Here is a 57671-nt window from a genome sequence, read left to right on the forward strand (position 1 = left end):
CAAATTCATGGTTTCCCTTTCAATACCTGGGTAATCGAACGTTGCGTATCCAGCGTAAACACGCGGTCGCAGCGTGCCGGTAAATGCGTAAAGCACTGCTCAGTGAGTCGCTGATAATGCTGTATAAACCGGGCTATCTGTACATCATTCATTATTGCCTGGCTGCGCTCGGGTTGTTGACGCGCTGCCAACTTATGTTCCTGTTCACAGCGCCAGCGATAGACATGATCAAAGGATGGTCCTTTAAGCATGATCCAATAGTTCATCTGGGCAAATAGCGACTGATAGCGTCCGGCCAATTGGGTATTCACAAAACGACGCCAAATGCCTTCGGGGTCTTCTGTGTCCTCAAGCGCGTTCACTGGCTTGGCCAGTTTACGCTCATCCTGGGCTGGGGCACCCCAACACCAACCCTCCATTAAAACGGTATCAACCGGCGTATTGATCACCGGCCACTGTTCAGTTGGATAAGGATTGTCCGTTGCCTTATTAAAACGGGGCAGTGTGACAGGCTGATGTTGCTGCAAGGCGCTGAGTGTTTGCGCTAATAATTCGGTATCGTGGGTGCCGGGTACGCCCCGGGTGGCAAGCAGGGGATGGACTTTGGTTGCCAGTAAAGCACGCTCATCACGCGGCAAATAAAAGTCATCCAGTGACAATACCGCCACTGTTTGCTGATGGTGGGAAGTAAGATAATAGGCTAAGAAATCGCATAAAGTAGATTTGCCAGATCCCTGGCAGCCATTCACGCCCACCATTAATGGCCCTGATGCACCACTGTTGTGCATGGCCAACTCGTCGGCTAACGGTATGAACCATTTTTGTGCAGTGAGTGCGTAGCTATCCGGTAAATTGTGGGTGGCTAAAAAGCCTGCTAGCGCCATAGTGCTACCTATCCTGGTGCGATTTCGCACATTATCGGTGAAAGACAAGTAACAACTATTGTGCCAACTCCCCGCTCAGGTCAAGCTATTTACGGGTAGCAATGAGCACCGCCCGTTGTGGTGCAGCATAGCCTTCAATGGTTTTTGTTGGATCTTCCGGGTCCAGAAAGTCGGCTAAACTCTGTCCTTGCATCCATGGTGTTGCGCGCTGTTCCTGGGTACTGGTGACTGACACATCGGCCAATCTTACATTTTTAAAACCGACCCGTTCCAACCATAAGGTCAGTGCCGCCACACTAGGTAAAAACCACACATTGCGCATTTGCGCATAACGGTCGGTCGGCATGAATACCGTTGATGTGTCTCCCTCTACTACCAGGGTTTCAAGGACGAGTTCGCCCCCGCGACGCAATTGCAATTTAAGTTGCTCCAAAAATTGCATTGGATCTTTACGGTGATACAACACACCCATAGAAAATACTGTATCAAACGCCTGTAACGGCTGCATTTGTTCAATACCCAGCGGTAAATAGTGCACCGGGCGCGGCCCGATAAAGTGTTTTATTGCCTGAAACTGAATCAAAAACAGTTCGGTGGGGTCAATGCCTATCACACAACGGGCGTCCTCGCCCAGCATTCGCCATAAGTGATAGCCGCTGCCGCAGCCTACATCCAGTACTTTTCTATCCTTCAAACTACTGATATGTTCCACCACCCGATCCCATTTCCAGTCTGAGCGCCATTCAGTGTCAAGGTGCATTCCGTAAATATCAAACGGCCCTTTGCGCCACGGCATAAACTGGCGCAACAACCCTTCTATTTGTTTGTGCTGATGCTCACTAATGTTCGTCGCTTCGCCTATACGCACGCCGTCTTTAATACAGACATCCTGGGCGGGTAAATCAGGTAGTTTCTCGATTAACCGGCACCATTTATCAAATTCACCATGCTGTCCTTGTTTATCCCAGGCCGCTAACTGTGCGGGCAGAGTTTGCAGCCAGTGCGACAGGCCCTGTGTGACCAAACACTGATACGCCTCGTCAAACCATTGCAAAGCTAGCTTATTCATTATCGTCTCCTTTAATAGCAACCAGCGACATAAAGTTGTAGCACTGATACCACTTCACTACGTCGCTAAAGCCGGCTTCCAGTAAACGGGCCTGGTGCACCTCAAATGAGTCAGTAAGCATGACCTTTTCCAGGGCTGCGCGCTTTTGCGATACTTCCAGTTCGCTATAGCCGTTGTCACGCTTGAACTGATGATGCAGGTCTATCAGCAACTCATTGCCCTGCATGGTGGGATGGCTGACTTTTTCTGAAAGTACCATGATACCGCCGGGATTAAGGCCAGCATAAATACTCTTAAGCAGCGCCAACCGGTCCTGCGGGGTGATAAATTGCAGGGTAAAGTTCATTACCACCATCGATGCATTATCGATATCCGCATCCTGCGCCAGCTTCTGTTCAACCTCGATGGGATTGGGCAACGCGAACGCCCGAATAGTGCGGTTACACCGTTCTACCATCGCGGCCGAGCTGTCTATGGCGATAATTGAGCAGGGCGTCTGGGCAGTAGCCCGGGCCACCGATAAACTTGCAGCGCCCAGGGAACAGCCCAAATCATAAACGCGGGTATCTCTTTTAACATATCGGCTGGCAAGTTCGCCAATGGTGTGTACAATAGTCTGGTAGCCGGGAACTGATCGTTTGATCATATCCGGAAATACATCAGCGACAGCTTCGTCGAATGTAAAATCTTCTACGGATTTCATAGGAGAGGCGAAGATAGTGTCTTGTTTGTGCACAGTGGCAAGCCTTTGCTAACAGGGATAGACCGCAATTTTACCTTTCTGGCAGTATTTTCCAATTACTGATGAAGAAAATTTGCAAGTTTATCAATGAATTTTCTTTTTCACATTCCCTGATTAGTCTAAAGTATAACTAACGCCATTCTAATTTAGGTATGAAATATAATGACGCAGATTCTGGTTGCCGACGATCATCCATTGTTCCGAGAGGCTCTGCGAGGTGCACTCGCTCCCTATTTCAAAGATACTGAAATACTGGAGGCTGAGTCGCTTGACTCTATGATGGCGGTGCTTGATGAGCAGCGCAATGTCAGCTTGGTGTTACTGGATTTAACCATGCCCGGCGGTGAGTATTTTAACGGACTGATAACGGTTCGCGAAGCTTATCCGGATATTCCGGTGGCTGTGGTATCCGCCAGTGAAGGCATAGAAGTAGTGGCGCAGGTGATGAGTCTTGGTGCGCAGGGTTTTATACCCAAATCGGCGCCCACCAAAGATATCGCTCAGGCAATTATTCGCATTACCGAAGGGCACACCTGGGTACCCGAAGCCATGCAGGCCGAGCTGGAAGCAGTAAATGAAGAACTCGCACAACTGTTGCAGCGCTTCAGAGAACTGACCCCTAAGCAAATTCAGGTATTGTCATTTTTACGGGCAGGGTTGATGAATAAGCAAATTGCCCACGAAATGAATGTGACCGAAGCAACAATAAAGGCGCACATTAGCGCTATATTGCGTAAGCTTGAAATTAACACGCGTACGCAAGCGGTGTTGCTGATGGATAAACTTCAGTTAAGCTAACAGTTGCGGGCTTATCGCATTGCTCGCATTGGTTATTACACCACAAGTTATAAAAAAACCGGCTATCCAGCCGGTTTTTTTGTAGGTCGCAACCACCCGTGATTTATTTCACTTGCTTACCGGCAGCCTGCTGGTCAGCATGGTAGCTTGAACGCACCATAGGACCCGAGGCAGCCTGCTTGAAGCCAATTTCACGTGCATAGTCGCCCAGCGCATCGAAATCAGTAGGATGAACATAGCGTTTCACCGGGAAATGGTGGCGACTTGGCTGTAAATACTGGCCTAATGTAAGCATATCTACATCATGCGCCCGTAGGTCGCGTAATACGCCTTCTATTTCATGGTTTTCTTCACCCATACCCATCATCAGGCCTGACTTAGTCGGTACATGAGGGTGCTGCGCTTTAAACTTTTTCAGCAAATCCAGTGACCACTGGTAGTTTGCGCCGGGACGGCACTCACGGTATAGCCGTGGAATAGTCTCCAGATTATGGTTAAACACATCCGGCACACCTTGCTTAAAGATTTCTAATGCCCGATCCATCCGGCCACGAAAATCGGGTACCAGAACCTCGATGGTGGTTGAGGGGCTATGTTCGCGGATAGCATTTATACAATCTACAAAGTGTTGTGCTCCTCCGTCGCGCAAATCATCACGGTCCACCGAGGTAATAACCACATACTTAAGGTCCATCTCAGCAATAGTGCGGCCTAGTTTTTCAGGCTCTTCAGCGCTTGGCGGTAAAGGTTTACCGTGGGCCACATCACAAAACGGACAGCGGCGGGTACAAATATCACCTAAAATCATAAAGGTGGCCGTACCATGGTTGAAGCATTCAGCTAAATTCGGGCAGCTGGCTTCTTCGCACACTGAATGCAGGTTGTTTTTGCGTAGCGTCTGTTTGATATGGTCGATACGATCCGTGGTACGCGGTAGCTTGATTTTTATCCACTCAGGCTTGCGCAACATTTCTTCTTTGTCGGTAGGAATAATCGTTACCGGAATATGTTTGACTTTTTCATCGTCACGGAGCTTCACTCCGGCTTTGGGACGTGCGTTACTCATCAAAACCTTCTTTATACAATGTGTCCTGAATAGTTAACTCATTCAGTAATTTGGCTACCAGGGCAGGGCCGGCTTCTGCCATAGAAGCGGGGCCGCCCAGGCGCTGAGTATCTATCATTTGCATACCGGCGTAGCCACAGGGATTAATTCTGTCAAACGGTGACAGGTCCATGGCAACATTTAACGCCAACCCGTGAAACGAACACCCCCGGCGAATTCGTAATCCTAATGAACAGACCTTTTGTTCATCGACATAAACGCCCGGTGCATCTTTTTTGGCATAGGCGGTTATAGAATATTCTGCCAACAACGCGACCACAGCATTTTCCATCGCTGTAACCAGGTGGCGTACACCCAGTTTGCGCCGTTTTATGTCCAGCAGCAAATAAATAACCTGTTGGCCAGGACCATGGTAGGTAACCTGGCCGCCTCTGTCTACATTGACTACCGGTATATCACCCGCCATCAAAATGTGTTCAGCTTTACCTGCCTGGCCCTGGGTGAATACGGCATCGTGTTCCACTAACCAGATTTCATCGGCGCAATGAACATCCCGGGTATCGGTAAACTGTTGCATTTTATGCCATACAGGCAGATAAGCCTGACGGCCTAATTGGCGAATCACTAACGCCGGGTTATCGGTTGCCACTTATAATACAACCCGAACTAATTCAATTTTTGCCAGCTCGGTATAAATGGTTTCCATGTGCTCTTTGCTTGTCACCTTAACACTCACTGACACAGAATGATAATTGCCTTTACTGCTGGGTTTTACGGTCGGCGAATAGTCTCCAGGAGCGTGTTGCTGCAAGCAGGCAACCACTTGATTAGACAGATCATCATCTGCTACACCCATCACTTTAAATGTTTGAAAGGTGGGAAAATCCAGTAATTCATCAAAACGGGTATCCATGCGATATCCTTCACTGCAAATAAAAACGGCCAGATTGTAACAAATCTGGCCGCCTTAGAACTAGGTTTTGTTACGTTTTATGCGGTTACTCTTCCCAGCCAATCTGCAACATAGCCCAATCCCAGATACGGTCGAACATGCTACCTTCGTTGACTTCTTGTAACGTAACCAGAGGGTATTGCGCCACATCTTTACCTTCAAGTTGGATATACAAGGTACCTACGACTTCACCTTTGGCAAGTGGCGCTTCAAGTTTTTTATCCAACTCGAAGTTAGCCTGCAGGTTCTCCGCCTGACCGCGCGGGATAGTAATAGGCGTTGCCTGATTAATACCTAAGTCAACGGTGTCGCGATCGCCCATGTATATACGATGAGCGACAAAGCTTTCACCTGCTTTGTAAGGGGTTACTGTTTCGTAAAAACGAAAGCCGTAACGCAGTAATTTTTTGTTCTCAACTTTACGCGAGCGCTCGCTATCAGTGCCCATAACTACCGCAATCAACCGCATATCGCCTTGGGCCGCTGAGGTAATCAAACTATAGCCAGCATCAGAAGTATGGCCGGTTTTAATACCATCTACGTTCAGACTCTTATCCCACAGCAGGCTGTTGCGGTTGTACTGTTTAATTCCGTTGTAGCTATATTCTTTTTCGCTGTATATCGCATAGATAGACGGGGTTTCTGCTACCAGGGCACGGGACAATATAGCCATGTCTTTAGGGGTAACATAATGATCCGGGTCGTGCAGACCGTGGCTATTAACAAAATGCGAGGTGGTCATACCCAACGACTGGGCATGAGCGTTCATCATACTGGCAAATGCATCTTCAGAGCCGGCTACATGCTCAGCCATAGCCACACACGCATCATTGCCTGATTGTATAATAATGCCGCGCAATAAGTCAGCGACTTTAACCTGGGTACCCACTTCAATAAACATTTTTGAAGAGTCAGGAAATTTCTTCGCCCAGGCATTTTCTGAAATAGTCACTTCATCTTCAAGGCTGATGTTACCTGCTTCCAGCTCTTTACCGATAACGTAGGTCGTCATCATTTTAGTCAGGCTGGCCGGAGGCAGTTGCATTTCGGCGTTTTTAGACGCGATAACGTGGCCCGTTTCATAGTCCATCAGGACGAAACCTTCGCCATTAACATCTGGCGCCGGAGGGGTAACCACTGCAGCACTGGCTGACAGGCAAAAAATAGATAACAGTAGTGTAACCAGTGCCATGAAAGGCACACTGGCGGAAGGCTTAGCGCATTTTATATTATTATACATGATAGATCTTGTTTACCGTTTGTTGTTGCTAACTGGGCTAGGTGACAAAGTGTAACGTAAGGCCCAGGGTAGGACTAGGTTTGTGCAAAAAAGTTTACCCGTTTTCAGCCAGAACACGAGAATTCCGCGGCGGCGGCACAAAAAGCACCGATGAGTGCCATAAGTTCGCCTTTTTTAACGCACATTCACAGGCTGGCTTCCACCGTATAGGCATTCGGATAACCATTGTTCTTAAGCTCATCGAGTAACATTTTAGCCTGAAAACGATCTGCTAGCGGGCCTAAGCGGAGTTTATAAATGTTGTTGATCAGAGGAATATGCGCAGGAACCTGATATAGCGCGGATAATACCGTAGATACTGAGCGCGCGCGTTCAAGGTCGCTGACCGCCGCAACCTGGATAAATATTTCTTCAGCGCGGGTAGCTGGTGAAGAGCCCGAAGCAGATGCTAATGCGGGGGTACCGGCCATATCCGTGGGTGCGCTTGGCATAGTCCTGTTCGCTTGAGTCCTGTTCGCTTGAGTCCCGTTCGCTTGCTGGGGTACGCTGGCAGACACGGTGCCGCCGGTGTCGTCAGATGTAGTGAAGCTATCGGTAAGCCCCGCGTATTGAGCGTACGGGACAGTGGGTTGAGTTCCTACTGTTACATTATTGTCTTCATCAAAATGGATAACCTCCAGTTTTACCCTGGCGGTGCCATGTTGCTGATAACCGAGCTTTTGCGCTGCGGCATAAGACAAATCTATGATGCGATCAGAGTGAAACGGTCCCCGGTCATTGACGCGCACAATCGCGGTTTTGTTATTGTCCAGATTGGTGACGCGCACAAAACTGGGTAAGGGCAGGGTTTTGTGGGCCGCCGTCATGGCAAACATATTATAGGTTTCGCCGTTTGAGGTCAGATGGCCATGAAATTTCTGGCCGTACCACGAAGCATAACCTTGCTGTACAAATCCTTTACCGGTTTGCATAGGGTAATAGCGTTTGCCCAGTACTTCATATGCCCGGCTGTTAAAGCTTCGGTACGGCTCATAACGGGGAACGGCATCGGTCAGGTCCGGTGTTTCGTACACAAACGTGGGGGCTGAATCTTTATGCTGGGCATAGCGACCCGCAGGGGTCTGACAGGCGGCTAACAGCAGCACGCAAAAAGCCATACTGAGTAATCGAAATGCTAATGCTATCATCGTGATAAGAAGCGCTTTTGAGTTCCTATGCCCATCAGAATGCCAAAACCGGCCATTAATGTCACCATAGATGTTCCACCAAAACTAACCAGGGGTAATGGTACGCCCACCACGGGTAACAGACCCGAGACCATGCCCATGTTAACAAATACATAGACAAAAAATGTCAATGTAATACTGCCTGCCAACAGTTTGCTATAGGCATCCTGTGCGCGGTTGGCAATAATAAGGCCGCGGCAGATGATAAACACGTAAATCGCCAGTAAGCCTAGTACGCCCAACAAACCAAATTCTTCGCTGAATACGGCAAAGATAAAGTCGGTATGTCGTTCTGGCAAAAATTCGAGTTGGGATTGGGTGCCTTGCAACCAACCTTTACCTTCCAGTCCGCCAGAACCAATGGCAATTTTTGATTGGATAATATGATACCCGGAACCCAGAGGATCGCTCTCCGGGTTTAGAAATGTCAGTACCCGCTGTTTCTGGTATTCCTTCATCAGGAAAAACCACATAACCGGTAAAAAGGCACCACACAAACCCGCCACAATAGTAATCAGCCGCCAACTGACCCCAGCCAGAAAGATAGCAAATATCCCAGAGCTGGCAATAAGCAAAGAAGTGCCTAAATCTGGCTGTTTGGCGATCAATACGGTAGGTATTACCACCAGTATGAAACTACTCACAATATGCAAAGTACGGGGCGGCAGGGTAAATTTACTGATATACCAGGCTACCATCATCGGTACCGCTAATTTCATCACCTCGGAAGGTTGGAAGCGGATAAACTTTAAGTCCAGCCAGCGCTGCGCGCCTTTTCCCATATCCCCAAACAATAAAACGGCGACGAGCATCAGTAAGCCAGCAATATAGGCATAGGTCGACAATCGTCGAAATGCCAGGGGAGGAATTTGTGCCATTACCAGCATCACGCCCAGGCCTACGCCAAGTCGGGCCAGTTGACGTTCCATCTGCCCAATATCCTGCCCGGACGCCGAGTAGAGCGTCACTAAGCCAACCCCCATCAGGGTAACTAAGCCCATCAGCAAAATGGCATCAATGTGAAACCGTTCAAGCAATGTAGTCTGGTTGTTTTTGAAGGTGGTTTTTCTTTGCTTCATTGCACTGCTCCGGTCATACCTGGCAAGAAGTCGGAGGCAATATTATCAAAATAAAAATCCATTACCTCACGGGCCACTGGCGCTGCGTTAGAGCTACCGCCCCCCGCATTTTCGATTACTACGGTAACCGATATCTGTGGCTCGTCGAACGGCGCAAAGCCCACGTACATCGCATTATCTCGTAAGTGCTCTGCGACTTCGTCGGCTTTATAAGACTCGTTCTGGCCAATGGCGAATAGCTGCGCAGTACCGGTTTTACCAGCCGACACATAGCCTACGTCTTTAAAAGCATGGCGGGCTGTCCCTTCTTCACCATTCACCACCTTCCACATTGCATTTAGCACAACGTCCCAGTTTTTGGTTTCTTTCACCTGGTAAGGACGCAGAGTTTTAAGCGGTTCAAGCTGCACCTGCCCGTTGTCGTGCATATAACCGCGCATAATCTGCGGAACGTAGCGCTCTCCGCGATTAATAAGGGTATTTACCGACTGATTTAACTGCACGGGCGTGGCGGTCCAGAAACTTTGGCCTATCCCTACCGGAATGGTGTCGCCTATATACCAGGGTTGATTAAACCGGGCACGTTTCCAGCCGCGGCTGGGCATATTGCCATCTGACTCTTCATACAAATCGATTCCGGTATAGTCACCAAAGCCGAATTCAGTCATGGCTTCACTTATTTTGTCGATACCCAGTTTATAGGCAAGATCGTAGTAATAGGTATCACAAGACACTTCTATCGCTTTGCTGACATCCACTTTTCCATGCCCCCATTTTCGCCAGTCGCGCCAGACATGCGAAACATTGGGTAGCCGAAAACGGCCGGTATCGTTGATGGTATGGCGGGTAGTAATTGTGTTGGTATCTAATCCTACCAACGCCAGGTGCGGTTTAATAGTGGAGGCGGGGGGATATTGCCCTTGTGTTGCGCGGTTTATCAGTGGCCGGTCTGGTGAGTTGAGTAACTCGTTATAGTTTGCCCGGCTGATACCATGTACAAATAAATTGGGGTCGTAACTGGGGCTGGAATACATCGCCAGCATCCCGCCAGTCCGAGGATCTGACACCACAATAGTGCCGCGTTGACCTGCAAGGGTTTTTTGTACTGCCATCTGCAGCTGCAAATCAACATTCAGAACAATGTCCCGCCCCGGCGTGGGGGGATCAATATTTAACGTGCGGATAATCCGGCCCTGGCTGTTCACCTCAACCTGCTGATAGCCTACCTCGCCATGCAGGACATCTTCGTGAAACTTTTCAATACCCAATTTACCAATGTCGTGGGTGGCCGCGTAGTTGGCTTCCTGACCAGCTTCAACAATTTTTTGTAAATCGTTTTTATTGATTTTGGCTACGTAGCCAAGAATATGGGTAAGGGTATCCCCATAAGGGTAGTAGCGCGAAAGGCGGGCTTCGATTGATACCCCTGGAAAGCGATGCTGATGGGCTGAAAACCGCGCTACATCTTCTTCATTGAGCTGGGTGCGCAGGGCCACCGGTTTAAAACGCCGCTGACCTTTAAGATGCTGAGCAAAATCATCCAGTTCTTCTTGGGTCAGGCTCATCAGGTCAGTAAGCTCAGCCAGGGTGGCATCCAGATCTTCAATTTGCTCAGGCACCACTTCTAAGCTGAACACTGGCCGGTTTTCTGCCAGTAAAATACCGTTTCTGTCGTAAATTAATCCGCGGTTAGGGGCAATAGGTACAACTTTAATGCGGTTACCATTGGAGCGGGTTTGATAGTCTTCAAACTGCTTCACCTGCAACACATACAGGTTACTGATCACCACTGCCAGCATGCCAATAACGATAAGTAATGCAATAGCCGTGCGGCGAGCGAAAAGATTCGCTTCAGCGCTGTGGTCGCGAATTTGTTGGCGTTTTCTTACCATAACCCTATCATTCCCGATGATACGGGTGATTTTGCGTTACCGACCAGGCCCGATACAGGCTCTCGGCCACAATAATGCGTACCAGGGGATGGGGCAGGGTAAGTGCAGATAAGGACCAGCGTTGTTCAGACGCACTAATACAGGCGGGCGCAAGACCTTCCGGCCCGCCGATAAGTAAACTGACATCGCGGCCGTCCATCTTCCAGCTATCCAACTGGCTAGCCAGGGCTGGCGTATCCCATGAGCGGCCATTTACTTCCAGTGTAACCACTTTATGGTTAGCAGGAACCGCGGCCAGCATGGCCTGACCTTCTTTGTGTAAAATACGCTTTATATCAGCATTTTTACCACGCTTTTGTGCGGCAATCTCCACAAAATTAACCGGCATGTCAGCCGGAAACCGACGAATAAATTCATTCGTACCGGTTTCTACCCAGGCGGGCATTTTTGTACCGACCGCGACTATCTGTATACGCACAGCTTAGATACCTGTTTGAGTTTTTGACACAACGTGGCCCGCACCAACTAAAATTAGTGCGAGTAGCCACTGCCACACAGGCACATTAAGCCCAGAGTTTTTCCAGCTGATAGAAGTCTCGGGTTTCATCCTGCATTACATGGACAATAATATCGCCCAGGTCTACCAACACCCACTCGCCGGTATCTTTACCTTCTACACTAAGCGGTATATGGCCGGCCTGTTTGGCTTCAACTACCAGATTATCGGCAATAGACATCACGTGGCGCTTAGAGTTACCCGAGCAAATAATCAGCAGGTCGGTGATGCTGGATTTACCTTGCACATCCAGTTCTATGATGTCGCGGCCTTTCATGTCGTCAATTTTATCAACAACAAAATTTTTCAGTTCAGTACTCTCCAAAGGGTCTCCTTTAAGGGTAATTGTGTCAGACATAAAGTCGTTTCTCTTTAATATAGTGTAATACGGAATCAGATAACCAGTCAGTTAACTGAAATTCGTGTTTATTTTCATCATTACCCGCCAGCGCGTTGCGCAATGTGGTGGATGATACCGGTTGCAATTGCGTGTTAGCAAAATATATGCAGCCCGCGGGTTGTTGATGTAAATGCCTAACATTTGTAGTACCAGCCGTTTCGGCCAATGCTGTCAACCGACTATCCGGTTTAGCAGGCTGAAACTCGCCGTGTCGCCGCAGTACTACAAGATGCGCTAATTGATGTATCGATTCCCACTCGTGCCAGGACGGTAAATTGTCCCACGAATCCTGGCCCATCATAAACACCAACGGGGTGGTGGGGTGACGCTGTCGCAGCTCGCCAAGTGTTTTAACGGAGTACGACGGCGCGGGTAATGTTAATTCGATCAGTTCAGCAAATAACCGGTCAGAATGCGCACAGGCTAATTTAACCATGGCGACCCGATCATGTTCATCAACCCCAGCCGTGCCTTTATGCGGGGGCAGTTTACTCGGCATTAAGCCTACCTGGTTAACGCCAATTTCATCGGCCGCCTCCAAACAGGCCCGTACATGCCCAAGATGGGGGGGATTGAACGTGCCCCCAAATACACAAATGGGTTGGGCCATCAGGCTATACCCGCGCCTAGCGGTAATGTCAGCGGCATGCCCATAAACAACATGCAAAGATGACATAATTTAACATAGGGCCGTACCACCTGATTTTGCTTAAATGCGACATCGGCGTCGCGTAATTGCTGGCGAATTTCGGCCAATGCCGGTTTCGTTAAGCGCGCCAGGGCACTCTGGTAGCAAACCTGGCGGTTACGCCATATACCATGACGTTGCCAAGCAATGGTTTGTCCCTGATCTAATTGGTTCTTCAACTTCCACAACAGCTGCCATTCACGCACCAACGCCCATATTACTATATTGGGTTCGATACCTTCACTTTCCAGTCGATAAAGCATTTTAACACAGCGTTGCTGTTCACCGTTAAGCATCACATCAACCAACTGAAAAACATTGAAGCGGGATTGATCAACAATAATTTTTTCCACATGCTCCAGCGTCAGCTGTTGCCCGGCATACACCAAAGCAAGTTTTTCAATTTCCTGATGTGCTGCCATCATGTTGCCCTCACAATAATCTGCGATAAGGGCAATTGAGGGTGGGTCGGCCTGTAAACCAAATTGCTGCATGGTTTGGCTTATCCAACTATGTAGCGGTTTGCCTTCCAGCGGATAACAAATAGAATGCACCCCAATCTCGTCGAGTACTTTAAACCATTTGCTATTTTGCACATCCTTGCCAACTTTGGGGCCGTGCACCACTAAAATAGTGTCCTTTGTCAGATTACCGGCTACCTGCTGCAACATTTTGCTGCCTTCTGTACCCGGTTTGCCGGTAGGAAGTTCCAGTTCTATCAACTGGGTAGTGGAAAATAACGATAATGCCTGAGTCGCTTCAAGCAATTGATTCCAACTAAAGTCTTTGTCAGCAACCAAAACCGTGCGCTCTTCAAATCCGGCCTGGCGAGCTTGGTGACGAACAGCATTAAGCAGCGTAAATTTTTGCTGTGGTTCATCGCCAAACAGCAGATAGCACGACGTTAAACCCCGTTGTAATTCTGCCTCAAACCGATTGGGATATACCTGCATGCTGTTCTATAGCCCACTTGCCTGGCGCGAAAGGCGTCGAATAATTCGATCCGCCGCCTCCTGGCGCATTTCGCTGACCACTAAATCAAGCTCACGAGATTTAGCCAACACTTCGTCAGGGTCGTCCTGGTAGTCGCGTAGAATTTCAAAATACGTCTTGATGGGGGGCCTGCCAGGAAACGTGACCAGATAGGTTACCCCGTAAATAAGTTCGTATTCAGCGACCTGGCCGGTGGAAAATACCGACAATAAACGTCGTTCAATGGTTTCGGGTAATAACTGAATAACCGCCGTATTATCGCCATTTTCTATATTATCAATGTTCACATGGGGTATCTGATACACCTGTAAGCGAGCATTAAGCTCGCGTTCAAGCAGCGCATGGGGTTTTACGGCGGTCACCGCTACCTGTTCAATCTCTTCAGGTAGCGTTTGTGAACCGCGCAACTGAAACCCACACCCGGTCAGCAATACGCCCATGGCAAGCACAAAGAAGGCTCGAAAATAGTTCATCAGTTCGCCACAATGTTAACCAGTTTGCCGGGCACAACAATCACCTTGCGAATGGTTTTATCTTCAATAAACTGCTGTACGTTAGGCTGGCTTTTTGCCGCCTGCTCCACATCTTCTTTAGTGGCTGAAGCGCTAACAGTAAGTTTGGCTCGCACTTTACCATTAACCTGAACCACAATCAGTTTCTCGTCTTCAACTAATGCTTCTGCATCGGCCACCGGCCAGGGCGCTTGCTCAATATCTGAGGTATGGCCAAGTGCCGCCCAAAGCTCATGACAAATATGCGGTGTGATAGGGTTAAGTAACAGTAAAACCGACTCAACCGCTTCTCGCATAATGGCCTGATCTGCCGCTGTTTCCTGGGGAGCTTTTTGTAGATGGTTCAATAGTTCCATTACGGCGGCTATCGCGGTATTAAAGGTTTGGCGCCGGCCTAAATCATCACTGACCTTTTCAATGGCCCGATGTACTTCGCGGCGCAGCGCTTTTTGTTCTTTGTTCAACGAGGCCACTTCTAAGGCTGGCACAGTTCCACTTTGTAAATGATCATGGACTAGCTTCCAAACCCGACGTAGAAATCGATTGGCCCCTTCCACTCCAGAATCAACCCATTCCAGAGTTTGTTCTGGTGGCGCAGCGAACATCGTGAACAGCCGGACAGTATCCGCGCCATACTGATCAATCACCTGCTGGGGGTCGATACCGTTATTTTTTGACTTCGACATTTTGGTCATGCCACCGTGCTGTACCGGTTCGCCAGAAGAGGTCAGCCAGGCCTTAACAATACGGCCTTTGTCATCTTTTTCGGTAGTCACATCGGCCGGTGCATGCCAGGTTTTTTTCCCTTTTTGATCTTCGCTATAATAAGAATCAGCCAACACCATGCCCTGACATAGCAGGCGTTTAAACGGCTCATCCGAGTCGACTAAACCTTCATCGCGTAATAGTTTGTGGAAAAAGCGGGAGTACAGCAGATGTAAAATAGCGTGTTCTATACCACCGACGTACTGATCTACCGGCAACCAGTAATTGGCTTGTGCAGGGTCCAGCATAGCATCCTGATTTTGCGCGCAACTATAACGGGCGTAGTACCAGGATGATTCCATAAAGGTGTCAAAGGTATCGGTTTCGCGCACGGCCGGTTGGCCGTTATAGGTGGTTTTAGCCCACTGCGGATCGGCTTTGATGGGTGAGGTGGTACCGTCCATTTCGACATCTTCAGGCAATACTACCGGTAACTCGTCAGCCGGGACAGGAACAGATTCGCCATTCTCCAGATTAAGCATAGGAATCGGTGCACCCCAATAGCGCTGGCGACTTACGCCCCAATCCCGCAGGCGATAGTTAACCTTTTTAGTGCCATGGCCGTCGGCTTCAAGTTTCGCCGCAATCTGGTCAAATGCATCAGCAAAGGCTAAACCATCGAACTGTGCCGAATTTATTAATACACCTTTTTCGGTATATGCTGCCTGACTCAAATCACACGGCGGCGCCTGATCGTCCGCTGGTGCCACAACTTGCTTAATAGGAAGCTGATAGCGGGTGGCAAATTCCCAGTCGCGCTGATCGTGACCAGGCACAGCCATGACCGCGCCCGACCCGTAATCCATCAATACAAAATTAGCGACCCATACAGGTACCGACTCACCGGTTAACGGATGCACCGCAAACAAGCCGGTGTCGCAGCCTTTCTTTTCCATGGTCGCTAATTCTGCTTCAGCGACTTTAGTGTTTTTACACTCTTCAATAAAGGCCGCCAATTGCGGATTATTGCGCGCCGCATATTCGGCTAGTGGGTGCTGGGCTGCCACCGCAACATAAGTTACGCCGTAAAAGGTATCTGGACGGGTGGTATACACCGATAACTGGTTTACGTCACCAGCGCTTTGCTGTAGGTCGAAGGTAATGTCGACCCCTTCAGAGCGTCCAATCCAGTTGGCTTGCATTGCCCGCACTTGGTCCGGCCATTCTTCAAGTTTTTCCAGGTCAGCTAAAAGTTCTTCCGCATAGTCGGTGATTTTGATAAACCACTGGGGAATTTCTTTTTGCTCAACCAATGCTCCTGAACGCCAGCCACGGCCGTCGATAACCTGCTCATTTGCCAGCACGGTTTGATCTATCGGATCCCAGTTAACGGTGGAGTTTTTCTTATAAACCAGCCCTTTTTCGTACAAGCGGGTGAAAAACCACTGTTCCCAGCGATAATAATCGGCTTTACAGGTCGCTACTTCACGATCCCAGTCATAACCAAAGCCCAGCGAACGTAACTGGTCTTTCATATACTCAATATTGGCGTAGGTCCACTTAGCCGGGGCCGTTTTATTGTTGATTGCTGCGTTTTCTGCTGGTAAACCGAACGCATCCCAGCCCATGGGCTGCATTACGTTTTTGCCTTGCATACGCTGAAAACGGCTGATTACATCGCCAATAGTATAATTACGTACATGGCCCATATGCAGACGGCCGCTAGGGTAGGGGAACATAGACAAGCAGTAGAATTTTTCCTGGTCAGGATTTTCCGTCGCTTTGAAAGACTGGTTTTCAGCCCAGTATTGCTGAACCTGTTGTTCTATTTCTTTAGGGTTATACTGTTGTTCGGCCATGAAAATAAGGCTTCCGCGGTTGAATATGAGTGTAAATATAATTAGCCGCATAGAATACCCCAGCGGCTACGGCCCTCACAATAGCTCAGCGTTATTTTCTGGCTGGATGATGTATTTTTGCTCAGTATTCGTGTTGGCTGGCAAAATCAGCTAACCGGGCGAGTTGGTCGGCCTGCACTTTATCTACCGCGCTGGCCAGCCTGGCAAACCCCTCTGGATGAAAGCCGTGTACCCGATAAGTCAGCGTTAAACGGCTACCCTTTTCCACCTCATCAATTTGCCACTCAAGGGCGCCATTCAGCCCGAGGCCCTGTAGTGGTCCCAGGCCCCCGGTCATCCTCAATAAGAAGGGGGGCTCAACATAGCTAACCCGCATATGCTCAGCAGATTTTTTGCCTGCTTGTTCGCAAAAACACCCCCCGCACGAGGCTCCAGGCGCATAGTACCCAGCCACCAACTGTGGTCTTTAGGCCACCACGTATCGATATTGTTCGTCAGGCTGTACCACACCAACTCTGGCGGTGCCGCAACAGTTTGTTGTTGCACCACGATAAAACCGCTGTCTGTTTGCGCCACTACCTTGGCCTGTGCGCCATACCACGGCAAACAGCAGCACACCCATAACAGGGCGTGGGATAAACGAAAATAAGTGAATTTCACAATAATGTTCCTTGTTGGACGCAAACCTAAGATTATTACGGTTTTTATAGCGACACAACGTGAAGGTCAATTGACACCGCCGGGTTTTCACGTTTCACTTAGCCAAAAGCAGACAACACTCGAAACTATGACAAGTGCAGTAACCCCATCAGCCCTCGATGCCGAGCAATTGGCTCCGCGTCTTAATCGCCGGCTGATAGCCCAGGCGTTAAAGGACGACGCTTGCCTTAACGCAACCTTTATTGGTCAGGAACGTGCCCGTGAAGCGCTCACTTTCGGCCTGGCAATAAAAGCGAAAGGTTATAACCTGTACGTTATGGGTGAACCTGCTACCGGGCGGTTTACACTGGTACGCGACTATTTGGAACGCGAAGCGGCCCGTCTGCCGTCACCGGATGACTGGTGTTATATCGCTAACCTGGAAGATGACCGTGAACCCATGCTATTGCGGCTGGGGGCAGCCGAAGCCAGACGCTTTCTGCGTAGTATGCAGACCCTTATTGACGACTTATTAGCTACCTTCCCGGCCGCGTTTGATAACCCGGGTTATCAGCGTAAAAAGTCGGCTATCGCGCGCGAATATGATCTTCTGTATGACAAAGCTATCGACAGTGTCGAGCGCTACGCCAGTGCAAATGATGTCGCAATGGTAGAGAAAAACGGCAATATTTCCTTCTCGCCCATGCGCGATGGTAAGGCGATTACCGACAGCGAATTTGCTACGCTGGATGATACCGCCCGCCAATATTACTATGATTTGGTTGACGATCTGGAAAATCGCTTAACCGAAAGCCTGATCAGCTTGCCGGTATGGCAACGGCAGAATTCAGACAAACTACGCCAGCTAAACCGGGATACTGCGGAAAACGGGATTCGCCCGCTACTGAAGAGCCTTGAACACACCTATGCCAACAATCTGGGTATTTTGAAATACCTGCGTCAATTGCGTACGCATTTAACCGATACCATTGTTGCCTTGCTGGTGGAAGAAGCTAAAGAGGATAAGCCAGACGAGCTGGACCGCCGGGATTATCTGGAAGAGCTTTATCTGCCAAATGTGCTGGTGTCGCATAAAATTGATGCCGGTGCGCCTATTATTTATGAGCCGAACCCAACCTATCAAAACTTGTTTGGGCGGATTGAGTACACTAACGTGCACGGTAGTGTATTTACCAATTACCGGATGATTCGCCCTGGCGCCTTACACCGGGCAAATGGCGGCTATCTTATGCTGGACGTCGACCAGTTAATTGAACAACCCTATGTGTGGGATACGCTGAAGCTGGCCATTAAATCTGGTACGTTAAAAATGGATTTACCCCAGCAGGATATCGGCATGGTCAATGCGATTACGCTGAATCCGCAGCCTATGGACCTTAATATCAAGGTAATTTTGTTAGGCTCCCGTGACTTGTATTATACGCTGCAGGATTATGACGACGAATTTGATGAGCTGTTCAGGGTATTAGTTGATTTTGACCCTGAAATACCCATGGTTCGCCAGGCTCTGTTTGATTTTATAGGGAAAGTCAGACAACACGCTCACGCTATCGGTCTGACCGAGATTAGTAGCGGGGCGATGGCGCGGTTGGTGCAATATTCTTTGCGTATGGCAGAGCATCGGGAAAAACTCTCTGCGCATATTGCCGAAATCCTGGAGCTGGTAAGCGAAGCGGCTTATTTTTGTATGAAGAGCCAGCAAACCACCTTGCATAATACCCATATCGAAACCGCATTACAGGCGAAAAAACGACGTACTGGACGGGTTAGCCAAACGCTATTGGATGATATCAAAGAAGGCCATGTGCTAATTGAAACCCAGGGTACGGCAGTGGGGCAGGTAAACGGGCTGACGGTATTGGAAGTGGGCGATACGGCGTTTGGTACCCCTGCCCGTATTACCTCGACAGTTTATGCTGGAGCCAATGGGGTGGTGGATATTGAACGTGAAGTAGAATTGGGCCAACCGATTCACTCAAAAGGGGTAATGTTACTGACTGGCTACCTGGGCAATAAATACGCCCAGCACTTTCCGTTGACCCTATCGGCGAATATCGCTCTGGAACAAAGTTATGGCCACATTGACGGCGATAGTGCTTCACTGGGAGAGCTGGTGGCCCTGATTTCCGCGCTTACAGGTATCCCCGCATTGCAAAGTCTGGCCATCACCGGCTCAATTAATCAGTACGGCGAGGTCCAGGCCGTAGGCGGGGTGAACGAAAAAATCGAAGGGTTTTTCGATTTATGCCAGCATCGTGGTCTCACTGGTGAGCAAGGTGTAATTATTCCTCACTCAAATACGGTCAATCTGGTGCTTGATAGCGGTGTCATCGATGCCGTAAAGCGCGGACAATTTCATATTTATACTGTTAAAACCGTGGATGACGCGATCACGCTGCTAATGCAACAAGACGCTGGAGTGCTAAACAGCAAAGGACGCTATCCGAAGAATTCAATTAACTATCATGCTGTGAACCGACTGTACAATATTGCGCTTATTGTCAACGGGGGCGAAGAATAGCCTATCGCACGGTGCTGCATGAAAAGGCTGGTTAACGTAAGTCGCACGGCCAACGGCAGATCTTCTGCAATAGGGCTCCAGCGAGCCCTCACAATTTAACAGCGCACTGGGCCGTATTTAGGTATGTTTCTGGCCTGGTTATATGCTTAGTTACATCCCCGTTTATTGATTGACACACATAGCGCGAAAGACTTATTTGGGCGGCATGCGCAGCGCGCCGTCTAACCGAATTGTTTCGCCGTTAAGATACCGGTTACCCGCCATATGCAACACTAAAGCAGCAAATTCTTCAGGTAAGCCCAGACGTTTAGGGTAGGGGACATTCCCGGCCAGGGCATCTTGTACGTGCTCTGGCATAGCCAGCAACATTGGCGTCGCCATAATCCCCGGTGCTATGGTATTTACCCTGATCCCCAGGGCAGCCAGATCCCGTGCCATGGGCAGCGTCATGGCAATAATTCCGCCTTTGCTGGCGGCGTAAGCACACTGGCCTATTTGTCCATCGTAACCGGCTACGGAGGCGGTATTAACTATTAGCCCGCGTTCGCCATCGGCATCCGTGGTGGCTTGTTCGGCCATAGCTTGCGCAACTAATCGGGCGACGTTGAAACTACCTACCAGGTTGATGTCTATGGCTTGCTGAAAGCCGGCCAGGGGAGCGGGTTGGTTATCGCGGTTTAAAATGCGGGATGCTGGCGCGATGCCTGCACAATTAACACAAAGGCGAATGTGGCCAAAACGGCTTTTCACTTGCTCAATTGCCTGAGCAACCTGTTGTTCGTCACATACATCTACCTGACAATAGAGCGTATTGTCAGCCCCCAGCTCTACAGTACGGCTTTCACCCGCTGCTGCGTTAAGGTCAAACAAGGCAACATTGGCGCCTGCTTCCCGTAATGCACGAGCAGTGGCATAACCCAGGCCAGAACAACCACCGGTGACCACGGCGGTAATTGATGTTAAATCCATAGTTATCCTGCTTATTGTTGCTGTATTAAAAGATTGATAATACGCATTTAATAATTAGATAACCATGGGGTAACAGTTTTTTAACCTGTTATGGTAAGCCTATTTTGGCAATTGTATTTTACGCTCTTCGGTAGGCCGGTATAATACCAGTACGTGGCCGATGACCTGCACTTTCACAGCTTCGGTTTCACGCACGATAGCATCATTGATTAGCGCTTTTTCTTCACGGTCATCGGTGGGCACTTTTACTTTAATCAATTCATGATGATTAAGTGCATTATCAATTTCGGCGACCACGCCTTCGGTTAAACCATTGCCGCCCAGTTGGACAACCGGCTTTAATGAATGGGCCAAGCCCTTGAGGAACTGCTTTTGTTTATTAGAAAGTTTCATTGCTCAAATTTCTTTAATTAATTAGCGTTTATATCTTGAAAACACGTATTCTAACGCCATCTTGACCTCAATCCCAATGACAAAGTTGCGTAATGACGAAAAAGAAACACTCAGCCAGTAGTAAGCGCTGGTTAACCGAGCATTTTAATGATCATTATGTGCAAAAAGCACAGAAGCAGGGGCTGCGTTCGCGCGCCGTTTTCAAGCTGGATGAAATTCAGCAAAAAGAGAACCTCATAAAACCAGGTATGACAGTGGTAGACCTGGGCGCTGCCCCCGGCAGCTGGTCCCATCGGGTACGTGAGCTGGTAGGCGATAACGGGCAGGTTATTGCCTGTGATATCCTGCCTATGGACCCCATCGCCGGAGTAGATTTTCTGCAAGGCGATTTTCGCGAGGAAGCCGTTCTTAACGCATTGTTGAACAGAATAGGCGGGAACAACGTAGATATTATATTGTCTGATATGGCACCTAATATGTCGGGCAATAACGCGGTAGATCAGGCCCAGTCCATGTATTTGTGTGAATTGGCGCTGGATATGTGCCATCAAGTGCTCAAACCTGGTGGGAATTTTGTAATAAAAGTTTTCCAGGGTGAAGGCTTTGATCCGTTTTTACATGCGTTGAGACAGTCTTTCTCAACGATTAAAACCCGAAAGCCCGATTCATCGCGGGCACGTTCGCGGGAAGTGTATCTGGTGGCTTGCAACTATAAAGTGTAGTAGGCTTACACAGAGCGAAGAAAGGAACGATTTCGTCCGGTTCAACCGGTTCTGGTGGCAGATAGCGTATACCTTGCTATGCTATTGTTGTCGGTTCCAACGGGTTTTTCCGGTTTTTTTAGAGGTTAGTAGCATTGAGCGATATGGCAAAGAATTTAATTTTATGGTTGGTAATTGCAGTAGTTCTTATGTCTGTCTTCCAGAGCTTTTCGCCTGGTGAGTCGACACGAGCACAGACCGATTACACAACCTTCTTGAAAGAAGCTAATCAGGGCAATATCCGTGAGGTTCGCATTGACAGTGAATCGCGGGAGATTCGCGGAACCAAGCGTTCTGGTGAAACATTTGTCACTTATATTCCTTATTTTGACGATAAGCTGGTGTCTGACCTTGCTGCCAAAGATGTTCGCATCTATGGCGAACCGCCTGAGAAACCTTCTATATTAACGTCAATTTTTATTTCGTGGTTCCCAATGCTTCTGCTTATTGGTGTATGGATTTTCTTCATGCGTCAAATGCAAGGTGGCGGTGGCCGTGGGGCAATGTCATTTGGTAAAAGCAAAGCGCGTTTGTTAGGTGAAGACCAGATTAAGACGACGTTTGCCGATGTTGCTGGCTGTGATGAAGCGAAAGAAGATGTTTCTGAGCTGGTAGACTTTTTGCGCGACCCCTCGAAGTTTCAGAAACTGGGCGGAAAAATTCCTAAAGGCGTACTGATGGTAGGCCCGCCTGGAACCGGTAAAACGTTGTTGGCGAAAGCCATAGCGGGTGAAGCAAAAGTACCGTTTTTCACTATTTCGGGTTCTGATTTTGTTGAAATGTTCGTGGGTGTGGGTGCATCCCGGGTTCGCGATATGTTTGAACAGGCGAAAAAGGCCGCGCCATGCATTATCTTTATTGACGAGATTGATGCAGTAGGTCGTCAACGTGGTGCTGGTTTGGGTGGTGGTCACGATGAACGTGAGCAGACGCTGAACCAGATGCTAGTTGAAATGGATGGCTTTGAAGGACATGAAGGGATTATCGTGATTGCTGCAACCAACCGTCCAGATGTGTTGGATCCAGCCTTGCTACGCCCCGGTCGTTTTGACCGTCAGGTAGTAGTGGGATTACCCGATATTCGTGGCCGTGAGCAAATTTTAAAAGTACACGTGCGTAAAGTGCCGGTGGCTGATGATGTCGAACCCAGTGTTATTGCCCGTGGTACGCCTGGATTTTCCGGGGCCGATCTGGCTAACCTGGTGAACGAAGCTGCGCTGTTTGCCGCCCGCTCTAACAAGCGTTTGGTGGGCATGGAAGAGTTTGACAAGGCAAAAGACAAAATCATGATGGGCGCTGAGCGCAAGTCAATGGTTATGTCGGAAGATGAAAAAGCCATGACGGCCTATCACGAAGCTGGTCATGCAATTGTGGGACGCCTGGTACCTGAACATGATCCTGTGTACAAGGTATCAATCATTCCCCGTGGCCGTGCATTAGGTGTGACTATGTATCTGCCCGAGAAAGATCGGGTAAGTCATTCCAAGCAGCATCTGGAAAGTATGATATCCAGTTTGTTTGGCGGCCGTATAGCTGAGCAAGTCATTTATGGTGACGATAAAGTGACTACAGGTGCGTCGAACGATATCGAACGGGCTACTGAAATTGCACGTAAGATGGTGACGCAGTGGGGCTTATCGAGCAAAATGGGCCCGATGTTGTATGCCGAAGATGAAGGTGAAGTATTTTTGGGTAAATCCATGTCTAAGGCATCAAGTATGTCTGATGACACGGCACGCGCCATAGATGCCGAAATTAAAGCCATCATTGATAGCAACTACGACCGTGCGAAGCAGATTCTGGAAGATAATGTGGATATTCTGCATACTATGAAAGATGCGCTAATGAAGTACGAAACCATCGATGCCAAACAAATTGATGACCTAATGAACCGTACAGATGTACGCCCACCGGCCGACTGGGATGATCGTACGCCATCTGGTGGTGACAAACCAAGCGGCGGCAAACCTGCCCGCGAAGGTGAAATCACTAACGATGGGGTAGATAAACCCTCGGTAGGTAAACCTGGTGACCTGCCAGGCTGATAAATAAATTTAACGCCAGCCTTAGTGCTGGCGTTTTTTATCATTTCACAACCACGCTATTGTGTTGTTCTCCTCATCTATTTTCGATCCGTTAATATCATGAAATTTAATTCCAAAGACCTCGATCTATCTACTCCCCAAGTAATGGGAATACTCAATACCACACCAGATTCATTTTCTGATGGAGGCCAGCATGATTGTTTTGATAGTGCTGTTCGTCATGCTGCGGGGATGGTAAAAAGCGGCGTTAGTTTTATAGATGTTGGTGGTGAGTCTACCCGACCAGGCGCACCTGAAGTGTCGGTTCAACAAGAACTGGATAGAGTTATACCTGTTATAGAAGCCATTCAGCAGCGCTTTGATGTAGTGATCTCTGTTGATACAAGTAAACCTGAGGTTATTACTGAAGCAGTGAGAGCTGGAGCGGCACTGATCAATGATGTTCGTGCGTTGCAAGCGCCGGGGGCTCTAGCTGCCGCGGTAAGCGCCCAGGTACCGGTATGTCTGATGCACATGCAAGGTGAGCCTAAAACAATGCAAAGTGCGCCTGTGTATCAAGACGTAGTGGGAGAGGTCACCGATTTTTTACGCCGACGCACCAATGCGTGTATAGACGCTGGTATAGATAAAGGTAACCTGATAGTGGACCCTGGCTATGGTTTTGGTAAATCATTAGCGCATAATTATTTGTTGCTGGCGCAATTATCCAAGATCCAGGTTTTGGGTTATCCAGTACTGGTTGGCATGTCGCGAAAATCGATGATTGGTAAGGTGTTACATAACGAGGTTCATGAACGGCTTGCCGGCAGTATTGCGCTAGCTACCTTGGCCGCGCAGGCCGGAGCAAATATTATCCGTGTTCATGATGTTCAGCAAACGATAGATGCGGTTAAAATTGTTAATCAATTTTTAGCAGTACAACAATAATTAAGGAGTCCACTGTGACAGAACGTAAGTATTTCGGTACCGATGGTATTCGCGGAAAAGTAGGCGAAAGCGCCATTAATCCGGAGTTTGTCACCAAATTAGGCTGGGCAGCAGGAAAAGTGCTGGCTGGCCAGGGCACTAATAAAGTACTTATAGGTAAAGACACCCGTATTTCCGGTTATATGCTTGAATCTGCTTTAGAAGCAGGATTATCGGCAGCCGGTATTAATATTGGCTTGCTAGGACCTATGCCAACGCCCGCCATTGCGTATCTGACGAAAACGTTCCGTTCTGAAGCAGGCATCGTAATAAGCGCTTCGCATAATCCTTATTACGATAATGGAATTAAGTTCTTCTCGGCTGACGGCTTTAAACTGGATGACGATATCGAGTTGGCCATTGAGGCGATGATGGACCAGCCGCTCGAATGTGTGGCATCAAACAAACTAGGTAAAGCGACACGGGTAGAAGATGCTGCAGGGCGTTACATTGAGTTTTGTAAGGGCACTTTTCCTTCGGACCTAAACCTTAAAGGGTTAAAGATTGTAGTAGATTGTGCCCACGGCGCTACGTATCACATTGCCCCAGATGTTCTGAGTGAATTAGGCGCCGATGTTATCGAAATCGGCACCACCCCAAATGGCCTGAATATTAACGACAAGGTCGGCGCTACCTCAATGCGCGCCATCGTGGATAAAGTACTTGAAGAAAAGGCAGACCTTGGGTTTGCGTTAGACGGTGATGGTGACCGGATTATGATGGTGGACCATTTAGGTAATATCCTGGATGGCGATCAGATTCTGTATATAGTGGCCCGAGATGCACTGAAGTGCGGGCGCCTGCAAGGGGGCGTGGTCGGTACGTTAATGACGAACCTGGCATTGGAAAATGCGCTGGCTAAATTAGGTATTCCGTTTGCACGCAGTAAAGTGGGCGATCGGTACGTAATGGAATTATTACAGCAAAAGGGCTGGGCAATTGGCGGCGAAAGCTCGGGCCATATATTAAACCTGAATCTGGCCTCTACCGGTGATGGTATGGTGGCCGGCCTGCAGGTAATTACGGCTATGTTGCGGGCGAACATGAATTTACACGATCTCAGTAGTGGCTTTGAGAAATACCCGCAAACATTGATTAATGTGCGATATGACGCCAGTGCCGGCAATCCGCTAGAGGATAGTCAGGTGGCCGAAGTAACGACACAGGCTGAAGCTTCTTTGGGTAAAACCGGACGTGTTTTATTACGTAAGAGTGGCACTGAACCACTGTTGCGGGTTATGGTTGAAGCTCAGGAGTCCTCCAGTTCTAAAAACTGGGCGGAAAAAATAGCAGAAGTTGTTCGTAAAGTGGCCAATTAATTGAATTTGAGAAAGTAATTCTATTATTGGACTTGTATAATGGGGCGGGAATCGTTAATATCTCGCCCGCTTTTATGACAGGGTAAGGTCTAGGCACATGACAAAAAGAACACCAATGGTTGCTGGAAACTGGAAGATGAATGGCTCAAGGTCATTAGTTGAAAGCTTCACCAATGTACTTAACAGCCATACGTTTGATAATATGGACGTGGTGGTGTGTCCTCCCGCCGGATTCTTATCGATGTTTGTAGCCCAAACCTATAGTCTTGGTGCACAAGATTGTAGTGCGCAGGATAACGGAGCGCATACTGGGGATAACTCAGTCCAGATGCTCAAGGAACTGGGGGCTAAGTACGTTATTGTTGGTCATTCTGAGCGTCGCCAGGACCATGACGAGAGCAACGAGACAGTCGCCCGCAAAGCTCATAAAGCTCTGGCTGACGGCCTGGTACCTATTATTTGTGTAGGTGAGTCACTAAAGATTCGTGAAGCCGGCCAGGTAAACGAATTTGTAGGCGAACAGCTTGGTGCCATTTTTGCTATATTGGATGCAGAGCAAGTTGGACAGTGCATCATTGCGTATGAACCAATCTGGGCTATTGGTACCGGCAAGACGGCCAGCCCAGAACAGGCGCAAGACGTTCACGCTTTTATCCGTGAGACATTAGCGAATTACCAAAGCGATTTGGCATTGAACACAAGACTGCTTTACGGTGGTAGCGTTAAACCTGATAATGCTGCACAATTATTTGCCCAACCCGATATTGACGGCGGGTTGATAGGGGGCGCAAGCCTCAACACAGACGATTTTATTGCAATTTGCCAAGCGGCAATTTGACGAGGAAGTTATGGTATACGAAGTACTATTAGTAGCGTACCTGATTGTAGCCCTGGTGCTGGTTGGATTTGTTTTAATACAGCAGGGTAAAGGTGCAGACATGGGAGCCTCGTTTGGCTCGGGCGGATCTAATACAGTATTTGGCTCATCTGGTTCGGGTAATTTTATGACCCGCACTACAGGTATCCTGGCGACTTTGTTTTTCCTGATCAGCCTGATTTTAGGTAACCTGACTGCTAATCGGGAAGAGTCTACAGACGGTTGGTCTGATCTTGGTTCGCAAAGTCAGTTAACCGTACCGGCAGAGCAGCAAAGCCCGGCCAAAAATCAAGACTCTGATATGCCGGTTACTGAAGATATGCCAACAAATGATTTACCCGCCACAGATAGCGCAGCGCCTCAGGGTGATATACCTGCTGCTGATGAAAATGCTGAAAAAGGCGATACACCAAATTAAGTAAATTTGCGGAAGTGGTGGAATTGGTAGACACGCCATCTTGAGGGGGTGGTGAGCATAGCTCGTGCGGGTTCAAGTCCCGCTTTCCGCACCAATTAATAAAAGGCTGCACTGCTAAGGTGCGGCCTTTTTTATGTTAACCCAAGCGGGTATTATCGTGCCTCGCCCCCAAACCTTCGGTAAAGCAAGTTCCCAGCTACGCGAATGCACTCAGGCTAGCCAGACATATTGCTGCATTAACCGGCGTGCACATACACACGTTAGCTTTATTCATCTCTTCCAGGTTTGACCGGCAACGCAGAAGCATCGTTATCTTTGAGTGTTGTATCTTATCTGCTTTAAGTATTTTCGCCCGGTGCTTAGCGGCCGTTTTGCGGCTATCCATTTGGCCCGGTGAACGGTCGCAAACTTCCCCTTGTGGCTTGGCTAAGTGCATGCCTATCATCTGTTTTCTATTATTTGTAGATAGTCTATGCGCGACCTCGCATTTTATTAAATCTCTACTAAGCTAAAAAATAAGATAATGAAAAACGTTAATTGCCCGACTGCGGGAACGCGTTGTAACGGACTTCTCAGTATTTATGTATAAATGGATTCTAACTGCGTGCTGGCTATACTTTCCTGTGAGCACAGCTGCCAGTGTAATAACCTTGCAGGACAAACACGGGAAACCGTTACCCAATGCGATTATTTCGGGGGGCTATAGTAGCCAGTCTACCCCCCCGCAGAGCGAACAGACCGTGCATCCCGTGCGGGAGATGCAGCAAAAGCATCGACAGTTCTTTCCCCATACGCTGGCCATCGCGGCCGGCGAAGCCGTCTCTTTTCCCAATAATGACAATACCCGGCATCATGTTTATAGCTTTTCCAGTGCTAAGGTTTTTAATTTAAAACTTTATGATAACCAGTTTGTACCCAGCGTGACGTTTGACACACCTGGGGTGGTGACGCTGGGCTGTAATATTCATGACCAGATGAAAGGTTTTATCTATGTCAGTAAGGGTGATGACTTTTGGGTCAGCGATGAGCAGGGTAAGGTATCCCTGCCCGATGATGTCCGCCGCTTTACAGTATGGCACCTGGCGTTGTCAGCAGACCATAATAGCAAGGTTAATTTCAATTACACTGCCCATGCCGCACCATTACCCAGTATTTTGATATTAGACACTGTCTTGGTTGTACCGGCCAAACCAGGTCAGCGATTTGGTCAGCGCACGTTTGGCCAGCAACCGCGCGGTGGGTCAACTAAAGGCCTGCGGCCGCTGGTGCAGTAGGTCCATAGTGGGAGTCTCTACCGTTAGCTTTCGCAAAAGCTTATTCCAGGTGGTCATTGGCAGTATCCTGCTAACGGCGATTGTAATTTTAGTCGCTGTATGGACGGCCACGCTTACCCTGGTATCTGAGCAGGCCAGCAGAATCCTGACGGTAGCCAGTGCGGTATTTACCAGTACCGTGAAGGAGCGGCAGCAACAGTTATTATCATCTGCCAGTGTATTAACCGCTGATTTTGGTTTTATCCAGGCTATTGCCAGCGGCGATGCCACCACCTTGTCTACCGCACTGAATAACCAGCGCCAGCGCATTGGCGCCGATTTTCTGTTCACGGTAACGCCGGATCGCACTATTGTATGTTCTCACCAGCCGTGTTTTTCCTATATAGACTTGCTTGACGATGAGGCCCCGTTTAATGAGTTATTAAGTACAGGGACTATCGGTAAATACCAGTTTATTGATGATGCGCTGGTACAATTGCTGTTGGTACCGGTAATCCGCGGCGGGGTAACAGCCATAGCAGGGCTGGGGTTTGTTATAGACGACCGTTTTTTGGCTGAATTATCTGCTATATCTCAGTCAGAAATTGTTATTGTACGTAACCTGGATAGGGGCCCACCTCCGGTTACCTCACCCAATCATCTGATAGCTGCCAGTCAAGGCCCTGACATGGCTAAGTATCTGTTGGATAGCCCCAGTTCATTAAGCTGGCTTGACGTTAGTCTGCAGCATACCACCGGCTTTATCGTCCGCTCTGTGGCTCTGCCGGAACAATCTGATATCGGCGTATCTATTGTAGTGGCCCATGATATCCGGGATCAGCTCGCCAGCTTTGCGACGTTGCAAATGACCGTATTGGCGCTATCCGCTTTAGCTATTAGCTTAGCGGTGACGGTGGCAATGTTTCAGGCTAAAAAGCTTAGCGAGCCTGTGCATCAACTGGTGAGTGCGGCCAAACGCATTGCTTCTGGCGATTATGGCTCGAACCTGACTATACGTCACACAGTGACTGAACTGGCTGTGTTGGCTGAGTCATTTGATACGATGCAAAGCCAGATTGTAGAACGTGAGCAGCGTATTCGTTATCAATCTGAACACGATCCCCTGACCGGATTATATAATCGCGCCAGGGCCGCCACCGTAATCAATGAGAAACTGGCTAGCCGATTACCTTTTCAGTGCCTGGCGCTTAAAATTGTGGCCTTTCGTACCGTCAACGACTTATACGGTTATGCAATCGGTGACTACTGCGTACAAATTCTGGCAAAACGCCTGTTACGCTGGCCTGGTCAGGCGGCTCGGTTATCCGGTGGAGAGATTTTATATATACCGGAACAGCCGCTGAACAATACTCAACTTGAAACATTAAAACTGATTCTTGAACAGCCGATTGAAAAATCTATTCTGGTTATTCCGATAAAAATCATGATTGCTAAAATTGCCTGCCCGGGCAAAGTAATCACCGCCGAAGATCTTTTTCGTAAAGTTAATATTGTGTTTGATGAGGCTACTCGCAATGAGCGATGGCTGGTGACCTACAAAGAAAGTATTGAAGCGAAATATTTGCGCCGGCTAGCCATTATTACCGAACTTAAGCAATCGCTGACTGCCGAGCGAAACGAGTTATCTATGGTATATCAACCTAAAATTAACTTGCAGACTATGCAGGTTGTCAGTGTTGAAGCTCTTATTCGGTGGGATAACCATACCCTGGGCAAGGTGCCCCCAGACGAATTCATTCAAATTGCTGAACGTGCCGGACTGATAGATCAGGTGACGCACTGGGTGGTTACCCAGACGCTTCAGCATCTTCGATATTTTCGTGATATGGGCTTTGCATTTACGGTAGCCATTAACCTATCTTCTCAAGACATACAGAACCCGGTAGTGTTTGAGCGCCTAAACCGGCAGCTATCTGAGCTAGGGCTATCAGCCAGTGATATTGAGCTGGAAATTACTGAAAGTGATCTACTGGCTGATGGTCCACACGCTTTCCAGACGCTACTCAATTTGAAAGCGCAGGGCTTTACTCTGGCAATTGACGATTTTGGTACAGGCTATTCTTCTTTGTCCTACCTGAAGAAATTGCCAGTAGACAATTTAAAGATAGATAAAAGTTTTGTGCTTAAATTATCTACTGATACTGATGATCAGCGTCTGGTCCATACCATTTTAAGTCTAGCCGCCATGTTTGAATTGAATGTCGTGGCTGAGGGGGTTGAAGATGAAGCCGCACTACACATCTTGCAAGAGTGGGGCTGTCAGGTTGCCCAAGGCTATTTTATCAGCAAGCCATTACCCTTACAGGAGTTATTAGTATGGTTAAGGGATACTGCCTATACGCCCAAAAATATTGGCACCGCACTTGGCTAGCCGGGCTTTGCTATTGTTTCGTCACGGCATCTCTGTGGATGCTAACAGCCGATAAGGCTATGGCAGGAGACGGTAAATTAATTGCTACGGCTGGCCTGCAGCAAGTTGAAGGGGCCGGCGGCGGCGGATTGGTACCCTGGGCCACATTAAGCGGCCATGACACCCGGGCCCAAACCTCGGGCAGTGTGTTTATGTCAAGATTACCCTTACCTGACTTTACGCTTACCGCGTACGGTGTTTCGCTGTCACTGTATGATAGGGTTGAATTGTCCGTAGCCAGACAAGAATTTGATATCGCATCGCTGGGTGAGCAGTTGGCCCAACAGATTGTTGGCGTAAAGGTCCGTTTGTATGGCGACCTGGTGTATTCCCGCTGGCCCCAGTTATCGGCTGGTGTGCAATATAAAAACACGCAGTACCCCCTCATCCCTCAAACACTGGGGGTGCAAAAAATGTCAGGTACCGATGCCTATATCGCTGCCACCAAAGTGCATCTTAATGCTATCGCGGGTAGAAATCTAATATGGAATACTACTATGTCCTACACGGATGCCAATCAGTTTGGATTGCTGGGTTTTGGAAATGCCAATGGCCACCAGCGACGTCTTCAATTTCAAGGTAGTATAGCGGTGTTGCTTACCCGCCAATTGGCAATCGGGTTTGAGTATCGGGAAAAACCCAATAATCTCCCGCTGCCTGAAGATAATGCATTGGATGTATTTGTTACATACATACCCTCCAAATACTTCAACATTACCGCTGCCTGGGTAGACCTGGGTCGCATTGCTGGGCAGTCTGATCAGCAAGGTTGGTATTTTTCTTTGGGGGGGCAGTTATGGTAAAACACCTGTTGATAAGTGCTGGGCTGCTGCTCCTCAGTGCTTGTGCTTCCTCTGGCCAAACAGCGTATGCCAGGCTAGGAGGGATGCCCGCCCTGTACGCGGTAACCGATAACTTTATTACCTTGATTGAACACGAACCGCGCATACTAAAATACTTCAAAGGCGTTGATATAGCTGAGTTTCGGCGTCATTTCGCGATACAATTATGTATGGAAACCGGTGGTCCCTGTGAGTATACAGGGCGCACAATGCAGGATGCACATGCAATGATGAATATCACTGAAGCTGACTTCAATCTTACGGTAGAGTTATTGATTAAGGCGGGTGAGCAGGCCGGTCTGGCAACCAGCGAAATAAATTATTTACTGATGAAATTAGCAACAATGCGTAAAGATATGCTGTATAAATAGTGTTGGCAGAGTCCTTGCTTTACTCTGGGTACTAAATGAAACTTTGAATAAAACGAGGAAACGTTATGGATATTATTCGAATTATACTGTCTATTCTATTACCCCCACTAGGCGTGTTTTTGCAGGTAGGTATTGGCGTGCAGTTCTGGATAAATGTAGTGCTAACTTTACTGGGTTATATTCCAGGTATCATCCACGCGATTTACATCATCGTAACCCGTTAGACCCTAGGTAATTCTTAACAGGCAGTACCGAAAGGTACTGCCTGTTCTATTTTCGTTGTTTTTATTCTTGTTGTTCTATCCTACCGTTATTTTGTACCTTGCCGGTAAGCCCCGCCAACCCCGTTAATTATGCGCGCGTGTATCCATCACTTTTACGTATGTTTGTCATATATCCCTGATAGTGCGATATATTGCTAGGGATTTCATTTTACCACCCGAAGCGTGGTGAGCGGACTAAAGCAATACTAATCACTACCACGCAAGCACAGCCATGCTAATCCAGTAACACTAAATCGAATGCGCTTATCACAAAAAATGCTAATGAGAACACTGCACTTACCGCGATACTGGGGATTGGGTAGCAGGGCGGCTAATTCAGTAGTAACAACGCTTATACCATTCAGGCTATCAGCTGGCCGGACGAACAAGCTAGGTCAATAAGTAAGGCTACTAACGTTGGGTTCATTGGTGACCACTACGCATTCTTGAGCTCACTAACTTAAACCCGTTAACGTAAACCCGCCAAGCCGCCGCTTACGTTAATTATTTGAAGGGGGTAAATGCTCGTTCCAGCTTATGTATGTCGGTGTCACTTTGTGAGGTGCTCATCACCAACTCGTAGGTAGCATTAGCCTGGGTAACAACCAGCTCGTTCGTTTGGCTGGGTAAATAATGTAACAGGGTTTTAAGGCAGCTGAGTATGTGTAAGCCGATAGCCATATGTGTACGGCCGGCCTGTCTGATTTGATTGAAGGCTTTATCTAGCACGCTATCCAAAGTAAAGGTTCGGCGTTTAATCCATAATTGGTTTTGTTTATGGGTGATACACGGCGCGGGAAAAGTGCGCTTGCTCATCGCCAGACAACAGGCGGTAAGCTTATCCAAACAGGATATCGCGGTAACCGGATCGTTAATACCGGGTGAGAGCGCCCGAAGAGCAAGCTCAACTAATTGCCCAATGGCAAATTCAGGATCTTGTATCGGCGTTCGCTGCGCCCCTAATACAATATTTTCCAACAGCCCGGAGAGCTTTGCCGAATTATGGTTATACCGACTATGCACCGTAATGACCGGCGTATCCGGAAACACATAGTCGCCGGGGCGAATGTGAATATCTAATCCTTCAACCCCTTCAATATCAGTGGACAATAATTCATCGATATTAACGGTTTGTACGTAACCAGTCTTGGGGAAATTCAAGTCAATTTTAAACGCGGACTCTCCCAGCAATTGCTCGGGGATAGCCATATAATCAGCATCATTCAACGTAGCCGGAAGGTGATTGTCGATATCGTCTAAACAGTCGGTGTAACACCGGTGAATTACCTCGTCAGCCTGAATAAAGCGGGCGATATGATGTATAAAATAGACGATAGCAAAGGTATTAATTGTCACTAATACCACCGACAAGCCACTGAGCAAATTCATTGCCGCTTGTTCAGGCTCATTGCCGCTGACCTTATGCAATGAAAACATGCAGAACAAAAATGTGGAAACCAACAGCCCTAATACAATCTGCGTTCCCTTATCATACATAAAAGTACGCAATAGACGCGGTCCAAACTGCGATGACGCCATGGTAAGCGCAACAATAGTCATGGAGAAGGCAATACTGGTAGCGGTAATGGTGGCAGAGGCGATAGTGGTAAGAATTTGATGGGACCCATCACGCGATACATCCGGCAAATGCGCAACTACCCACTCACTTAGCATAGGGTAGGCCATAGCCTGAAGACTAAGGGCGTAAAAACAAAAGGACAAGAGCATCATACATACCGGAATGAACCAGTAGCTGGTGCTAATGCCCTCCAACCACGTCCCCAAACGTGTGACAATAATCGTTTGGCGCGTTTTTATACTCATTTACCCTTCGCTTATCTCTTTTTACCTTTTAAGACCGAGGCTACAAGAGAAATGACTAACAGTACCACAAAGACGAAGAATAAGAACTGTGCGATCGACGTTGCCGTACCTGCTACGCCACCAAAGCCAAATATGGCTGCCACAATAGCAATTACTAAAAATATTAAAGCCCAACGTAACATAATGTTTCTCCAATGTTTTAAAGCCAAAAGTGGCTTGTCCTAATTAATGTTTTGCTAACTCTTTTTGCATTTCTTCACGATAATCAACCGCGAGGTTTTTAAGCTCACTGGCAGACAATACTTTCTCAGCAACATCGAAGAACTCTTGTTCTTCATCAGCCAGATGGTGCTCAACTTTTTCCTGTAACGTTTTCAAATGCGTTAACCAGCCTGGCGAGCTCATGTCCGTTTCCTCAAGGGTTTCAATCAGCTCGTCAATCTCATGGTGTTCGGCAATGCCATGTCGAGACAAATCAATTGCATCATCTGAGGCCATTAGCGGCGCGTAAAAGTAGCGCTCCTCTGCCACCGCATGGCTTTCTAACTGCTCTTTTAACTCTTTAAAGTAATCGTGTCGGGCTGGGGTATCACCACTCGTTTCAGCCAGTATCTTTAATAAAGAACGCTGTTTTTCGTGGTCTTCTTTCAGTTCTTCAAAAATCTTCATCAGATGCTCCAGCTTTACCGATATTTGTAATATTTATTTCAGAATTGCTAAGGCTATTGCTAGAATTATTCCAACTTTTCGATTTCTATTAAACCGTGCAAAAACAGATAGATAAAAAGATTTTTCAGGGTTGGGGGAACCCTGAAAAATGGAGCAGGGGGAAGTTATTACACGCATTTTGCAAATAGTGAGTTATATGCCCTGGGCCACCATTGCATCAGCCAACCGTTTAAAACCGGCAATATTGGCCCCTTTCGCATAATTGGTGCGGCCGTTGTGCGTACCTTCTTCCACCATCTTTTGGTGAATATCACGCATAATTTGTTGCAACGTTTTATCTATCTGCGAATAGGAATCTCGCTGGAATGAGGCATTCTGCGCCATTTCCATACCTGAAATAGCCACGCCACCAGCGTTGGCTGCTTTGCCTGGCACAAACGGAATATGGTGCTGTTCAAAAACTTTGCGTGCGGCATCAGTGCATGGCATGTTTGCGCCTTCCAGTATAAAAGCCACGTCATTGTGGACCAATGTCTGGGCAGCATCTTCATCCAGTTCGTTCTGGGTAGCACACGGTAGCGCGATATCCATAGGGGCATCCCACGGTGTTTTACCATCATGCCAGTCGCCGCCGGCATGCTCTTGTAAGGCCGTGAGAATATTGTCTTCGTTAGCTTTATGCGCGATCGCCCATTGAATATCTGCTTCGCTAAATCCGTTATTATTCACTATACACCCCCGGCTGTTCGACAGACTTACTACCGTAGCCCCTAACTGAGCGGCGCGCAGTGCGGCGTGCAGCGCAACATTACCGGCGCCGGAAATACCTATGCGCAGCCCCTCAATCGCCTGTTGGTGATGCTCAAGCACTGCCTGTAGCATATAGATAAGTCCAAAACCGGTAGCCTCTGTTCTGACATGGCTGCCGCCGAAGCTTAACCCCTTGCCGGTTAGTGTTCCGCTGAAGCGATTATGGATATTTCGATACTGTCCATACATATAACCTATTTCGCGGGCCCCGACATTGATATCGCCGGCTGGTACGTCAGTATTGGGGCCGATATGGTGTTGTAACTCTGTCATAAATGTCTGGCAAAAGCGCATGATCTCGTGTTGGGAGCGCCCCTTTGGGTTAAAATCAGATCCACCTTTAGCGCCCCCCATCGGTAATCCCGTCAGAGCGTTTTTAAAGGACTGTTCGAATGCCAGAAATTTCAGAATGGATTCATTAACCGTAGGATGAAACCGTAGGCCGCCTTTATATGGACCTATTAACCCACTATGCTGTACCCGCCACCCCTGATTAAATTCAACCTTACCGGCATCATTTAGCCAGCACACTGAAAAATGGATAATACGCTCCGGTACCGTTAAGCGGCGTAATACGTCAAACTGTTGGTACTCCTCGTTTGCGTTGTATACGTCGATAATGTCTCCGGCAATTTCTCTGGTGGCCTGAAGGTACTCCTGCTGGTCAGGATGACGCTGCGATATCCACTCATCAAAGGCATTGAAATTAGACTCAAAACTCATAAACCGTTTCCCGTTAACGTTAGACATTGTTTATGGATACCGGAATTTACAGCACAATGATCAGCCGCGCCGGGCTAGCCATTCGGTGGCGCCAGGCAGGGCGGTCAGCGCAACGAACGTTGAACTGGCGGAAGAGGGGGCCGCAGGCGGCCCCCTATGATGTGCCAAACAGGCTCACTGCCGTGGCCCGCGTTGCCAGGTTTATTTCAAGCTTGCAAACAGTGCCAGCGGGCGTTACACAACGCAGGTTTTATGCAGTAACAAGGCAGGTTTTATGCAGTAAATTGAGGAGGGGAATACCCACTAATCAAGGCCGACATAGATGCCGGCCTTTTGCTAAGACGCTATATCGCGGATTATTGGCTCTTTTCTTCGCTCAGCGGGGCATAAGAAAATACCCGCAAACTTGCCGGGTCAGTCGTAATTTTCACTGTATCGGCCTGCAGTATTTCGCCATCAAGGGCATAGTCACCGCTATCGGGTAACGTGATCATGATGGTTTTAGCCTGTCGATGACGTATACGCTCGGATTGCTTTTTACTTTGCGCATCAGTGAATACAAGTTCCGCCAATGACAAAAATTGCTGATCAGCATCTGTTTGTGGCTCGAGCCAGGTAATATCCAGTTTTCCATCGGTCATATCTGGTTCATCACCGCCCTGCGCCAAGGCGGTAGTCACCGGCGCCGCGTTGGCCACAACGAATGAGGGGGTATCAATGGTTTGGGCCGGTTCATCGTCAAACGCCACCTGTAACGACATCTTATTATTTTGGCCAATGGCTTCCCACAATCCCCGCAAATACGCAAACTGGCCCCCTTCGTTTTTCTGTGACCGGTCGGCAGAAGAAATCATCTGTTGTTCAAAGCCCACAGCGGCTACCAGTAACATAAGTTTATCGTTGCAACGGGCGGTATCTACCGTCATTTTATGCCCCTCGATAATCACATCGCAGGCGTGGCTGATAGGCACTAACTTCGAATAATAGCCGTGCACCACCTGGCTCAGCGCATTGGCCGTACCCAACGGAATGATACCCAAGGTAACATCACGATCTATACACGCCTGGGCTACTTCGGTAATGGTACCGTCACCGCCGCAAGCCACTACAATATCGCAACCATCACTGATGGCTTGTTCTGCCAATGCAGAGCCGTCTATATCCTCGGTCGTTTCGTGCACGCTAACCCGGAAATTTGGATTAAGCTGCGCCAGAATATCGTTTTTTTCTTGTTTCCACTTGCCGCCGCCGGCAACCGGATTAGCGATCAGCGCCAGGCTGTGGGTTAACGAAAGGCGGCCACCATGCTTAATTTTTTTAAGCGACTTTAATTGCCGTTTATTTAAACGCGCAGTGGAGCGAATAGATTGAATCTGGTTCAGCGCATCGATAACCGATAATGTATTGTCTCGAGCTAAAAGATAGGCTGCCATAGTGAGTACCGAACGTCCGCGGCCTAATGCGCAATGTACTACCACCTTACGCCCTGACTTAATTTGCTGGTCAATCCAATTAATCGCGGTATTGAGCTGATCTTCGTTGGGGCTGGTGTGATCTAGAACAGGTAAATTAAGATACGCCAAATCCAGTTTATAGGCGGTCCAGTCCAAGCCGTCAAACTCAGCGGTAACATCTAAAATAGCGGTGACCCCATTTTCTTTCATGTGCTCTATGTCTTTGCCACCCAACCGACATGCCAGAAATAAGTGCTCGTCAATCTTTTGAATGGCCGGCACTTTATCGTACTTGCGGGCGAAATGATTATAGGCCCCGGTTCCGAGTAAAAATGGAATAAACAGCCATCTGATATAAAACGGGATTGACCCGTCCTCGCGTTTACGAAACAGGGCAGGGTAGTTGAAGATATAAGCAAAACTAACCGTGCCCAAAGAAAATGCTATCCAGGCTAGTAACACCTGAATAATAACCACAGGAACAACAAAGGCCAGTGCGATAGCCAGGCACATCCCTAACAGGTAATACTTAACCATTTTCAAGCGCTTCACCCCTTCATCTGACAACAGTATCGGACGGTCACTGAACCGCCCCGGTTAATGTGCGTAACAATGATCACTCTCTACATTTTTGTAAAATGTGATGTTCGCAAAACCTAATATGCAGAAAATTTGCCATGAGTATCAATAGCGTAAATAAGCTGGTTAATTTTGTCTGGTTTCAGGCTATCTGGATACTGGCTATTTTCACCCAATATGACTATTGGTGGGCCATGCTCATACTTCTGGCAGGCTATTTCGTTGTTACCAGCAAACCCATAGAAGATGCCCTGTGTATGGTTATTGTGGTTACGCTGGGAGGAATAACGGATAGTGTATTAACCCTGCTTAACGTATTTGCGTTTTCCAGCTTCACACTGCTGCTACCAATTCCATTTTGGTTGTTGGCTTTATGGGCCGGTTTTGCCCTTACCCTGGGCAACAGTTTGAATTATTTACAGGGAAGACCCGTAATCTGTGCCGTATTGGGCGCCCTCTCGGGTCCACTAAGTTATTGGGCCGGCGAACGTTTTCACGCCGTCTCGTTCGGCTATTCGCTGCCGGGCACATTAGCAGTGTTGGCGTTGGTATGGGCAGCGTTGTTTCCCTTATGTATGTATATAGACGAGCATTGCCGTAAAGCAATGCAGCGAAAATCCTTAAGTAATGCACATTAACCAACAGGAGACATTATGACCCCCATTGTATTTGTAACCGGAGGGAATCGCGGCATCGGACAGGAAATCGTCAGAGGCTATGCTCAGGAGGGCTGTAAAGTGCTGCTGGGATGTCGCAATGAGGAAGACGGCGAAAAAGTCAAAAAAGATATCGTGGGTGCAGACATCCAGATTATCGAAATGGACTTATCTAATGATCAGGATATCGTCGATCGTATTGTACGGGCCGAAGCGGTTTATGGGCGAATTGATGTTTTGGTCAATAATGCCGGTGTAATGGATGATGCCGATTGGCAGGAATTACGCCCGGCCAAACTCAAACGCTCTATGCAAGTGCATGTGAACGGGCCGTTGAATCTGATGCAGACGTTGTTGCCGGGAATGATTGAACGCAATTATGGCCGCATCATCAATGTATCTTCCGGCTGGGGCTCGTTTAACGAGGGTATGGAAGGCCCGCTGGCGTATGCGGTCAGTAAAGCAGCGCTTAACGCACTAACGTTGAAATTAGCCAATGGCATAGATAGTGATAAAAATATCAAGATTAACGCAATGTGTCCTGGCTGGGTACATACCCGAATGGGTGGTCGGGACGCGCCGCGCACTCCAGAAGAAGGCGCTGAGACAGCGATATGGTTGGGACTGTTAGATAAAGACGGGCCTACCGGAAAATTCTTCCGGGATAAAAAAGAGATCAGCTGGTAGTGTAAAGGGCACCTATTAATTGCATTGATGGGCGTCGGCTACACGCAGCACCTCCGGCTATAGGCGGGCAGTGAGCATTGTCTGCCTATAGCCTGGCCAAATGGCTACTCGTGGGGGGGGGCCAAAGAATCAGGTGAGGACGGTGGACATTTAACTCTGCCCAGCGCATGTATACCCATTCCCCGTGAGCCACCCGTAACATAGTAGTCTCGACAGCCACCCTTTACCACACCGTGTAGCGTTTACCTGTTACACATCTCGGTCATTATTGCTTTGAAGCACTCGCGCTCAACGCGAGGGGATCAATGGGTAAATGCCGTAGTAGAAACCCTTATTCGTACTTTCACGCGGGTGGGATTTTAGCCGTCACCCCACGTGAGCTGCTCAATCGTTGAGGGCACTGCATATCACTCGCGAGCATGTAAAGGCAACCGCTAGAAGCATTGTTTGGGCATCGCGTTATTTTCGTTTGGCTTTGAGCTTGGCCAATAGATAAAGGCCTGGCCGCGTACTTATCTTCATATCCGTTTGTTATCTGATGCTTTATAAAGGGTTGTCTTTACCCTTTTCCAGTCATCTTTTTCAACACCTAACTCGACACCTAGCTCAACACCTAAGAGCAAATAAGCTAACATATATATTTGTTACCTAGTATGTAAAAAGGCCCGCTTTAGCGGGCCGATAGAAGGGTATCAATGGCAGGGCGTCAACAGCAGCCAGCTCGCCTGCGCGGCGCATCAGGAAATCGCTTCCACTACCTTATGGCTTCGGTGAGACAGCAATTCGCTGATTTTTGCAGCTGATTGGTTTTTGCGAAGATTAACCACCACAGCGTAATGCTTACGGCGCAACGCATGGCGCACAGTATCAATAATTTCGCTTCGGTCAGGGCGCAAACTGATTAACCCGGCCACAAATAACCCTACAAAAATACCGGGGCTAATCATTGCAATGTAGGTAAACAATGGATTGTTCTGAGTGAGCTGCGGTCCAAAGTTAACTAACGCCCACGCAACTGCCAAGCCCAATGCCAAACCAAATGCCCCCAGCCAAAGATGGGCGCGCCACATATGCTTACCCAGTTTATTGCTGTCATCTTCAATTTTTCGACCAAAGTCGCTATCTTGGGGGTCAATCAAAGTAATTTGTTGAGCATCGATATGGGCAGTCGTGGTCAGGGCGCTAACAGATTCCCGTGCATCCTGCTCAGTTTCAAAAACTGCCGCAATCTGGGTTAGCCGAGAGGCCATTACCGCATCGCGCATTTCATCTAATGTAGACCTGTCACTCATACATTCACCACTTCTTGTGTTTACTACACCGTCAACAACACAGCTTTTAGAACCTGTTCGGCCAATTCATAGAGCCATTGAGCCTTGTTCACAGCGGTGCAAAACCATTTTGCCTGAGATGTATTAAACAAGACTTGTACCTAAATATTTAACTGCATGATAAATAGAGATTTTGCTGCTGTTGTCAGGAAAAATGAAAGTCTATAGAGGTAATGTCTCAGGTAACATTTGCTTAACGCCTGCAAAAATTTCCTGTCAGCGATGTTTTCCTCTTAATCAAACTTACTGTGTTTTACGCCGCGAGGGCAGGTGGCAAAGCTCATTAAAAGGTTGTAGCCAACTCTGGCAAAAACATTGCAGTCCCTCGCAAGGTCCGCAGTGGAATAAATCTTATCCGGTGGCGAGCACGTGATTTCTAGATTGCGGGTAGGGAAGTCCAGGGTCAAGCCTGCCCCCGCGCATTTAGTGAACGGGTGGCTATGACGTGTCGGGCGGTTTTGACGTTGATAAACTGTCGTTCGCGGGGTAGCCGTTACGATTAGGTCAGTAACGCTGGTCAACCGTGCTATATCCGCCAGGTATGCAGTGAATAGACCCAATTATCTTAAGTAGTAGCAATACTTTTGCACAACGGACAGGGGAATGCGTTTTTGCCCTAGGCGCCGGGACATTTTTGTCATTAATTACAAGGACCAATGTCATGATTCTTTCCAATATCCGGTTATCAGCTAAAACATCATCCGGTGCTTCATTGGCTAGTGATGCTGACATTTCGCAAGAAGCTGTCGGCTCCCACAGGGGTGGGCACGCGTCGGATAATAAACCTGCTACTTTTACCATGGCACTGATTTATGCTGGAGAGGACGATATCGCTAGCGCTGTTGACTTGGAAAAAGGAGCCCAGAGCAGGGCCGTTGCGGTAGAGCGATATACGCTTGGTCAGGCAGACGAAAGTATTGCTCAGCTAAGTCGGCATAATGCGCTTATCTTTACCGATGCCTGTTTAGCCAGTGCACAAAAAGCGCATCTAGCGCGTTTTATCGACCAGTGTGTGTTACAGATAAATGAAGATAAATGGCGCGAAGCGATAGGCGGTCTGTACACCCCCCATACGTTATGCCGAAAGAGCATGGCGGCGCGCATTACTATAGCGCAGTTCTTCAAGCGCTTTAACATGATAACCGTAGATACCGAATACCCTGCGCACGCAGAGCCTGGCGCCGGGTTAGCCGCTATACCGACAAGTACCGTTAGTCAGGCTGGTTCGCTGGACACCGGTTCGGTTAATGCCCAACCTGACTCCCGGCCATTGGCCACCACATCCACGCCAGCCTCGTTACCTTCAGCAGCGTATCTGTTTGGTCAGCACGTGGCTGAGCTTATTAAATACTGGCGCAGCCAGTTCACTACCTGATACAGACTCTTTTACGATTACATCATTCGCTGTATCGCAGTTTAGACAAAGGACAATAAATGGCGCAACCGGAACGTAATATCAGACGGGTCAGACGTGGCAAAGGGTTTGAATATTTTTATCCGTCTGGACGTAAAATATCTGGACAACGCGTTATTCAACGCATCGCTAAGTTAGGAATTCCGCCGCGCTGGCAGGATGTGCGTATCGCCCAAGACAAAGATGCTGACCTGCAGGCTACCGGATATGACATGAAGGGGCGAAAGCAATATATTTATCATACTGAATGGCACGCCCGGCAACAGCAAGCGAAGTTTTCCCGTTTAGCCGAGTTCGGCCAGGCGCTCCCCGCGTTTCGGGAATATTGCTGGTCGCACGTGAATCAACAAAAGTGGCGTGAAGATAAAACACTCGCGTTGGTCTGTTTGTTGCTCGACCACACCGGTTTACGAGCCGGCAACCGGCAGTACACTACCCAAAATAATACGCACGGCCTTACCACTTTACGCCGTAAGCATGTCCAGCATGACGATTCAGCCACCCGGTTATCGTTTATCGGTAAGCACAACAAACCCAGAGACGTAGAAATAGATGATCCTCGCTTAGCCGAGTTGGTGGCCCAAAGCGCTGAAGCGCAGGGCTACGCGTTATTTCGTTATGAAGATGGCCAAGGCCAGTGGCACGATGTGGACTCCGATGACGTGAATAGTTTTATTCACCAACATTTAGGTGAGGCGTTTTCATGCAAGGATTTTCGTACCTGGGGTGCCAGTCGCTTTGGTTTGTTTTCACTGCCGGATGTAGACCTTATTGTACGCGAGAATTCGCGGCGCTCATGGCCTGCCACACTGACCTCGCACGTAGCTAAAATGCTGGGTAATACACCGGCAGTGTGCCGCCAATATTATCTGCACCCTCAATTGGTAAAATTAGTCGAAAACGATCAGCCCAGGGTGAAAACCATCGATGAAGTTCGCCGTATTGTTGAAAAACAGGGGCTCAGTGATGCCTCAGTCAGCGCCACCGAAAAGCTATTACATTCAATAATTAAAATTTAAGGGGTTCAATATCAAATTCAATTGAAATGAATATTATTGCAGCTAACTCTAATGAAAATAGCTTTGTTAACTACGTATTAACATTATATTTTCTGCTACCTATCAGAATTCAAAGTATGAAAAACAAGGCTTGTAGGGACGTATAGCAAGATTCACAATGTTAACAGGGCAGTAATAGGCATTCTGTCGGCAAGCAGTATTTAGTTAGACATAAACGCTTCTATTATTTGCAATTAAATACTTGTGACTGATATAGTTAGAACTCAAATTAAAGGGCGGGTGTCGTTACCTCGTCAGTTTTTTCACCAATACAGGAGTGTTTCCCCACACTATGCCTATAGAAAGTTATATTTCGCTGGCAATCTATTTTCTTGCGATGCTGGGAATTGGGTTATTTGCATATCGTGAGTCCACCGGAGATATCTCTGGCTATATTTTAGGTGGACGGCAGGTAAGTCCACAGGTAACCGCATTATCAGCCGGTGCTTCTGACATGAGTGGTTGGATGCTAATGGGGTTACCTGGTGCAATGTATGTTACAGGCTTTGATGCGATGTACATTGCAATCGGACTGGTAGCGGGGGCGCTGGCCAACTATCTGCTGGTGGCGCCTAAGCTGCGCGTATACACCGAAGTCGCCGACGACTCCCTTACCGTTCCCGAGTTTTTTGCTAAGCGCTTTGGTCAAAAAAATGCGCCAGTTCGCATTGTTTCCGCAATTATTATTGTGATGTTTTTCACCTTGTATACCTCGGCTGGCCTGGTAGCAGGTGGCAAGCTGTTTGAAAGTGCCTTTAATGTGCAGTATCAGTGGGGCTTAATTATTACCCTTGGTGTCGTCGTATCTTACACATTATTGGGCGGGTTCTTAGCGGTTAGCATGACTGACTTTGTACAAGGGTGCATCATGTTTATTGCTTTGGTGCTGGTACCGATAGTGGCATTTAACCAGTTTGATAGTGCAGCACAAATGAACGCGGCAGCAGCTGAGTCGGTCCCTGGCTTATTTGAATCGTTTGAGGCGATGACGTGGGTAGGTATTGTGTCGAGTCTGGCGTGGGGGTTAGGTTATTTCGGCCAGCCACATATTATTGTCAGGTTCATGGCCATCCGGTCGGTTAAAGCAGTGCCCACCGCTCGTAATATTGGCATGTCCTGGATGTTGGTGACTATCGTAGGCGCCCTAGCCACAGGCTTTGTAGGTATTGCATACGCCAACCAATTTGGCTTGCAGGTCGACGATCCGGAAACGATATTTATTTTGTTTTCACAAATTTTATTTCACCCCATCATTAGTGGTTTTTTAATGGCGGCAATCCTGGCTGCAATAATGAGTACAATTTCTTCGCAACTGCTGGTATCAGCCAGCTCGCTAACCGAAGACATTTATCGTGTGCTGAGCAGCAAGCAGGTTGACGACCAAAAAACGGTTACTATTGGCCGGTATGGTGTAGGTGGGGTGGCAATTGCAGCATTATTACTGGCGCTGGACTCATCCAATTCTATACTGTCTTTAGTGAGTAATGCGTGGGCAGGATTTGGCGCTGCGTTTGGTCCATTAGTCCTGTTTTGTCTGTATAAAAAGGACCTGACGCAAAATGCAGCTCTGGCAGGCATTATTGCCGGCGCCGTTACTGTGCTGTTTTGGATTTATGCGCCTGTCCTGGCCGACGGCCAGACGCTAAGCAGTATAATTTATGAAATTATTCCAGGGTTTGTGGTAAGCACTATCACGCTATGGGTGGTGAGCTTATTAGATACAGCCCCCGACGAGCGGGTGCGTAATATGTATACACAAGCTAGTCAGGAACTTGCAGAACAACAGTCTTAAGGTGATTAATACTATGAATCGTGCAAATTGGAAACGAATTGTAATTAAAGTAGGCAGTGCACTTATTGCACCCAACAGACAAGGTTGCAGCAGCCACTATTTGCTAAGCATCGCGCAATTCATTGTCAAATGTCGAGCAGAAGGTATTCAGGTTGTACTGGTTTCTTCAGGTTCTGTAGCGGCAGGCTCACATCAGTTTAAAGCGCAAGACTCAGATGATATTGCGATTAAAAAGGCGATGGCGGCAGCGGGGCAAACCGAAATGATTTCAACCTGGGATCGGTTGTTTGATTTTCCTTCAGCACAAATCTTGCTGACCCATGCTGATCTGCGTGACCGGGAGCGGTATGTCAGTATTCGCGATACTCTGTTTAGCCTGTTAGACAATGATATTCTGCCCATTGTTAACGAAAACGATACGGTAACTACCGACAAGCTTAAAGTGGGTGATAACGATAATTTGTCGGCGATGGTGGCCGCAGCGGCGGATGCCGACTCGCTTATTATCTGTTCAGACATTGACGGGCTATACGATAAAAATCCGCATGAACACGATGATGCGAAGCTGTTGTCGTGGGTAGAAAATATTGACGAGAGTATCTATGCCATGGCGGGCGGTGCCGCCAAGGGCGGGGTAGGTACAGGTGGCATGCGCACCAAAATTGAAGCGGCCGAAAAAGCCGTCTCGCATGGTATAGATACATTTATTATCAATGGCTTTACTGAGCTGTCTTTTAATATGCTGTTAGAAGGTAAGAACCCGGGTACGCATTTCCAGGCGCACGAAGTCCCAATGAAAGAAAATGTACACTGGATGCGCCATACATCAAATGCCCAGGGGGAAGTCATCGTTGAAAGCAATTTTGCTGGCTCGTTAGGCGATGATTCGGAAAAACTTACCAGCAGCGAAATAGTCGACGTGAAAGGCGAGTTTTCTGTAGGCGACACAATACTTGTGCGCAAAAATGATGGAACCAAACTGGTGAAAGCCAGATCCAACTACAGTAGCTGTTTGCTTAACTTTATAGCAAAACAGGAAAACGAAGAGTTCGCTACCGAGTTTGAAGAAAAGACCGGTCCGATTATTTCGAATCAGCATCTGGCAAATTTGGAGAAAGAATGAGTTTAATTACACAGTTATCACAAGACGCGAAAAAAGCTGCACAGAAACTGGCAGTATTAGATACGGCAACCAAAAATACAATCTTACGCGATATGGCACAGGCCATTCGTAGCAATAAAGATGTCATTAAAGACGTCAATACGAAAGAAGTTGCGCGCGCCAAAGACAATAACCTGGACGCGTCGATGATCGACCGGTTAATTTTAGACGATGCCCGTATTGAAGATATGGCAGCGGGTATTGAAGTTATTATTGATTTGGACGATCCGGTAGGTGCCACTCGCGAATTCGGCACCCGGCCCAATGGCATTGAAATACGTAAAATGCGCATTCCGCTGGGCGTAGTCTGTATGATTTATGAAGCCAGACCCAATGTGACTGCCGATGCCGGCGCACTATGCTTTAAATCTGGTAATGCGGTTATTTTGCGTGGTGGTAAAGAGGCGTTAGATTCAAGCCTGGCCATTGCAGGTTTACTGCAAGATGTGCTTGAAAAGCATGGCCTGCCACGTGCACTCATTACCGTTGTGCCCAATCCGGACCGGGCCCTCATGCAAGAGCTAATGGAGCAGCGCGATTATATCGATGTGATTATTCCGCGCGGCGGCGAGGGCTTAATTAATTATGTCACTGAAAACTCTAAAGTGCCGGTTATTCAGCATTTTAAAGGGGTGTGTCATCTGTATGTAGATAAAGACGCCGACTTGGATAAAGCGCTTCAATTGCTATTAAATGGTAAAACACAGCGTACCGGTGTATGTAATGCACTAGAAGGGCTGGTAGTCCATCAGGCAGTTGCGGCAGATTTTCTTCCTAAGGTAGCTGCTGCATTCAAAGAGCACGGTGTTACCGTGCACGTTAATAAAGCCGGTAGCGAATACTTTGATGGCGCTGACGTGATTGATGAAACTCAGTACGGTGAAGAATACCTTGGGCTGGAAATTGCTATTCGGGTAGTGGATGACTTTGATGGTGCGCTGGAACATATTGCCCAGTTTGGCAGTAACCATACTGAAGTGATTTGTACTGAAGATAAAGCTGCTGCCCAGCATTTCCAGTTAGCCGTTGATGCTGCGGTGGTTATGGTTAATGCCTCTTCGCGCTTTTCCGACGGTAGCCAGTTAGGGCTAGGGGCAGAGATTGGTATTGCTACTACCAAACTTCATGCCTACGGGCCGATGGGTCTTGAATCGTTAACGGCAGAAAAATACCTGGTTAACGGTGAGGGTCAGATCAGAAATTAACTGGTCAGCATTGTTAGGCGAAGCGGCTTTCGTCATAATGAACACCGGGCTTAGTGCCCGGTGTTTTTTTATGCGCATCAAAAACTTATTTCATGCTACAGGAGAGCAGGCGTGCCGTACGATATACAACCGCTTTGGCAACAGACGCTGACATTCACAGCCGACTACAAGTTACTTACCTCGGCGGTCATTGTCGTATTGTTTCTGGTGGCACAGCGGTTAACACTCAAAGTGATAAGGTATCGCAGCCGCCGCAAAGGTGAAGATCGCCGCCATACGCTTAATTTGCTTGAACAAATCAGCAATGGCTGCCTGTTTGTACTGTTAATAATGGTGTGGAGCTCTGAAATTCAGAGTCTGGCCATTTCTATCGCCGCCTTTATGGTGGCCATTGTTATCGCTATGCGCGAATTCATTCAGTGTTTTCTGGGTTTTATTTATTACCTGGGGGCGAAGCCATTTCGGGTGGGTGATTGGGTCCAAATGAATCAGGCCGTGGGTGAAGTGGTGGAAATGGATTGGGCCAAAACAGCTTTGCTGGAAGTTGACCCCGATACTTATTCGTATACTGGTAAACACGTCTATGTTCCCAACAGCCAATTGGTCACGCAAAGTGTACGTAATCTAAACTTCTTACGGCGCTACAATTTGCACGCTTTTAGTATTACCTGTGAACCCCAGGTTAACCCCTATAGCCTGTTACCTGCGTTCATTGCCCGCGCCAAAGCTCACTGCGAATTTTATCGCGATGTAGCTGAGCGGTATAAAGGATTGATTGAACGCCATCTGGATGTTGAATTTATCCATATTGACCCGACCATTGGTGTCTCTACCAACGAGATGGCTCATTTAGTCATTACGGTGGAACTCTTTTGTCCTACCGCCGAAGCCCACGACCTGCAGCAGAAAATTTCGGCAGACTGGATGAACCTTTGGCACCGCGCCCTGGCCGAGTTGAAAGAAGGAAGAGAGCCGGAGCTTATCGAGGCTTAAACCGCTACATCCCATCGGCGATGATGGGTAAAATGGCTGCTCAGAAAATTCATTTGATCAGCCAATATACGGCGGTTCATTAAATAAAAACGCTCGTATACATTCGGTCTGAACGGGACGGCCAACAGTGGCATATTGGCTTCTTCGGGGGTGCGGGCGCCTTTCGCATGGTTACAACGCTGGCACGCGCTAGCCACGTTTGTCCAGCTATCACGCCCGCCACGCGAACGCGGTACAATATGATCCCGGGTTAATACCGCAGGCGCAAACCGGTTGCCACAGTACAGACACAGGCAGTCGTCGCGGCGAAATAAATAGCGGTTAGTTAAGGCTACTTTACCGGAAATATCCGTTACCTTCCCTTCGCAGGCAATAATTGTAGATAACTTCAATCGGCTTTGTTCGCCAAGTCGGTTCCAGCCACCGTGCAGTACCCGATGCCCTTCGCCCAATTCAAATAACACCTTATCCTGACAATATAATCGCGCGGCTTGTTCAGGGTTCATCCATTCCTGGGGCATACCTGCTTTGTTCAGTCTTAGTATTAGCATGACAACTCTCCACAGTGCTTATCTCTAGCATACGCCTTTATATTGCAAATTGATGAAAAAATGCACGTATTAGATGAATTTAACGCTGTATTTATCCGCTGACAAGCTCAGCGCAGAGGTCGCTATGTGTCAGGATACTTGGCACAAAGGGCGATGGCTGATAGGGTAACGGCACCTTGACATGGGCAATGGTCAAAATTGTCTGTGCAATCACGTTATTTTATACTCGGTGAGTAGCTTTTCGCGCGGGCCTGAACACATTTGCAATGGTATTGACCGGGTTTCAAAGCTATACTATGCACCGCGTTGAAAAGCGAAATATAAAGACAGATATTAAAGGACAACTAGTGACTCCTATTACTAAATCATTTCAGTATGGTCAACATACTGTGACTTTGGAGACCGGCGTAATTGCCCGTCAGGCTACCGCAGCTGTAATGGCCAGCATGGACGACACGTCCGTATTGGTAACGGTAGTGGGTAAAAAAGAAGCCAAAGCCGATCAGGATTTCTTCCCGTTAACGGTTAACTACCAAGAAAAAACCTATGCCGCGGGTAAAATCCCAGGCGGTTTTTTCAAGCGTGAGGGACGTCCTTCTGAAGGCGAAACACTGACCGCACGTCTAATCGACCGTCCTATTCGTCCACTGTTCCCTGAAGGGTTCAAAAACGAAGTGCAGGTAGTAGTAACGGTCATGTCGGCTAACCCTGAAATTCCAACTGATATCGTATCGTTGATTGGTACGTCGGCCGCGTTAGCGATCTCAGGTATTCCATTTAATGGTCCAATTGGTGCAGCGCGTGTTGGCTACACAAATGGCGAATACATTCTTAATACCCGTGTTTCTGAACAAGCTGAAAGTCAGCTTGATCTGGTTGTAGCCGGAACGCAGGGCGCGGTATTGATGGTTGAGTCGGAAGCAGATGTGCTATCTGAAGACATCATGCTGGGTGCTGTTATGTTCGGTCACGAGCAATTACAAGCAGTCGTCTCTGCGGTAAATGAATTTGCCAGCGAAGTGGCCACTCCAGCATGGGATTGGCAGCCAGCAGCAGAAAACACAACTTTGAAAGAAAAAATCAAAGCAGCTGCTCAGTCCGGTATGACAGAAGCGTATCAAATCTCTGATAAACTGGCGCGTAAAGAGGCAATTACCGCGGTAAACGAGAAAGTGGTTGCGGAAATTACCGCCGCTGATGAAAACCAGGATAAGAAAGAAATTCTGGACTTACTGCATGAGCTGGAAAGTGACGTAGTACGTTCACGTATCCTGTCGGGTGAACCTCGTATTGATGGCCGTGATCCTGCGATGATTCGCGCCCTGGACGTGGCGACGGGTATTTTACCACGGACCCACGGTTCCGCTCTGTTTACCCGTGGCGAGACGCAAGCAATTGTTGCCGCTACTCTGGGTACGGAACGCGATGCACAGATGATTGATGAGTTGCAAGGTCGTCGTGATAGCCGTTTCATGTTGCATTACAACTTCCCTCCATACTGTGTGGGCGAAACCGGTATGATTGGTTCGCCGAAGCGTCGCGAAATCGGCCATGGCCGTCTTGCTAAGCGTGGCATCCAGGCAGTTATGCCAAGTGAAGAAGAATTCCCGTACGTAGTGCGGGTGGTATCTGAAATCACTGAATCAAACGGTTCGTCGTCAATGGCTTCGGTTTGCGGTACCTCTCTGGCACTAATGGATGCGGGTGTACCAATTAAAGCCTCGGTAGCGGGTATTGCTATGGGTCTGGTGAAAAGCGATGATAATTTCGTTGTGTTATCAGATATTCTGGGTGATGAAGATCATCTGGGCGATATGGACTTTAAAGTGGCCGGTACCACGGGTGGTATTACTGCACTGCAAATGGATATCAAAATCGAGGGTATCACGCAGGAAATTATGCAGATCGCCCTTAAACAGGCAAAAGAGGCCCGTTTACATATCCTGAATGTGATGGACGAAGCCATTGGCGGCCACCGTGAAGAGCTAAGTGAATACGCCCCACGTATCTACACCATGAAAATCGATCAGGACAAGATCCGCGATGTTATTGGTAAAGGTGGCGCGATGATTCGTCAGATTACCGAAGAGTCTGAAACGAACATCGAAATTGAAGACGATGGTACTATCAAAATCTTCGCCACTGAACGTGCTAAAGCGGATATCGCCATTAGTCGGATAGAGCAGGTTACTGCAGAAATCGAGGTAGGTAAAACCTATCACGGTAAAGTTACCCGTATCGTTGATTTTGGTGCATTTGTAGAAGTATTACCAGGTAAAGAAGGCCTGGTGCATATCTCTCAAATCGCCCATGAGCGGGTTAACAAAGTAACCGATTATTTGTCAGAAGCGCAAATGATTGATGTTAAAGTAATGGAAATTGATCGTCAGAACCGCGTGCGTCTGAGCATCAAAGAATTACTTGAAAAGCCTGCCCCTAAATCTGAAGGTGGCGAACAAGGCGAGTAAGTCCTACGCCCTGATGGGCGCCGGATGGTATTACAACAAAAAGGGGCGTTAGCCCCTTTTTTTAATGGAAGATTTTATAATGAACCAACAAACCCAAACTGAGGTGGAAGCCGCCGCATTTCGCCGTTTACTCACGCATTTGGACGAGCATAAAGAAGCTCAGAACATTGACCTGATGATTCTGGCCGATTTTTGCCGTAATTGTCTGGCTAAGTGGTATATGGCAGAAGCGCAGGAGCGCGGCGAAACAATGAGTTACGATGAAGCGCGCGAAGTTGTTTATAAAATGCCGTATGCGCAGTGGAAGGAGCATCACCAATTGCCTGCTACAAAAGAGCAGCTTGAGGCATTAGAAGCCCGAAACAACACGTAACGAGCCTGGTTACCATCACCCAGATACTGTTATTGAGGTGAGGCTAAATCAGCGCTTCGAAAGGCGTAGGGTAATAAGTCAGCCATAGTGAGGACATTGCGCTCACCCTGTTTTGTGACCATAATTACCTGGGCAGAGTCCGCTGCGAATTCAGCTATTTTTTGCCGACAGCCGCCACAGGGATAACAAAACTCGTTGTTCGGGCTGGCAATAACAATGGCATCGATTTCTTCTGCACCTGCGCAAATCATATTTCCAATGGCGGTAGCTTCGGCGCATTGCCCCAGTGGATACGCGGCGTTTTCGACATTGCAGCCGGCGTGGGTAGTGGCGTGCTTACTGAGTACGGCAGCGCCCACCTTAAAGCCGGAGTAGGGCGCGTGTGCGTTCGCTTGTGCTGCATATGCAAGATCAATCAATTGTTGTAGTTTTTTACTGTCCATACGGTACCTGTGGTGGGGTAGATATACTTTACTTTTAAGAACAAATAGGCGAAGGTTGCGCGTGTCATAACTGGCGACGGCGAGTCATCTTCATCAGGCCGCTCCAGCATAACGGGCAAATATGTGTCTTTGTCTTTTTCTTAATTTTTAGTGATGCCATTTTTAACATGCACAAAACCATAAGTCTCATTCTTTTTTCGCTGGCGATGTTGCAACTTGCTGGTTGCGCTAAGACTTCCGCACCCACCGCCGGTGGACAAATGGGCAATCTGCTGTTGGCTGAGCCAATGCCGGTTAGTCCGCGTTCTCAGTTAGCCATTGTGCGCTACAACCAGGTACTGGCCAGCGCCGAACTTGAGGAGCAGGAGCGCGCTGAATTGCATTATCAGCGTGGTATGCTGTATGACAGCGTTGGGCTTGGTGGCCTGGCTCAATTCGATTACAGTCAGGCGCTCCAGCTTAAGCCAGATATGGCAGAAGCGTATAATTCTATCGGTATCCATTTTATTCAGCAAAATGAATTTATTCAGGCGTATGAGGCATTCGACTCTACGCTGGATATAAACCCTGACTACGATTTTGCGTTTTTGAATCGCGGTATTGCGCTGTATTACGGTGAACGAACTGATTTAGCCAGTAAAGACCTAACCAGGTTTTATGAAATGGATGCCAGCGATCCGTTTCGCGCCCTGTGGGTATATTTCGCCCGCGCGAAAGACGACCCCATTGCCGGCACTGCGTATCTGGCGCAAATAAGAGATGATTTGGACCAGCAACATTGGGCTATTCAGATAGTCGACTTGTTTCTAGGCAATGCTAGTGAAGCCGATCTGCTAAGTGGGCTGTTGGAAGGAGTCTCAAGCCAGCGCACCTTGACCGAACGGTTGTGCGAGGCTTATTTTTATCTTGGTAAATACCACAGTGCACAAGACAATAAAGGCAAGGCCGCCAACTATTTCAAGTTAGCATTAAGTACCAATGTCTATGATTATGTGGAGCATCGCTACGCCAGATTAGAGCTAAACCGTTTACGTCAACCTGACGATTTAGACTGATACGACGTTTATGCGTGGAATGATTATTGCCTTGCTGGCACTGGTGCTGGTGAGCGCCGACGCGGCTCATTACGTCCCCCAATTGTTGGCCAATGCCCAGACTTCTGCTAATCCGGCTCCGTTGCTATGGGAGGCCTCGCAAACCGGTAGCAAGCGCGCCCAACAGGCTTTGGTGGACTATGCCGAAAGACATCACAAACCTTTTTGGCTGGAAAAACTGGTTGGGCTGAAAAACCCTGCTGCCGCCTGGGCGCTATATCAGCGCATGCCCCTGGACAATCGCCAACCTGCGTTATTAAGCTTAGCAGCTAACGGCAACGTGCCTGAAGCACAGTTGGCGTTAGCAATGTCGACAGATACGCCAGAACAGCGCGAAAAATGGTTAGTCAAAGCCGCTAAACAACAATATTTACCTGCCCAGGCAGCACTGGCGGACTGGTATCTATTAAACCAGGCTCCCGCCAAAGCCCGGCAATGGCTGGTAAAAACGGCTGAACAGTACCCGCAAAGTGCGTACCAGTTAGGCCGCTTGCTATGGGACGAAGGAAAATTTACAAAAGGCAAAGCGTTGTTAGGACAGGCGGCCTCGCAGGGTCACGAACTGGCGCAGCGCCTGACGCAGGTATTGTCGGTATATAAACCCGTTCGGCCCGCCAGCGTGGGTGCGGCGAATTGGCCTGAGCAGCAGCAATGCCGACAACGAATTCAGATGTTTGCGACCTCATTGTCAAGTATTGAACGAGCCAGCCAGTTGTATCGACAGTTTGCCGGCGATAAACGTCTCGCTAGCTTACCCCTGTGCATTCAGCCTCCTGTCTGGCTGGCGAATAACACACTAAAATGTGACAGTAATCTGGATAACAGCGGCCGGCTGGGCTGTGATTTACGGCCTCTGGCAGGGGCAATTGAACAGCGCGATGCCACCCATATTATTGTGGTGGCGGACCTGGGCAAGGCTAATGTGCATAACGGAGCAATGTATCTGGACCTATCCGACAGTTATTCTGTGATGGTGCACGAGCTGGCTCACTTTGCTGGCTTTATTGATGAATACCCGTTACCCAGCCCGGTAGCCCAGCAACATTGTACGCAACCCGATGCGCCTAATCTGGTCACCCATGGCAAGCTTACTTACGCGCCCCAATCTACCTTGGAGCGCTGGCAGAATGTGTCTGGTGCCTTACAGATTGCACCCTCTAAAACCTGTGAGGCTATTGGCCAGCCGGCATACAAGCCCAGCCAGCAAATAACCTTTTTAGAGCATCATGACAGTGGCGTGATCCCCGGCCTGTACCTGCAACTGTGGCAGCAACAGCTTGCCCGGCCTGATCAACAACGCCCAATTTATATGAATCTGTTTCAACGGTTTCACTATGCCGGCAATACGCCTCAGGCGGGTAAGTGGTTGAAAAAATATAATTCATTCAACTCAGCTGATAAGCCGACCTCATCCTCTACCAAGGCGCTGGAAGAATAGCGCGTTATGGTTTCACCTGGTGTTTTAGCTCGTTAACCCACATATGGGTTGCGCCACAAATTGCCACCGGCATAACCACGAAATTAAGCACCGGTACCAACGAAAATATATTGACCATTATACCAAACGATAATGCCTTGGATTTATGTCCGGCCAAATGCTGGCGCATCGCTTTAAACGGTACCTTGTGATTATCATAAGGATAATCACAATAAACAATGGCCTGCATCCAGGCAGAAAATAAGAACCATACTATCTGGCCAATTATCGGCACCAGCAAAAATAGCAGGAAAAAACCTATCGCTCTGGGCATGTACCAAACAAACTTAGCCGCTTCGCGTCCCAGCGTACGGGGAATATCTTTAATTAAACTTAATACCCCTTCGTCACCCAAATCCTGACCGGTTAAATGTCGTTCTACTTTCTCTGCCAGAATGCCGTTAAATGGTGCAGCAATCCAGTTCGCCAGGGTCCCGAAAATCAACCCAAAGACCAGCAATACACTGATCACTGCAATGGGCCATAACAGAAATTCCAAGCCGGTTTTTAACCAGCCAAGCCATTGGGGTATCAGGCTCAGCAGCCAGGTAATGGCGCTGCCTATTTCACCGAACAAAAAATAAAAGGCCACACTGAACAGTAATAAATTTACTACCAGCGGCACCAGCACAAAACGCTTTAAACCCTTTGTACGGATTAATGAAAATCCACTGGAAAAATACCCTATACCACTGCGCGAAACCATATTTACTCCACTATACTTTAAGACGTATTAGTATACAGGCTAACGCCCTGCATAACTCAAATGCGAATTGTTACAGCCTGTGACTTCTGATAAAGTCAAAAGATAATAACAAATCCAATGCGTTAGTTCTGATCGCTGTGACAACACTCCACTTTTACTCGAGGCACTTTCTGGTGAATCAACCATTGGCAGAGAACATCATGCTGGCCAGCGTTTATGCGTCTTAAAAAAATCAGACTTGCCGGCTTTAAGTCGTTTGTAGACCCCACCAATATTCCGTTTCCGGGCGATATGACCGCCATCGTGGGGCCAAATGGGTGCGGCAAATCTAACGTAATAGATGCGGTACGTTGGGTGCTGGGTGAAAGCTCAGCAAAAAATTTGCGCGGCGATGCGATGACCGATGTTATTTTTAACGGCTCCTCGGCCCGTAAGCCGGTTGGCCAGTGTAGCGTCGAGCTGGTGTTTGATAACAGCGCGGGCCGCATTACGGGCGAATACGCTGCGTTTAACGAACTGTCCGTCAAGCGCCTGGTAACGCGCGAAGCGCAGTCTAGTTATTTTTTAAACGGTACGCGGTGTCGACGTAAAGATGTTACAGACTTGTTTTTAGGTACCGGCCTGGGTCCGCGTAGCTACGCCATAATAGAACAGGGAATGATTTCCCGGCTGATTGAATCCAAGCCTCAGGAACTCAGAGTTTTTTTGGAAGAAGCGGCGGGCGTATCTCGGTATAAAGAGCGTCGGCGCGAAACTGAAAACCGTATAAGTCATACTAAAGATAACCTGGAACGTCTGGATGACGTTCGGGCAGAGCTGGGACGCCAGCTTGACAAGTTGTCTCGCCAGGCTGCCGCGGCCCAACGTTATAAGACGCTTAAGGCTGAAGAACGCAGTTATCGGGCCCAGTTAGCGGCCATGCGATGGATGGCCCATAATGAAAAAATGGAAGCGGTACGGGCACAGCAGCAGCACGAGCAGCGCGAACTTGACGCATTGCAGGTGCAACTGCGAAGTGGCGAAGCCGGCCTTACCAGTAAGCTGGAAAAGGCCGCAGAATTAAAAGCTGTACTGGATGATAACCAACATAAAAAATTCACGCTGACAACTTCTATTACCCGCATAGAACAAGACCGGCTACATCATCAACAGCGTACCACGCAGCTTACCCGCGAACTTGCCGAACTTAACGAGCAACATACCAGCTTGCAAGACGAGATGGCGCAAACTGAAGCCGCCCTAACCGAGGCCCAGGGTGCATTGCAGCGCTATAGTCCAGAATTGGCGCTACTGGATGCCAGGCTGGAACAAAGTGAAGACAATCAGCAGCACAGTGAAGCCCGGCTACGGGACTATCAGCAGCAAGTGCGCGATACTGAGCAGCGCTACCAACACGTTAAACAGCAAGTGGCGCAATTTCATAGTAAAATAGAGGCCACCGCGGGTATGCAG

General features: G+C 48.2%; 56 protein-coding genes and 1 tRNA gene (2 of these 57 running past the window's edge). 27 read left to right on the plus strand and 30 right to left on the minus strand.

Going from position 1 to position 57671, the window contains the following annotated elements:
• From D0Y50_RS08545 to cmoA, 4 genes are all read right to left on the minus strand, one after another.
• A protein-coding gene (locus D0Y50_RS08545) for an HAD-IIB family hydrolase (protein WP_117318688.1) crosses the window boundary here: on the minus strand, positions 1-3 show its beginning. 816 nt of this gene lie to the left of the window's left edge; 3 of the gene's 819 nt are visible here — the first part of the coding sequence; its start codon is at positions 1-3; its stop codon lies off the left edge, out of view.
• A 2-nt stretch (positions 4-5) separates the two neighbouring features.
• A complete protein-coding gene (locus tag D0Y50_RS08550) occupies positions 6-884 on the minus strand; it encodes a kinase (protein ID WP_117316467.1) in 879 nt (292 codons plus the stop codon).
• Between the two features lie 85 nt (positions 885-969).
• On the minus strand, positions 970-1953 hold the full coding sequence (cmoB, locus tag D0Y50_RS08555) for a tRNA 5-methoxyuridine(34)/uridine 5-oxyacetic acid(34) synthase CmoB (protein ID WP_108566955.1): 984 nt from the start codon (positions 1951-1953) through the stop codon (positions 970-972).
• Entirely contained in the window at positions 1946-2689 is a 744-nt protein-coding gene (gene cmoA / locus D0Y50_RS08560) for a carboxy-S-adenosyl-L-methionine synthase CmoA (protein WP_117316469.1), read from the minus strand. The genes cmoB and cmoA overlap by 8 nt, the downstream gene beginning before the upstream one ends.
• A gap of 168 nt (positions 2690-2857) precedes the next feature.
• On the opposite strand from cmoA, the gene D0Y50_RS08565 reads away from it, so the two are divergent.
• Positions 2858-3493 (plus strand): response regulator transcription factor, encoded by a 636-nt coding sequence (locus D0Y50_RS08565; protein WP_108566957.1) that lies wholly within the window; start codon positions 2858-2860, stop codon positions 3491-3493.
• Positions 3494-3596: 103 nt separating this feature from the next.
• On the opposite strand, the gene lipA is transcribed toward D0Y50_RS08565, so the two are convergent.
• From lipA to D0Y50_RS08640, 15 genes are all read right to left on the minus strand, one after another.
• Positions 3597-4559 carry a lipoyl synthase gene (gene lipA / locus D0Y50_RS08570; protein WP_117316471.1) on the minus strand — a complete coding sequence of 321 codons (963 nt, stop codon included), beginning with the start codon at positions 4557-4559 and terminating at the stop codon, positions 3597-3599.
• Entirely contained in the window at positions 4552-5136 is a 585-nt protein-coding gene (lipB, locus tag D0Y50_RS08575; RefSeq protein ID WP_232366513.1) for a lipoyl(octanoyl) transferase LipB, read from the minus strand. Before lipB ends, lipA begins: the two co-directional genes overlap by 8 nt.
• A gap of 72 nt (positions 5137-5208) precedes the next feature.
• Entirely contained in the window at positions 5209-5472 is a 264-nt protein-coding gene (gene ybeD / locus D0Y50_RS08580; RefSeq protein WP_117316473.1) for a DUF493 family protein YbeD, read from the minus strand.
• Between the two features lie 85 nt (positions 5473-5557).
• Entirely contained in the window at positions 5558-6703 is a 1146-nt protein-coding gene (locus D0Y50_RS08585) for a serine hydrolase (protein WP_408640696.1), read from the minus strand.
• A 233-nt stretch (positions 6704-6936) separates the two neighbouring features.
• The gene (locus tag D0Y50_RS08590) at positions 6937-7938 is read right to left on the minus strand and encodes a septal ring lytic transglycosylase RlpA family protein (RefSeq protein WP_117316475.1); all 1002 of its coding nucleotides are present in this window, start codon (positions 7936-7938) and stop codon (positions 6937-6939) included.
• Positions 7935-9056 (minus strand): rod shape-determining protein RodA, encoded by a 1122-nt coding sequence (gene rodA, locus D0Y50_RS08595; RefSeq protein WP_108566963.1) that lies wholly within the window; start codon positions 9054-9056, stop codon positions 7935-7937. Before rodA ends, D0Y50_RS08590 begins: the two co-directional genes overlap by 4 nt.
• The gene (mrdA, locus tag D0Y50_RS08600; protein ID WP_117316477.1) at positions 9053-10948 is read right to left on the minus strand and encodes a penicillin-binding protein 2; all 1896 of its coding nucleotides are present in this window, start codon (positions 10946-10948) and stop codon (positions 9053-9055) included. Before mrdA ends, rodA begins: the two co-directional genes overlap by 4 nt.
• A gap of 7 nt (positions 10949-10955) precedes the next feature.
• Positions 10956-11426, minus strand: coding sequence for a 23S rRNA (pseudouridine(1915)-N(3))-methyltransferase RlmH (gene rlmH / locus D0Y50_RS08605; RefSeq protein WP_108566965.1), 471 nt, complete (start codon positions 11424-11426; stop codon positions 10956-10958).
• An 85-nt stretch (positions 11427-11511) separates the two neighbouring features.
• The gene (rsfS, locus tag D0Y50_RS08610; protein ID WP_108567064.1) at positions 11512-11829 is read right to left on the minus strand and encodes a ribosome silencing factor; all 318 of its coding nucleotides are present in this window, start codon (positions 11827-11829) and stop codon (positions 11512-11514) included.
• A 25-nt stretch (positions 11830-11854) separates the two neighbouring features.
• The gene (gene nadD / locus D0Y50_RS08615; protein ID WP_117316480.1) at positions 11855-12514 is read right to left on the minus strand and encodes a nicotinate (nicotinamide) nucleotide adenylyltransferase; all 660 of its coding nucleotides are present in this window, start codon (positions 12512-12514) and stop codon (positions 11855-11857) included.
• Positions 12514-13545 carry a DNA polymerase III subunit delta gene (holA, locus tag D0Y50_RS08620; protein ID WP_117316482.1) on the minus strand — a complete coding sequence of 344 codons (1032 nt, stop codon included), beginning with the start codon at positions 13543-13545 and terminating at the stop codon, positions 12514-12516. The genes nadD and holA overlap by 1 nt, the downstream gene beginning before the upstream one ends.
• Before the next feature lie 6 nt (positions 13546-13551).
• Entirely contained in the window at positions 13552-14058 is a 507-nt protein-coding gene (locus D0Y50_RS08625; protein ID WP_108566968.1) for an LPS-assembly lipoprotein LptE, read from the minus strand.
• Positions 14058-16661: a leucine--tRNA ligase gene (gene leuS / locus D0Y50_RS08630; protein WP_117318690.1), complete on the minus strand. Its 2604-nt coding sequence runs from the start codon at positions 16659-16661 to the stop codon at positions 14058-14060. The genes D0Y50_RS08625 and leuS overlap by 1 nt, the downstream gene beginning before the upstream one ends.
• Positions 16662-16782: 121 nt before the next feature.
• A complete protein-coding gene (locus D0Y50_RS08635; protein ID WP_117316484.1) occupies positions 16783-16998 on the minus strand; it encodes a hypothetical protein in 216 nt (71 codons plus the stop codon).
• Positions 16999-17000: 2 nt separating this feature from the next.
• Positions 17001-17321 carry an SRPBCC family protein gene (locus D0Y50_RS08640; RefSeq protein WP_117316487.1) on the minus strand — a complete coding sequence of 107 codons (321 nt, stop codon included), beginning with the start codon at positions 17319-17321 and terminating at the stop codon, positions 17001-17003.
• A 127-nt stretch (positions 17322-17448) separates the two neighbouring features.
• Between D0Y50_RS08640 and D0Y50_RS08645 the strand changes: the two genes are divergently transcribed.
• Positions 17449-19842 (plus strand): ATP-binding protein, encoded by a 2394-nt coding sequence (locus tag D0Y50_RS08645; RefSeq protein WP_108566970.1) that lies wholly within the window; start codon positions 17449-17451, stop codon positions 19840-19842.
• A gap of 192 nt (positions 19843-20034) precedes the next feature.
• Here the strand turns inward: D0Y50_RS08645 and D0Y50_RS08650 are convergent, their stop codons facing one another.
• Positions 20035-20811, minus strand: coding sequence for an SDR family NAD(P)-dependent oxidoreductase (locus D0Y50_RS08650; RefSeq protein ID WP_108566971.1), 777 nt, complete (start codon positions 20809-20811; stop codon positions 20035-20037).
• 99 nt (positions 20812-20910) lie between these two features.
• On the minus strand, positions 20911-21204 hold the full coding sequence (gene yhbY, locus D0Y50_RS08655; RefSeq protein WP_108566972.1) for a ribosome assembly RNA-binding protein YhbY: 294 nt from the start codon (positions 21202-21204) through the stop codon (positions 20911-20913).
• Positions 21205-21296: 92 nt separating this feature from the next.
• On the opposite strand from yhbY, the gene rlmE reads away from it, so the two are divergent.
• The 12 genes from rlmE (at position 21297) to D0Y50_RS08720 (ending at position 32711) form a co-directional block, all read left to right on the plus strand.
• A complete protein-coding gene (rlmE, locus tag D0Y50_RS08660; protein ID WP_108566973.1) occupies positions 21297-21926 on the plus strand; it encodes a 23S rRNA (uridine(2552)-2'-O)-methyltransferase RlmE in 630 nt (209 codons plus the stop codon).
• Between the two features lie 134 nt (positions 21927-22060).
• Positions 22061-24010, plus strand: a complete 1950-nt coding sequence (gene ftsH / locus D0Y50_RS08665) for an ATP-dependent zinc metalloprotease FtsH (RefSeq protein WP_108566974.1) — start codon at positions 22061-22063, stop codon at positions 24008-24010.
• 99 nt (positions 24011-24109) lie between these two features.
• Positions 24110-24937 (plus strand): dihydropteroate synthase, encoded by an 828-nt coding sequence (folP, locus tag D0Y50_RS08670; RefSeq protein WP_108566975.1) that lies wholly within the window; start codon positions 24110-24112, stop codon positions 24935-24937.
• Between the two features lie 14 nt (positions 24938-24951).
• Positions 24952-26295 carry a phosphoglucosamine mutase gene (gene glmM, locus D0Y50_RS08675; protein ID WP_108566976.1) on the plus strand — a complete coding sequence of 448 codons (1344 nt, stop codon included), beginning with the start codon at positions 24952-24954 and terminating at the stop codon, positions 26293-26295.
• A 97-nt stretch (positions 26296-26392) separates the two neighbouring features.
• A complete protein-coding gene (gene tpiA / locus D0Y50_RS08680; RefSeq protein ID WP_108566977.1) occupies positions 26393-27133 on the plus strand; it encodes a triose-phosphate isomerase in 741 nt (246 codons plus the stop codon).
• A 10-nt stretch (positions 27134-27143) separates the two neighbouring features.
• The gene (gene secG, locus D0Y50_RS08685) at positions 27144-27590 is read left to right on the plus strand and encodes a preprotein translocase subunit SecG (RefSeq protein WP_108566978.1); all 447 of its coding nucleotides are present in this window, start codon (positions 27144-27146) and stop codon (positions 27588-27590) included.
• Positions 27591-27598: 8 nt separating this feature from the next.
• A tRNA-Leu gene (locus D0Y50_RS08690) sits at positions 27599-27684 on the plus strand.
• A gap of 529 nt (positions 27685-28213) precedes the next feature.
• Positions 28214-28864 carry a cupredoxin domain-containing protein gene (locus D0Y50_RS08700; RefSeq protein WP_117316489.1) on the plus strand — a complete coding sequence of 217 codons (651 nt, stop codon included), beginning with the start codon at positions 28214-28216 and terminating at the stop codon, positions 28862-28864.
• Between the two features lie 7 nt (positions 28865-28871).
• Positions 28872-31235 carry a bifunctional diguanylate cyclase/phosphodiesterase gene (locus D0Y50_RS08705; RefSeq protein WP_147318232.1) on the plus strand — a complete coding sequence of 788 codons (2364 nt, stop codon included), beginning with the start codon at positions 28872-28874 and terminating at the stop codon, positions 31233-31235.
• Between the two features lie 38 nt (positions 31236-31273).
• Positions 31274-32077 carry a DUF3034 family protein gene (locus D0Y50_RS08710; protein WP_108566982.1) on the plus strand — a complete coding sequence of 268 codons (804 nt, stop codon included), beginning with the start codon at positions 31274-31276 and terminating at the stop codon, positions 32075-32077.
• Entirely contained in the window at positions 32071-32487 is a 417-nt protein-coding gene (locus D0Y50_RS08715; protein WP_108566983.1) for a group I truncated hemoglobin, read from the plus strand. The genes D0Y50_RS08710 and D0Y50_RS08715 overlap by 7 nt, the downstream gene beginning before the upstream one ends.
• 65 nt (positions 32488-32552) lie before the next feature.
• Entirely contained in the window at positions 32553-32711 is a 159-nt protein-coding gene (locus D0Y50_RS08720) for a YqaE/Pmp3 family membrane protein (RefSeq protein WP_108566984.1), read from the plus strand.
• Between the two features lie 543 nt (positions 32712-33254).
• On the opposite strand, the gene D0Y50_RS08725 is transcribed toward D0Y50_RS08720, so the two are convergent.
• The 5 genes from D0Y50_RS08725 to D0Y50_RS08745 form a co-directional block, all read right to left on the minus strand.
• Positions 33255-34574: a DUF2254 domain-containing protein gene (locus D0Y50_RS08725; RefSeq protein ID WP_108566985.1), complete on the minus strand. Its 1320-nt coding sequence runs from the start codon at positions 34572-34574 to the stop codon at positions 33255-33257.
• 11 nt (positions 34575-34585) lie between these two features.
• Complete coding sequence (locus D0Y50_RS08730) at positions 34586-34756, minus strand: DUF1328 domain-containing protein (protein ID WP_108566986.1); 171 nt, start codon at positions 34754-34756, stop codon at positions 34586-34588.
• A gap of 43 nt (positions 34757-34799) precedes the next feature.
• Positions 34800-35243, minus strand: coding sequence for a hemerythrin domain-containing protein (locus D0Y50_RS08735; RefSeq protein ID WP_108566987.1), 444 nt, complete (start codon positions 35241-35243; stop codon positions 34800-34802).
• A 192-nt stretch (positions 35244-35435) separates the two neighbouring features.
• On the minus strand, positions 35436-36776 hold the full coding sequence (gdhA, locus tag D0Y50_RS08740; RefSeq protein ID WP_117316494.1) for an NADP-specific glutamate dehydrogenase: 1341 nt from the start codon (positions 36774-36776) through the stop codon (positions 35436-35438).
• Between the two features lie 356 nt (positions 36777-37132).
• Positions 37133-38773, minus strand: coding sequence for a diacylglycerol kinase family protein (locus D0Y50_RS08745; protein ID WP_117316496.1), 1641 nt, complete (start codon positions 38771-38773; stop codon positions 37133-37135).
• A gap of 134 nt (positions 38774-38907) precedes the next feature.
• Here D0Y50_RS08745 and D0Y50_RS08750 point away from each other — a divergent pair, with 134 nt between their 5' ends.
• Entirely contained in the window at positions 38908-39447 is a 540-nt protein-coding gene (locus D0Y50_RS08750; protein ID WP_117316498.1) for a DUF2878 domain-containing protein, read from the plus strand.
• Between the two features lie 15 nt (positions 39448-39462).
• On the plus strand, positions 39463-40152 hold the full coding sequence (locus D0Y50_RS08755; RefSeq protein ID WP_117316500.1) for an SDR family NAD(P)-dependent oxidoreductase: 690 nt from the start codon (positions 39463-39465) through the stop codon (positions 40150-40152).
• Positions 40153-40889: 737 nt separating this feature from the next.
• Here the strand turns inward: D0Y50_RS08755 and D0Y50_RS08760 are convergent.
• The gene (locus tag D0Y50_RS08760) at positions 40890-41444 is read right to left on the minus strand and encodes a hypothetical protein (RefSeq protein ID WP_108566992.1); all 555 of its coding nucleotides are present in this window, start codon (positions 41442-41444) and stop codon (positions 40890-40892) included.
• 700 nt (positions 41445-42144) lie between these two features.
• Here D0Y50_RS08760 and D0Y50_RS08765 point away from each other — a divergent pair.
• The 6 genes from D0Y50_RS08765 (at position 42145) to D0Y50_RS08790 (ending at position 49107) form a co-directional block, all read left to right on the plus strand.
• Positions 42145-42858, plus strand: a complete 714-nt coding sequence (locus D0Y50_RS08765) for a hypothetical protein (RefSeq protein WP_117316502.1) — start codon at positions 42145-42147, stop codon at positions 42856-42858.
• Between the two features lie 59 nt (positions 42859-42917).
• Positions 42918-43916, plus strand: a complete 999-nt coding sequence (locus D0Y50_RS08770; RefSeq protein ID WP_108566994.1) for a DNA topoisomerase IB — start codon at positions 42918-42920, stop codon at positions 43914-43916.
• A gap of 331 nt (positions 43917-44247) precedes the next feature.
• Positions 44248-45747 carry a sodium/proline symporter PutP gene (gene putP, locus D0Y50_RS08775; RefSeq protein WP_108566995.1) on the plus strand — a complete coding sequence of 500 codons (1500 nt, stop codon included), beginning with the start codon at positions 44248-44250 and terminating at the stop codon, positions 45745-45747.
• Positions 45748-45760: 13 nt separating this feature from the next.
• Positions 45761-46870 (plus strand): glutamate 5-kinase, encoded by a 1110-nt coding sequence (proB, locus tag D0Y50_RS08780; protein WP_108566996.1) that lies wholly within the window; start codon positions 45761-45763, stop codon positions 46868-46870.
• Positions 46867-48114, plus strand: coding sequence for a glutamate-5-semialdehyde dehydrogenase (locus tag D0Y50_RS08785; RefSeq protein WP_108566997.1), 1248 nt, complete (start codon positions 46867-46869; stop codon positions 48112-48114). Before proB ends, D0Y50_RS08785 begins: the two co-directional genes overlap by 4 nt.
• Before the next feature lie 111 nt (positions 48115-48225).
• Entirely contained in the window at positions 48226-49107 is an 882-nt protein-coding gene (locus D0Y50_RS08790) for a mechanosensitive ion channel family protein (protein WP_117316504.1), read from the plus strand.
• Here D0Y50_RS08790 and D0Y50_RS08795 read toward each other — a convergent pair.
• Positions 49104-49658: an HNH endonuclease gene (locus D0Y50_RS08795; RefSeq protein ID WP_108566999.1), complete on the minus strand. Its 555-nt coding sequence runs from the start codon at positions 49656-49658 to the stop codon at positions 49104-49106. The genes D0Y50_RS08790 and D0Y50_RS08795 overlap by 4 nt on opposite strands.
• A gap of 347 nt (positions 49659-50005) precedes the next feature.
• On the opposite strand from D0Y50_RS08795, the gene pnp reads away from it, so the two are divergent.
• Complete coding sequence (pnp, locus tag D0Y50_RS08800) at positions 50006-52126, plus strand: polyribonucleotide nucleotidyltransferase (RefSeq protein ID WP_108567066.1); 2121 nt, start codon at positions 50006-50008, stop codon at positions 52124-52126.
• A gap of 79 nt (positions 52127-52205) precedes the next feature.
• Positions 52206-52499: a DUF1244 domain-containing protein gene (locus D0Y50_RS08805; RefSeq protein ID WP_117318692.1), complete on the plus strand. Its 294-nt coding sequence runs from the start codon at positions 52206-52208 to the stop codon at positions 52497-52499.
• Between the two features lie 29 nt (positions 52500-52528).
• On the opposite strand, the gene cdd is transcribed toward D0Y50_RS08805, so the two are convergent.
• Positions 52529-52942, minus strand: coding sequence for a cytidine deaminase (gene cdd, locus D0Y50_RS08810; RefSeq protein ID WP_108567000.1), 414 nt, complete (start codon positions 52940-52942; stop codon positions 52529-52531).
• Positions 52943-53109: 167 nt separating this feature from the next.
• On the opposite strand from cdd, the gene nlpI reads away from it, so the two are divergent.
• Together nlpI and D0Y50_RS08820 are read left to right on the plus strand one after the other, a co-directional pair.
• Entirely contained in the window at positions 53110-53997 is an 888-nt protein-coding gene (gene nlpI, locus D0Y50_RS08815) for a lipoprotein NlpI (protein WP_108567001.1), read from the plus strand.
• 10 nt (positions 53998-54007) lie between these two features.
• The gene (locus D0Y50_RS08820; protein ID WP_117316506.1) at positions 54008-55474 is read left to right on the plus strand and encodes a tetratricopeptide repeat protein; all 1467 of its coding nucleotides are present in this window, start codon (positions 54008-54010) and stop codon (positions 55472-55474) included.
• Between the two features lie 4 nt (positions 55475-55478).
• On the opposite strand, the gene cysZ is transcribed toward D0Y50_RS08820, so the two are convergent.
• Positions 55479-56219 (minus strand): sulfate transporter CysZ, encoded by a 741-nt coding sequence (gene cysZ / locus D0Y50_RS08825; RefSeq protein ID WP_108567003.1) that lies wholly within the window; start codon positions 56217-56219, stop codon positions 55479-55481.
• Between the two features lie 216 nt (positions 56220-56435).
• On the opposite strand from cysZ, the gene smc reads away from it, so the two are divergent.
• Positions 56436-57671 carry the 5' end (the start) of a chromosome segregation protein SMC gene (smc, locus tag D0Y50_RS08830; protein ID WP_117316509.1) on the plus strand. 2229 nt of this gene lie beyond the right edge of the window, so 1236 of the gene's 3465 nt are visible here — the first part of the coding sequence; it begins with the start codon at positions 56436-56438; the stop codon falls past the right edge of the window.

Origin of the sequence: Salinimonas sediminis, from assembly GCF_003429285.1 — a bacterium.
Lineage (GTDB): Bacteria > Pseudomonadota > Gammaproteobacteria > Enterobacterales > Alteromonadaceae > Alteromonas > Alteromonas indica.

What these genes read in the sequence shown, in the direction of transcription:
- cmoB (WP_108566955.1), bottom strand. Translation starts at nt 1,953, where the DNA reads ATGAATAAGCTAGCTTTGCAATGGTTTGACGAGGCGTATCAGTGTTTG.
- D0Y50_RS08650 (WP_108566971.1), bottom strand. Translation starts at nt 20,811, where the DNA reads ATGGATTTAACATCAATTACCGCCGTGGTCACCGGTGGTTGTTCTGGC.
- D0Y50_RS08735 (WP_108566987.1), bottom strand. Translation starts at nt 35,243, where the DNA reads ATGAAGATTTTTGAAGAACTGAAAGAAGACCACGAAAAACAGCGTTCT.
- gdhA (WP_117316494.1), bottom strand. Translation starts at nt 36,776, where the DNA reads ATGAGTTTTGAGTCTAATTTCAATGCCTTTGATGAGTGGATATCGCAG.
- D0Y50_RS08715 (WP_108566983.1), top strand. Translation starts at nt 32,071, where the DNA reads ATGGTAAAACACCTGTTGATAAGTGCTGGGCTGCTGCTCCTCAGTGCT.
- folP (WP_108566975.1), top strand. Translation starts at nt 24,110, where the DNA reads ATGAAATTTAATTCCAAAGACCTCGATCTATCTACTCCCCAAGTAATG.
- lipA (WP_117316471.1), bottom strand. Translation starts at nt 4,559, where the DNA reads ATGAGTAACGCACGTCCCAAAGCCGGAGTGAAGCTCCGTGACGATGAA.
- rlmE (WP_108566973.1), top strand. Translation starts at nt 21,297, where the DNA reads ATGACGAAAAAGAAACACTCAGCCAGTAGTAAGCGCTGGTTAACCGAG.
- D0Y50_RS08805 (WP_117318692.1), top strand. Translation starts at nt 52,206, where the DNA reads ATGAACCAACAAACCCAAACTGAGGTGGAAGCCGCCGCATTTCGCCGT.
- rodA (WP_108566963.1), bottom strand. Translation starts at nt 9,056, where the DNA reads ATGAAGCAAAGAAAAACCACCTTCAAAAACAACCAGACTACATTGCTT.
- D0Y50_RS08645 (WP_108566970.1), top strand. Translation starts at nt 17,449, where the DNA reads ATGACAAGTGCAGTAACCCCATCAGCCCTCGATGCCGAGCAATTGGCT.
- cdd (WP_108567000.1), bottom strand. Translation starts at nt 52,942, where the DNA reads ATGGACAGTAAAAAACTACAACAATTGATTGATCTTGCATATGCAGCA.
- D0Y50_RS08730 (WP_108566986.1), bottom strand. Translation starts at nt 34,756, where the DNA reads ATGTTACGTTGGGCTTTAATATTTTTAGTAATTGCTATTGTGGCAGCC.
- ybeD (WP_117316473.1), bottom strand. Translation starts at nt 5,472, where the DNA reads ATGGATACCCGTTTTGATGAATTACTGGATTTTCCCACCTTTCAAACA.
- D0Y50_RS08590 (WP_117316475.1), bottom strand. Translation starts at nt 7,938, where the DNA reads ATGATAGCATTAGCATTTCGATTACTCAGTATGGCTTTTTGCGTGCTG.
- D0Y50_RS08710 (WP_108566982.1), top strand. Translation starts at nt 31,274, where the DNA reads ATGCTAACAGCCGATAAGGCTATGGCAGGAGACGGTAAATTAATTGCT.
- lipB (WP_232366513.1), bottom strand. Translation starts at nt 5,136, where the DNA reads ATGCAACAGTTTACCGATACCCGGGATGTTCATTGCGCCGATGAAATC.
- D0Y50_RS08760 (WP_108566992.1), bottom strand. Translation starts at nt 41,444, where the DNA reads ATGAGTGACAGGTCTACATTAGATGAAATGCGCGATGCGGTAATGGCC.
- mrdA (WP_117316477.1), bottom strand. Translation starts at nt 10,948, where the DNA reads ATGGTAAGAAAACGCCAACAAATTCGCGACCACAGCGCTGAAGCGAAT.
- secG (WP_108566978.1), top strand. Translation starts at nt 27,144, where the DNA reads ATGGTATACGAAGTACTATTAGTAGCGTACCTGATTGTAGCCCTGGTG.
- D0Y50_RS08585 (WP_408640696.1), bottom strand. Translation starts at nt 6,703, where the DNA reads ATGGCACTGGTTACACTACTGTTATCTATTTTTTGCCTGTCAGCCAGT.
- holA (WP_117316482.1), bottom strand. Translation starts at nt 13,545, where the DNA reads ATGCAGGTATATCCCAATCGGTTTGAGGCAGAATTACAACGGGGTTTA.
- proB (WP_108566996.1), top strand. Translation starts at nt 45,761, where the DNA reads ATGAATCGTGCAAATTGGAAACGAATTGTAATTAAAGTAGGCAGTGCA.
- D0Y50_RS08820 (WP_117316506.1), top strand. Translation starts at nt 54,008, where the DNA reads ATGCGTGGAATGATTATTGCCTTGCTGGCACTGGTGCTGGTGAGCGCC.
- D0Y50_RS08795 (WP_108566999.1), bottom strand. Translation starts at nt 49,658, where the DNA reads ATGCTAATACTAAGACTGAACAAAGCAGGTATGCCCCAGGAATGGATG.
- D0Y50_RS08785 (WP_108566997.1), top strand. Translation starts at nt 46,867, where the DNA reads ATGAGTTTAATTACACAGTTATCACAAGACGCGAAAAAAGCTGCACAG.
- tpiA (WP_108566977.1), top strand. Translation starts at nt 26,393, where the DNA reads ATGACAAAAAGAACACCAATGGTTGCTGGAAACTGGAAGATGAATGGC.
- cysZ (WP_108567003.1), bottom strand. Translation starts at nt 56,219, where the DNA reads ATGGTTTCGCGCAGTGGTATAGGGTATTTTTCCAGTGGATTTTCATTA.
- D0Y50_RS08565 (WP_108566957.1), top strand. Translation starts at nt 2,858, where the DNA reads ATGACGCAGATTCTGGTTGCCGACGATCATCCATTGTTCCGAGAGGCT.
- D0Y50_RS08755 (WP_117316500.1), top strand. Translation starts at nt 39,463, where the DNA reads ATGACCCCCATTGTATTTGTAACCGGAGGGAATCGCGGCATCGGACAG.
- D0Y50_RS08765 (WP_117316502.1), top strand. Translation starts at nt 42,145, where the DNA reads ATGATTCTTTCCAATATCCGGTTATCAGCTAAAACATCATCCGGTGCT.
- D0Y50_RS08725 (WP_108566985.1), bottom strand. Translation starts at nt 34,574, where the DNA reads ATGAGTATAAAAACGCGCCAAACGATTATTGTCACACGTTTGGGGACG.
- D0Y50_RS08770 (WP_108566994.1), top strand. Translation starts at nt 42,918, where the DNA reads ATGGCGCAACCGGAACGTAATATCAGACGGGTCAGACGTGGCAAAGGG.
- leuS (WP_117318690.1), bottom strand. Translation starts at nt 16,661, where the DNA reads ATGGCCGAACAACAGTATAACCCTAAAGAAATAGAACAACAGGTTCAG.
- D0Y50_RS08625 (WP_108566968.1), bottom strand. Translation starts at nt 14,058, where the DNA reads ATGAACTATTTTCGAGCCTTCTTTGTGCTTGCCATGGGCGTATTGCTG.
- putP (WP_108566995.1), top strand. Translation starts at nt 44,248, where the DNA reads ATGCCTATAGAAAGTTATATTTCGCTGGCAATCTATTTTCTTGCGATG.
- D0Y50_RS08750 (WP_117316498.1), top strand. Translation starts at nt 38,908, where the DNA reads ATGAGTATCAATAGCGTAAATAAGCTGGTTAATTTTGTCTGGTTTCAG.
- nadD (WP_117316480.1), bottom strand. Translation starts at nt 12,514, where the DNA reads ATGGCCCAACCCATTTGTGTATTTGGGGGCACGTTCAATCCCCCCCAT.
- nlpI (WP_108567001.1), top strand. Translation starts at nt 53,110, where the DNA reads ATGCACAAAACCATAAGTCTCATTCTTTTTTCGCTGGCGATGTTGCAA.
- yhbY (WP_108566972.1), bottom strand. Translation starts at nt 21,204, where the DNA reads ATGAAACTTTCTAATAAACAAAAGCAGTTCCTCAAGGGCTTGGCCCAT.
- D0Y50_RS08635 (WP_117316484.1), bottom strand. Translation starts at nt 16,998, where the DNA reads ATGACCGGGGGCCTGGGACCACTACAGGGCCTCGGGCTGAATGGCGCC.
- D0Y50_RS08550 (WP_117316467.1), bottom strand. Translation starts at nt 884, where the DNA reads ATGGCGCTAGCAGGCTTTTTAGCCACCCACAATTTACCGGATAGCTAC.
- D0Y50_RS08720 (WP_108566984.1), top strand. Translation starts at nt 32,553, where the DNA reads ATGGATATTATTCGAATTATACTGTCTATTCTATTACCCCCACTAGGC.